This is a genomic window from Modestobacter sp. L9-4 (genome assembly GCF_019112525.1).
Taxonomy (GTDB): domain Bacteria; phylum Actinomycetota; class Actinomycetes; order Mycobacteriales; family Geodermatophilaceae; genus Modestobacter.
The window spans coordinates 626,042-682,467 of the sequence record NZ_CP077800.1 but is presented as its reverse complement, the minus strand read 5'-3'; the positions used below and the strand labels follow the sequence as shown (position 1 = coordinate 682,467).

Genomic DNA, 56,426 nt, shown 5'->3' with positions numbered 1-56,426 from the left:
GTCGAGTGTGGGCTTCATCGCTGGCGCGACGATAGGCCCCGCGCTCAGGAGGCGACGCGCGCCTCGCCGTCGGTCTCGATGATGTCGGCCGCGAGGTCGCGGAGCTTGTCCTCGTACTCGCGGGCGTGGTGTCCACAGAAGACGAGGTCGCTACCGCTGGGGAGGACCACTCGCACCTTCGCCATGGCGCCGCAACGGTCGCAGTGGAAGGGGAGAACGAGATCTTCGGTGGGCGGGGTCGTCGTCAGCGTCTGGGTCGTCATCTGGCTCATCACTCGCTCTCTACCGCACGGACCCGCGACTGCGGATCGGCCTCCTGCACAGCGCCAGGATGGCCCCTCGTGTTCCCGATCCGGCACCCGATCACCATGACTCGCCGAAAGAGATGCGGTCGTGATCATCTGGACACCTGGTGGAGCGGTTCTGCGCAGGGGACGTCACTGGTTCGGAACTGGGTCCGGGTCGTGCACGTACTGGGGTCGTGCTGGTCACCGGCGTCGTGCCGGCTGTGGGTCCTCTGCTGTTCTGACGGGGCCCACGCTACGCCGTCTACCCGAGGGGCGCCGTCGTACACCGCGGCGTCACCCGATGGGAGGTCCGGTCAGTCCCGGGCGGTCGCGCCGTCCAGCAGCTGCTGGAGGTCGACGGCCTCGGCCATGGCCCGGTAGCCGGCGTCGCTGGGGTGCAGGTGGTCCCCGCTGTCGTAGACGGGCAGCAGCTGGGCCGGGTCGGCCGGATCGCGCAGGGCGGCGTCGAAGTCCACGACCCCGTCGAAGGCCCCGCTGCTGCGGATCCACTCGTTGACCGCCTGACGCTGCGCCTCGCCGCCGGGGGTGCCGTAGCTGCCCCCGGCCGCCGACCCGCCGAAGGGCGTGAGCGTCCCGCCGTAGACGGGCAGGCCGGCGTCGTGGGCCCGCAGGACCAGCTGCCGGTAGACGGCGATGAGGTCACCGGCCTGCGCACCGGCGGCCCCGATGTCGTTGATGCCCTCCAGCAGGAGGACCGCGCGGACGCCGGACTGGCCCAGGACGTCGCGCTCCAGGCGGGCCGCCGCAGCGGCTCCCGCGGTCCCCGGCGGCAGGGACCGGATCAGCTCGTTGCCGCTGATCCCGGCGTTGGACACCGCGAGGGTGTCCCCGGGCAGCGCGGCGAGGCGGCGGGCCAGCCAGTCGGGGTAGCGCTGGGCCGCGTCGGGTGAGGACCGCTCCCCGTCGGTGATCGAGTCACCGAGGGTGACCACCGTGCCGACGACGGAGGAGGGGGCCTGCAGGTCGACACCGCTGGCGAACAGCCAGCAGGTGATCGAGGTGTCGAAGGCCCCGGCCCCGTCGTCCTGGGTGCGGTCGGAGGTGGCGAGGTAGTTCGTGCCGCGCGCGATCGGGTGCTGCGTGGCCGGGCCCGTCCGGTCGGGCAGGAAGACGCTCAGGGCCAGTCGTTGCAGCGGCTGCACGTCCAGCGGCACGGGGTCGCTGAGCGCCTCGCTGCCCTCGGGGACCAGCAGCGTCGGGCGGCCGGCGAAGGAGAGCGGGCGCAGGGTGCCGGGCACGACGTCCGCGCCGGCGCCGGCGACCGCGACCGAGGCAGCACCGACCTGCAGCGGCTCGGTGCCGAAGGCGTTGGACACCCGGACGCGCACCGACGTGCCGCCGGTGCTCACCTGCACGACGTTGCGCACCGTCTGGTCGGACAGCCCGTCGCCGGCCGGGCAGGAGCCCTGGGCGGCCCCCACGCTCGTGGTGGGGCTGCCCTGCCACGCGCTCACCCACCGGGCGTCCTCGTCCGCCGGCGTCGGTGCGGTGTCGGCGGCCGCGTCGTCGGCCGGGGACGGGGCGGTGGTCCCGGGCACCGCGGGCGCCACGGGCTGCGTGGCGGCGGCGGTCGACGGGCCCCCGGGGCCGCGGACCTCGGCGCCGGTCACGCCGGCCAGCAGCAGCGCCACGAGCGTGGTGACCGCCACCAGGACGTTGCGGCTGGGCCGCCGGCGGGGCAGCTGCTGCATCGACGTCCACCCAGCCTCTCCGGGAGTGCCGCGTGCACGTCCTCTCCCGCATCGTGCCAGCCCGGTGCGCCGGCGTCGGTGAGGTGCGGGGTGATCTGCGCCCACCGCGGACGGCGGTGGCCGGCACCCCGGGACTGGGTGCCGGCCACCGGGTCCGGGGACCGCCCGCGGGCGGTCCCCGGGTGGTCAGCGGGTGCCGAGGGCCCCGCGCAGCAGCATGTCCAGGTCGACCGTCTCCGCCATCCGGCGGTAGCCGGCGTCGCTGGGGTGCAGGTGGTCGCTGCTGTCGTAGGCCGGGAGCAGGCGGTTGCTGTCCCGGGGGTCGCGCAGCGCGGCGTCGAAGTCGATGACCCCGTCGAAGGCGCCGCTGCCCCGGATCCAGTCGTTGACCGCCCGACGCTGGGCGTCGGCGACCGGCGTCCCGTAGGCCGCGCCGTAGATGGCGTTGGACCCGCCGAAGGGCACCAGCGTCCCGCCGTAGACCGGCAGGCCGGCGGCGTGCGCCTGGGTGATGAGCTGCTTGTAGACCTCGATGACGTCACCGGCCCGGGCGTTCTCGGCCCCGATGTCGTTGATGCCCTCGGTCAGGATGACCGCCCGCACCCCGGCCTGGGTGAGCACGTCGCGCGGGAAGCGGGCCGCCGCGGAGACGCCGAAGAGCTCCGGGGTGCGGTTGTAGAGCAGCTCGTTGCCGCCGATGCCGGCGTTGGACACCGCGAGCTTCGACCCCGGCAGCGCCGCGAACCGGCGGGCGAGCCAGTCCGGGTAGCGCTGGTCGGCGTCGATCGTCGACTGGTCGCCGTCGGTGATCGAGTCACCGAGGGCCACCACGGTGCCGACGACGGAGCGCTCGGGTGCGACGTCGACGCCGGTGGCGAACAGCCAGCAGGAGATCGGCCGGTCGAACGGCCCCGCGTTGGCGTCGCCGGTGCGGTTGGAGCTGCCCAGGTAGTTGGTCTCGCGGGAGTTGTTGTGCTGGGTGGCCGGCCCGGTCCTCTCCGGCAGGAAGACGCTGACGCTCAACCGCTGCAGCGCCGTGACGTCCAGCCGCACCGGGTCGCTGAGCGCCTCGCCGCCCTGGGCGATGAGCACGGTCGGCTTGCCGGAGAACAGCACCGGCCGGAGCGTGCCCGGGGCCACGGCGGCGCCCTGGCCGGCGACGGCGACCGAGGCCGCCCCGACCCGCAGCGGGGCCTCGCCGAAGGCGTTGGAGACCCGGATCCGCACCGACGAGCCGCTGGTGCTGATCGGCACGATGTTGCGCACCGTCTGGTTCTGCAGGCCCGTGTCGGCCGGGCAGCTCGCGGGGTCGAAGGTGCCGCCGGCGGTGGGGCTGCCCTGCCAGCCGTTCACCCAGGCAGGGGCGGTCGGCGAGCTGGGCGGCGGTGTGCCGGTGGCCTGGGCGGCGGTGACCGCCGTCAGGGGGAGCGCCACGAGGAGGGCGCTGCCCAGGGCCGCGGCCCTGAGTCGGCGGAAACGGGACGGAAGGGCCATGACGCCTCCATGCGGACCGGTGTGCGCCACTGCACACCGCGTGCCCGGGATCGTGCCAGCGAGCTCACAGATCTGCGCGTCGGAAGTTCCCGGAACAGCCACTCCGCAGGACACGACGACGGCCGGCGCCCCAACAGGGGCACCGGCCGTCGTCCGGCCCCCTCGCAGGTCCTGCCGCGAGCGGAGCGCGTGGCGGGGGGCGAGGGGGTCCTTCTTCAGTCGAGGTAGTCGCGCAGGACCTGCGAGCGGCTGGGGTGGCGCAGCTTGGACATCGTCTTGGACTCGATCTGCCGGATCCGCTCGCGGGTGACCCCGTAGACCTGGCCGATCTCGTCCAGCGTGCGCGGCTGGCCGTCGGTGAGGCCGAAGCGCAGCCGGACGACGCCGGCCTCGCGCTCGGACAGCGTCTGCAGGACGCTGGTGAGCTGGTCCTGCATCAGCGTGAAGCTGACGGCGTCGACGGCCACGACGGCCTCGGAGTCCTCGATGAAGTCACCGAGCTGACTGTCGCCCTCGTCGCCGATGGTCTGGTCGAGGCTGATGGGCTCCCGGGCGTACTGCTGGATCTCCAGCACCTTCTCCGGGGTGATGTCCATCTCCTTGGCCAGCTCCTCCGGGGTGGGCTCGCGGCCCAGGTCCTGGAGCAGCTCGCGCTGGATGCGGCCGAGCTTGTTGATGACCTCGACCATGTGCACCGGGATGCGGATGGTGCGGGCCTGGTCGGCCATGGCCCGGGTGATGGCCTGCCGGATCCACCAGGTGGCGTAGGTGGAGAACTTGTAGCCCTTGGTGTAGTCGAACTTCTCGACCGCACGGATGAGCCCGAGGTTGCCCTCCTGGATGAGGTCCAGGAAGGCCATGCCGCGGCCGGTGTAGCGCTTGGCGAGGGAGACCACGAGGCGGAGGTTGGCCTCCAGCAGGTGGTTCTTCGCGCGCTCGCCGTCGCGGACGATCCAGTTGAGGTCACGCCGCATCTGCGGGGAGAGCTTCTGGCCCTCCTCCTCGACCTGCCGGATGCGCTCGGAGCCGTAGAGCCCGGCCTCGATCCGCTTGGCGAGGTCGACCTCCTCCTCGGCGGTCAGCAGCGCGACCTTGCCGATCTGCTTGAGGTAGGCGCGGACGGAGTCGGCCGACGCGGTGAGCTCGGCGTCCTTGCGGGCCTGCCGCAGCGCCTCGGACTCCTCCTCGTCGTCCCACTCGAAGTCGCCGCCCTCGGCGTCCTTCTCCTCGGGCTCGGCGACGGCGACGCCGTCCTTGCCGGTGACGACGGTCTCGTCGAGGGTGAGGCCCGCGGCGCCGGCGTCGACGACGGCGACGGTGTTGCCGTCGGAGGCGACCGCGGTGAGGACCGCGCCCTTGCCGGCACCCGGGGACGGGGCGATGGCGGGCTTGCGGGCGGCGGTCTTGCGCGCGGTGCCGGCGGCGGACTTGGTGCCGGCCGCGGACTTGGCGGCGGCCTTCTTGGCCGGGGCCTTCTCGGCTGCCGCGGTGACCGGGGCGCTGGTCTGCGTCGCGGCCGTGGAACGGGCGGCGACCGTCCTGCTGCGGCTCGGGCTGCTCACCGTGTTCGACTCCGGTCCTGGCTGGTCGGCGGGCACTCAGGTTCCTTCCCGTACTACTGCGGTGCGTTCCTCGAGAGCCGTGTGGCCCGCGGGCAGCGGCCTCCGGCGCCCTCTCGTGCCAGCGGCCCGCCGGCGGTCCCGGCCGGTGTGACACCGGGAGGGCGTTTCACCGTGCTGGGAGCGGGGGATGACCTGCTGGCTGGGGGAGTGGCGCCCGGGGCTCCTCCATTGTAACGACGCCGCGGCGGCGGTCCACCGGTTCTGTCCGCCCGGGCGGCCCGGTGACCTGCGCGCTCACCGCACGGGGAGGACGAGCGGGCCCCGAGCAGCGCTCGGGGCCCGGTCGTCACTGCCCGATGTGCTCCTCGGCGGCGAGTGCGGCGCCCACGATGCCGGCGTCGTTGAGCAGCTGTGCCGGCACCACCCGGGTGCGCGTGGACAGCAGGGGCACCCACTTCTCCGACTTCTTGCTGACCCCGCCACCGACGATGATCAGGTCGGCCCACAGGCTCATCTCGAGGGTGTCGAGGTAGCGGTCGACCCGCTTGGCCCACGCGTGGTAGCTGAGGTCCTCGCGCTCACGGGCGGCGGCCGAGGCGGCCTTCTCGCCGTCGGCGCCGTCGACCTCGATGTGCCCGAACTCGGTGTTGGGCACGAGCTTGCCGTCGATGAACAGCGCGCTGCCGATGCCGGTGCCGAAGGTGAGCATCAGGACCAGCCCGCGCTCGCCGCGGCCGGCGCCGTAGGCCATCTCGGCGATGCCGGCGGCATCGGCGTCGTTCAGCGTCTGCACCGTGCCGGGGATGACGGACTCCAGGCCGGCCGCCATGTCGGTGCCGATCCAGGAGTGGTCCATGTTCGCGGCGGTGAACGCCACGCCGTGCTTCATCACCCCGGGATAGGTCACGCCTATCCGGCCCTCCCAGCCGAACTGGCCGACGATGTCGGCCACCACGCCGTAGACCGGATCGGGCAGCGCCGGCTGCGGCGTCGGGATCCGTACCCGATCACCCACCAGCTCGCCCTTGTCCAGGTCGACGACGCAACCCTTGATACCGCTGCCACCGATGTCCACTCCGAAGCCCTGCACGCGGACAGGCTAGTGACCCCGCGCACGGTTGGCGCGCAGGTCCGGCAGGATCCCTCTCCGTGATGACCTCCGGCACCGCTCAGCCCGACCTGCACACCGAGCTGCTCGAGCTGGCCCGGGCCACCGCGGAGGAGGCCGCGCTGCTCGTGGGGGCCGGGCGCAGCAGCGCCGCCGACCAGGTCGACACCAAGTCCTCACCGGTCGACGTGGTCACCGCCGTCGACCGCGCCAGCGAGGCGCTGATCGTCCGCCGGCTGCTCGAGGCCCGCCCGGACGACGGCGTGCTGGGGGAGGAGGGCGCCTCGACCGAGGGCACCAGCGGCGTGCGCTGGGTCGTCGACCCGATCGACGGCACGGTCAACTTCCTCTACGGGCTGCCCGCGTTCGCCATCTCGATCGCCGGGGAGGTCGACGGGCGCACCGAGGTCGGGGTGGTTCTCAACGTGGCCACCGGCGAGCTCTTCACCGCGGTCCGCGGCGGCGGGGCCTGGCTGACCGCCCCGGGTGCGGCGACGATGCAGCTGCACGGCAGCTCCCCGGCGTCGCTGAGCCAGTCGCTGGTGGCCACCGGCTTCGGCTACGGGGTGGAGCAGCGCCGGGCGCAGGGCGCGGTCGTGGCCCAGCTGCTGCCCGAGGTGCGCGACATCCGCCGCGTGGGCTGCGCCTCGCTGGACCTGTGCTCGGCCGCGGCCGGCCGGGTCGACGCCTACTATGAGCAGGGCCTCAAGCCCTGGGACCACGCGGCCGGGGCGCTGATCGCCGCCGAGGCCGGCCTGGTGGTCACCGGCACCGCCGGGCGGCCCTTCGCCGAGCCGATGGCCGTCGCCGCCGCACCGTCGGTGGCCGGGCCGCTCGTGGAGCTCATCGAGCGCCTGCACGCCGCCGGCTGACCGGCGGGCCCGGTCGGCGGGGCGCAGGCGTCAGGAGGTCGGGCAGGCCGCGCCCGCGGCGGCCGTCGGCGGCACCAGGGCGGCGGCGACGGCCTCGGGGCTGGCCAGCGCGGCGAAGCCGGGGCCGATGGCGAGGTCGAGCGTGGCGTCCGCGCGGGTGTCCTGGAGCAGCTCCACGCCGGGCAGCTGGACCGCGACGAACCGGGCCAGCTCCTGCTTGCCGGGGCCGAAGCGGAGCTGGCCGACGCCGGTGACCTCGTTGCCGCTGCGGTCGTTCTCGGTGTTGCCGATCGTGAACCCGCGCGACCGCAGCGACTCCGCCACCGTCGCGGCCCGGCCGGCGACGTCGGAGGCGTTGAGCACGTTGATCGTCACGGTGGCGGGGTCGACGGACTCGGGGACGGCGGCGACGGCGCTGCTGCAGGCCGCCGCCCGCGCCTCGTCCTTGCGCTTCTCGTCGCTGAGCACGTTGAACCACACGGCCAGCGCGATGAGCGCCAGCACCAGCAGGAAGACCAGCGCCGGGATGGGCCGCCGGGTGCGCCGGGACGAGGCGCGCCGGACCCCGGGCTCGCTCGCGAGGTCGGTCACGGGGTCCTCACACCGGCGAGCTCTGGCACGGGGGTGACCCTAGTGGCGTGCGGGGGGACCGGGGCGCACCGCGCCCGGGACCGGCGCGTCCCGCCCCCGGTCGACCGCGCTGCGCCGGCCGCCGACCGGCCGCCCTCCCGGGGCGGCCGACGCGGCCGCCGGGGGCTCCTGCGCAGGTGGTCGAGCGGCTCCGGCGACCGATCGGGGTGAGGGGTAGCCTCTGGCGCTCCGCCCCCAGGACGACGTCTGCGGGACCCCGGCGGACCCACCTCGGAGAGGCGGGCACAAACCGGGACCCCACGGCGTTGGGCGGCTGGCCGGAGCGCAGCACGGGGCGCTGGGCCGATCAGGCGGGCGCAGGTCCGCACCCGGTCGGCCGGATGCCTCCGGTGCACCACCGTGCCACCCGGTCGACGGCCCAACAGGGGGCCGCAGACCGACAGACCACCGACCGCCCCGGCGGCCGGCACCACCCACCGGCGGCTCGGAGCGCCGGTGGCAGACGAGCGGGCCGAGCGCCCGCGACGAGAGAGAGAGGGCACACCATGGCCCAGGACTACGACGCACCGCGGCGCAACGAGGCCGACGAGCTCGGCGAGGACTCCCTCGAGGAGCTCAAGGCCCGCCGGGCGGAGGCACAGTCCTCTTCCGTCGACGTCGACGAGACCGACTTCAACGAGAACCTCGAGCTCCCCGGGGCGGACCTGTCCAACGAGGAGCTCACGGTCCGCGTGCTGCCCAAGCAGGAGGACGAGTTCACCTGCTCGCGCTGCTTCCTCGTGCAGCACCGCAGCCGCCTGGCCGCCACCAAGGGCGACCAGCTCTACTGCCGCGACTGCGCGGCCTGAAGAAGGACCCCCTCGCCCCCCACGCCACGCTCCGCGCGGCGCGGGACCCTACGAGGGGGCCTGACCCTCGCCCCCCACCGCTCGTTCCTCGCGGCGGGGCCCTGCGAGGGGGCCTGACCCTCGCCCCCGTCACGCTCCGCGCGGCGCGGGACCCTGCGAGGGGCCTGACCCTCGCCCCCGTCACGCTCCGCGCGGCGCGGGACCCTGCGAGGGGCCTGACCCTGGCCCCCAGTCACGAGAGAGCTCGCGGCGGGGCCGGGCGAGGGGCCTGACCCTCGTCCTCACCGTGCGCGACGCGCGGCGGGACCCGGCGAGGGGACCCACGACCGACCGGGGAGGTTCCTCCGTGGTCGGTCGGGGGCAGTACCGAAGCTCTGCGACGGAGAGGCACCGATGACACAGCACGGTCAGGGCACGGGGTCACCGCGCGACGTCCCGCCCCCGCGGCCCGTCGGCGAGCCGGTCGAGGGCGAGGTCGTCGGCGGCGGCCCGGGTGACGGGCTCGGCGCCGCGGGGCGGGCGCTGGCCGACGCCGTCGCCGGTCTGCTGGGCAAGGGCGAGGAGTCCGGCCCGGCCGCCGGCCGCCGTCCGTCGGCCGGCGCCAAGGCGGCGGGCAGCGTGCTGGCCGACGTCATCTCCGCCGTCGCCGGCGCCGCCCGCGCCCAGGGCTCCGACGACGTCGGCAGCAGCCGGCCCGGCACCGGGCCGACCGGCGCGGGCCGGGCCGGCACGAGCTCGGGCAGGGCCTCGGGCAGGGCCTCGGACAAGGGCGGGCCCACCGGTCTGCTGTCCGACCTGCTGGACGCCGCCGCGCCCCGGCTGCCGATCCGGGACGCCGCCCGCCTCCGGGCAGCCCACCCCGGCGCCACCGACGGCGAGATCGCCGACGCGCTGGTCGCGCGGGCGGCCAAGCTCACCGCCGGCGTCGGTGCGGCGACCGGTGGCCTGGCGGCCGCCCAGTGGTTCGCCCCGCCCACGCTGATCGCCGTCCCGCTGGAGCTCGGGGCCCAGACGGTGCTGGTCGCCGCGGTCGAGGTCGTCCTCGTCGGCGAGCTGCACGAGCTGGCCGGCCGGCCGGCGCCCGGCGACGCCCGGGCCCGCGCCAGGGCCTACCTGGCCAGCTGGACGACGCAGCGGCCCGTGGGCGCCGGCTCCGGCGGCATGCTCTCGATGCTCGGGTCGGCCGGGGTCTCGGCGCTGCGCCGCCGGCTCACCCGGCGGATGGCCCGCGGCACCACCTCGATGGCCCCGCTGCTGGTGGGCGCGAGCCTGGCTGCCCGCGGCAACCGGAAGGCCACCGTGGCGCTGGCCGACCGGCTGCGCGCGGACCTGCGGCTGCCGCCGTCCGCGACGCACTGAGCCCGGTGCCCGCCGTCCGGCCCCGCGCGGGCGGCACGGGCGGCGGGGCTAGCCTCGCCGCCGTGCCCGCACCCCGCCCCGAGGACCCGGCCGCCGGCCGCACGGAGCCGGTGGTCGACGTCCCGGTGCTGTTCACCGGCCCGGACGCCGTCCTCCCCGGCTACGCCCTCCCTGGGGACGCCGGCGCCGACCTCTGCCTGGCCGAGGACGTCGAGCTCGCCCCGCACCAGCGGGCGCTGGTCGGCACCGGCGTCGCCGTCGCCATCCCGGAGGGCTACGCCGGCTTCGTGCACCCCCGCTCGGGCCTGGCCCACCGGCTCGGGCTCAGCCTGGTGAACGCCCCGGGCACCATCGACGCGGGCTACCGCGGCGAGATCAAGGTCAACCTGGTCAACCTGGACCCGACCACGCCGCTGCGGCTGTCCCGCGGCGACCGGGTCGCCCAGCTCGTCGTCCAGCCCGTCGTGCGGGCGCGGTTCGTGCCGGTGGCCGAGCTGCCGGGCAGCGAGCGCGGCAGCGGCGGCCACGGGTCGACCGGCGGGGCCGGCGTGCTGGACCGGCCCGCTGCCGACGCAACCCCCTCATCCCTGGAAGGACGGGCCTGACGATGCCCATCGGACGCCGGCGCAACCGGATCGACCGCAGCCTGCGCGAGCGGGGCGTGCCCCCCGAGCCGCAGTTGCGCGAGCGCGAGGACGTCGGGACGACCGGTCCCTGGGACTCCGCCGACGCCCCCGACGACGGCCAGCTGCGGATCGACCTCGGTGCGCTGCGGCTGCCGGCGCTGCCGGGCATGGAGCTGCGGGTCGACGTCAACGCCTCCCAGCAGGTCGTGGGCGCCAGCCTCCGCTACGGCGACTCGCTGCTGCAGCTGTCGGTGTTCGCCGCGCCCCGCGCGGCCGGCCTGTGGGACGACGTGCGGGTGGAGCTGGCCCGCGGCGCCGCCGCGCAGGGCGCCGAGCTGGCCGAGGTCGAGGGCCCCTTCGGCACGGAGCTGGCCGGCACGGTGCTGCTGCCCACCGCGCCGCCGCCGGGGGAGACCGCGCCGACGATGGTGCGCCGCCCGGCCCGGTTCCTCGGCGTCGACGGCCCGCGCTGGTTCCTGCGCGGCATGATCAGCGGCCCGGGGGCGACCGGTCCGGAGGCCGGGCTCCCGCTGGAGGCGGCGTTCCGCGGGGTCGTCGTGGTCCGCGGCACCGACCCGATGCCGGTGCGCGACCCGCTGCCGCTCACCCTGCCCGCGCAGGCCGCCGAGCAGGTGGCCCGCCAGCAGGCCGCCGGCCGCACCTCGGGCAGGGCGACCTCGCCGATCCCGCCGGACGCCTCGGAGTGACCGGCACGGCGCACGCCTACGGGCCCGGTCCCGACCAGTTCCTCGAGGTCACCCTCCCTGACGGCGGCGCCCCGGCGCCGGTGGTCGTCGTCGTCCACGGTGGGTTCTGGCGCGCCCGGTACGGCATCGAGCTGGCCCGGCCGCTGGCCGCGGACCTGGCCGCGGCGGGCTGGGCGGCCGTGGCGGTGGAGTACCGCCGGGTCGGGGCCGGCGGTGGATGGCCGGCCACCCTCGAGGACGTCGCGGCGGCGCTGGACGCGCTGCCCGACCTGCCCGAGGCCGCCGCCTTCGACCTCACCGACGTGACCGTGGTCGGGCACTCCGCCGGCGGGCACCTGGCCGCGTGGGCGGCCGGCCGCTCGCAGCTGCCCGCGGGTGTCCCGGGCGCCGGGCCCCGGGTGCCGGTCACCGCCGCGGTCGCCCAGGCCGGCGTGCTGGACCTCGACGCCGCGGTCGCCGCCGATCTCGGTGACGGCGCCACGGTGGCCTTCCTCGGCGGCACCCCGGCCGAGGTGCCCGACCGCTACGCCGCCGCCGACCCGGTGCGGCTGCTGCCCACGGGGGTGCCGGTGCTCCTCGTCCACGGCGAGGACGACGAGACGGTGCCGCTGGAGCAGAGCCGCCGCTACGCCACGGCGGCCTCCGCCGCCGGTGACCCCGTCGAGGTCGTCGTCGTCCCCGGTGACCACATGGCCGTCATCGACGTGACCGGGGTGGCGTGGCGACGCGTCCTGGAGTGGCTCAGCACACGTCGGACAGCGGCTGTCCACCGCACTACGCTGGAACCGTGACCGAGACCAGGGTTCCGTCGGCAGCGCAGCCCGGTGCGCGCAGCTGGCTGTCCCGCAAGCTGCAGAAGCTCACCGCCGACGACCGGGTGGTCGACGCGCAGGAGCTGCGCTCGGAGGCCGCCATCGCCGGCTGCTCGGCGGTCAGCGCCTGCCGCAAGGGCGAGGTCGTCACGGTGACCGGGCGGATCAAGTCCGTCGTCTACACCCCGCGGGAGACCGTGCCCACGCTGGAGGCCGAGCTGTTCGACGGCTCGGGCTCAGTGACGCTGGTCTGGCTGGGCCGCCGCCGCATCCCCGGCATCGAGCCCGGCCGCCGGCTCACCGCCCGGGGTCGCTTCGCCGCCTTCGAGGGCCGGCAGGTCATCTACAACCCCTGGTACGAGCTGAGCGCCGGGTGACCCCCTCGGGGGTCCGGGCGTGACCGGCCGGCCCGGCGGGCCGACGCGGTGACCGGCGGGAACGACAGGCCGCAGGGTGACGGTCCGACGTTCGACCGCCAGATGGTGCTCGACCAGCTGGGCGGCTGGCGCGGCATGGTCGACGCGTCGCTGCCGACCATCGCCTTCATCGTCGCCAACGGCATCGGCGGGCTGACCGTCGGCATCTGGGCCGCGGTGGTCTCCGCGGTGGCCGTCTTCGTCCTGCGGCTGGTGCGGCGCGAGAGCATCCAGCAGGCCATCAGCGGTCTGTTCGGCGTGGCGATCGCCGTCTTCCTCGCCGCCCGCTCCGGTGAGCCCCGCGACTTCTTCGTCATCGGCATCATCCGCAACCTCGCCATCGGCGTGGTGGTGCTCGGCTCGCTGCTGGTGCGCCGCCCGCTGGTGGGGGTGGTGGCCGAGTTCCTGGCCCCCAGCCACCTGGGGTCGATGGCCGGCCACACCCTGCCCTCGTTCCGTGGCCGCTCACGCCGCGGCAGCGAGCCGGTGGCGACCGAGCCGGGGACCGTGCAGCCCGACCCCGGGTCGAGGGGGGACGACGCGCGGCCGGCCGACCCCGGTCCGCGGCGGCCGTGGCGCGAGGACCCACGGATGCTGCGCGCCTACGGCTGGCTGACGGTGCTGTGGGGCGGGGTCTTCCTGGTCCGCGGGATCGTGCAGTACGTGCTGTACCGGCTCGACGAGGTGGGTCTCCTCGGCACCTCCAGCGTCGTGCTGGGCCTGCCGGTGACCGCCGTCCAGCTGGGCATCACCCTGTGGGTCGTCGCCCGGCTGCACCGGCACCGCGCCGAGGAACAGCCCCCCGCCTAGTCCCCGTCCTCCGCACCCGGAGGTTGCGGAGGACGGGGTCGTTCAGCAGGTGCCGTCGGGGCAGAGCATCTGCTGGAGCTGGTCCTCGACCTCGCCGTGGGTGACGAACAGCAGCTCGTCGCCGGCCTCCAGCGGCTCGTCGGGGTCGGGGTTGATCACCCGGTCGCCGCGCAGGATGGTCGTCAGCACGGTCTCCCGCGGCAGCGGCACCTCACGCACCGGCCGGCCGACCCACGGGGTGTCCTCGGCCAGGGTGATCTCGACGAGGTTGGCGGCGCCCTTGCGGAAGCTCATCAGCCGGACGACGTCGCCGACGGTGACCGCTTCCTCGACGAGGGCGGCCAGCACGCGCGGCGTGGAGACGGCGACGTCGACGCCCCAGGCCTCGGTGTAGAGCCACTCGTTGCGCGGGTCCTTGACCCGGGCGACGACGCGGTTGACCGCGAACTCGGTCTTGGCCAGCAGCGAGACGACGAGGTTGGCCTTGTCGTCACCGGTGGCGGCGATGACCACGTCGCAAGTGGCCAGCTGGGCCTCCTCCAGGGAGGTGACCTCGCAGGCGTCGGCCTGCACCCACTCGGCGCCCGGCACGGACTTGGGCTTGACCCGGGAGCCGTTGCGCTCGATGAGCATCACGGCGTGCCCGTTGCCCAGCAGCTCGGTGGCGATGGAGCGGCCGACGGCGCCGGCTCCGACGATGGCGACGCGCATCAGTGCTGCCCTCCGCTGGGTGCCTGCTCGACGGCGGCGTGCACGCGGTCGGTGAGCTCGTCGGTGACCGCGACGACCAGGTGGTCGCCGGTCTGGAGCACGGTCGAGGCGGTGGGCAGCTGGGCCTCGCCGAAGCGCACCAGCCACGCCGCGCGGGCACCGGAGGCGGCCTCGAGCTCGGCCAGCGGCCGGCCCACCCAGCCGTCGGTGACGGTGACCCGCATGAGCAGCACCTTGCCGGTGGGCTCGCGCCAGATCTCGGTGACCTTGACCGACAGCAGCTCGCGCATCAGCCGGTTCACCGTCCACGGCACGGTGGCGACGCTGGGGATGCCCATCCGCTCGTAGACCTCGGCCCGCTTGGAGTCGTAGATCCGGGCCACGACGTGCTCGACGCCGAAGGTCTCCCGCGCCACGCGGGCGGCGATGATGTTGGAGTTGTCGCCGCTGCTGACCGCGGCGAAGGCGCCGGCGGACTCGATGCCGGCGTCCAGCAGGGTCTGCCGGTCGAAGCCGAGCCCGGTGACCTGACGGCCGCCGAACTCCGGTCCGAGGCGGCGGAAGGCCTCGGCGTCCTGGTCGATCACCGCGACGCTGTGGCCGACCTGCTCGAGGCGGCGAGCGATCGCCGACCCGACGCGGCCGCAGCCCATGACGACCACGTGCACCTGATCCCACCCCGTCCGCTGGCCACTGCCGGCCCGGCTGACCACCGGGTCGTACAGCGCGCGAACGTACACCCGGCGCGGTCCCTCCCCGGCGCGCCGGGGACCGCCGGCACACCCGTCGGGGGTGCCCCTGTGAGTGACGTCGCCCCGGGACGGCCCACCGCCGTCCCCCACGTCCGTACGATCGCGGCGTGCCGTCCCTGTCCGACCTCGGCCAACTCCCGAAACGTCTCGTCCTCGGCCGACCCGTCCGCACGGACAAGGCGGGGGAGTCGCTGCTGCCCAAGCACCTGGCCCTGCCGATCTTCGCCAGCGACCCGCTGTCCTCCGTCGCCTACGCGACGCAGGAGATCCTGATCTTCCTGACGCTGGCCGGGACGACGTTCCTCTTCCTCACCCCGTGGCTGGCCGCGGTCGTGGTCCTGCTGCTCACCGTGGTCGTGCTGTCCTACCGCCAGGTGGTGCACGCCTACCCCTCGGGCGGTGGTGACTACGAGGTCGCGATGAAGAACCACGGCCAGTTCGCCGGGCTGGTGGTAGCCAGCGCGCTGCTCACCGACTACGTGCTCACGGTCGCGGTGTCGGTCAGCTCGGGCACCGACAACATCATCTCGGCGTTCCCGGCGCTCGACCAGCACCGCGTGCTCATCGCCGTCTCCCTGGTCGCGCTGCTGGTGGCGATGAACCTGCGGGGCGTGCGCGAGTCGGGGAAGACCTTCGCCGTCCCGACCTACGCCTTCGTCGCCTGCATCCTGGTGATGATCGTGACCGGGCTGGTCCGCGAGCTGGTGCTGGACGACCCGGTGGTCGCCGAGAGCGCCCGCTACGCCATCGAGGCCGAGCCCGGCTACGAGAACGTCACCGGCCTGGCGCTGGTCTTCTTCGTGCTGCGCGCCTTCGCCTCGGGCTGCACCGCGCTGACCGGGGTGGAGGCCATCGCCAACGGCGTGCCGGCCTTCCGCCCGCCGAAGAGCAGGAACGCGGCCACCACGCTGGCGCTGATGGGCGCGATCGCCGCGACGATGTTCGTCGGGGTCACCGCGCTGGCCCTGCTGTCGGACGTGAAGTACGTCGAGAACGCCTGCGACCTGGTCGGCTTCGCCGACTGCGAGAACCAGCCCCAGCGCACCGTGATCGCCCAGGTCGCCGCCGCCGTGTTCGGGGGCGCGGACTCCCTCGGCTTCTACTTCGTGCAGGCCGCCACGGCCCTGGTGCTGATCCTGGCCGCGAACACCGCCTTCAACGGCTTCCCGCTGCTGGGCTCGGTCCTCGCCCAGGACCGCTACATGCCCCGCCAGCTGCACACGCGCGGGGACAAGCTGGTCTACAGCAACGGCATCCTGCTGCTCGCCGGCTTCGCCGTCCTGCTGCTGGTGGTCTTCGACGCCGACTCGACCCAGCTGATCCAGATGTACATCGTCGGGGTGTTCACCAGCTTCTCGATCGGCCAGTGGGGCATGGTCCGGCACTGGAACCGCGAGCTGCGGGCCGAGACCGACGCGGCGGAGCGTGGCCGCATGCAGCGCTCCCGGGTGATCAACGCCATCGGCGGGTCGCTGACCACGGTCGTGCTGGCCATCGTGGTGGTCACCAAGTTCGCCGGTGGCGCCTGGATCGTCATCGCCGCGATGCCGGTGATCTTCCTGCTCATGCGCTCGATCAACCGGCACTACTCCCACGTCGCCGAGCAGCTGGTGCCCGACAGCGACGTGCGGATGAAGCCGTCGAAGGTGCACGCCGTCGTCCTGGTGTCCAAGGTGCACAAGCCGACGCTGCGGGCCCTGGCCTTCGCCCGCGCCACGCGGCCGGATCAGCTGACCGCGCTGACGGTCAACGTGGACGACGCCGACACCCGGGCGCTGCAAGCCGACTGGGAGCGCTACGACATCCCCGTGCCGCTGACCGTGCTCGACTCCCCGTACCGGGAGATCACCCGCCCGGTCGTCGACTTCGTGCGCGACATCCGCCGGTCCAGCCCGCGCGAGCTGGTGGTGGTCTTCGTGCCGCAGTACGTGGTCGGGCACTGGTGGGAGAACCTGCTGCACAACCAGAGCGCGCTGCGCCTGCGCAGCCGGCTGCAGTTCCAGCCCGGCGTGATGATCACCAGCGTGCCGTGGCAGCTGGAGAGCTCGCTGGACCGCGACCCCCGCGACGGCACCCCGGCCCCCGGCGACCTCCGCCGCGGCCTCACCGACGACGTGGAGCAGACGCCGTATGGCTGAGGACCGCCGCCGCTCCCAGCGCTCCCCGGCACGCCGGCCTCGGGTCTCCGCCCAGGCCGGTGGTGGCTGGGAGGGGCGCCGCTTCGAGGTGACCGTGGGCCCGGTGGCGCACGGCGGGCACTGCGTGGCCAGGCACGAGGGTCGGGTCGTGTTCGTCCGGCACACGCTGCCCGGCGAGCGGGTCGTGGTCGAGGTGACCGAGGACCGGCACGCCGGCTTCTGCCGCGCCGACGCCGTCGAGGTGCTCGAGGCGTCCCCCGACCGGGTCGAGCGGCCCTGCCCGTACAGCGGCCCCGGGAAGTGCGGCGGCTGCGACTGGCAGCACGTCGGCCACGCCGGGCAGCTGACGCTCAAGGCCGCCGTGGTCCGCGAGCAGCTGTCCCGGCTGGCCGGGCTCGACGTCCCGGTCACGGTCGAGGCGCTGCCCGGCGGGCCGCTGCGCTGGCGCTCGCGGGCCCGGTTCGCCGTCGACCGGGCCGGTGACCCCGGCCTGCGCCGGCACCGCTCGCACGACGTCGTCCCGCTCGACGACTGCCCGATCACCGTCGAGCCGGCCGCGCAGGCCGTGCTCGGACGGCGCTGGCTGGACGCCGGTGCGGTCGACGTCGCCGTCGACTCCGCCGGGGTGGTGACCACCTCCACCCTCGACCGCCGGGGCCGCACCCAGGACGTGCAGGTGCTGCGCCCGGGCGCCGACGTCCCGGAGGAGCCCGCCGGCCGGGCCCAGCGCTCCGCGGGCGGCCGTGACTGGGAGGTCGAGGGCACCGGCTTCTGGCAGGTGCACCCGGCCGCCGCCGACGCCCTGGTCCAGGCCGTGTCGGCCTTCGCCGCGGTGCGGCCGGGGGAGACCGTGCTGGACCTCTACGCCGGCGCCGGCCTGTTCGGTGGGGCCCTCGCCCCGGGCGTGGGTGCGGCGGGCCGGGTGGTGTGCGTGGAGTCCGACGCCGCGGCCTGCGCCGCCGCCGACGCCAACCTCGCCGACCTGGCGCAGGCCGAGGTCTGGCAGGGCGACGTCGACGCCCCCGGGCTCACCGAGCTGCTGGTCGACCTGGGCCACCCGGACGTCGTCGTCCTCGACCCGCCGCGGGCCGGGGCCGGGAAGGACGTCAGCCGGGTCATCGCCGGTGCGGGGCCGCGCGCGGTGGTCTACGTGGCCTGCGACCCGGCGTCCCTGGCCCGCGACGTGGCCGCCTTCGCCACCGCCGGCTACCGGCTGGCCGACCTGCGTGCCTTCGACTGCTTCCCGATGACCGCCCACGTGGAGTGCGTCGCGCTGCTCGTGCAGGACTAGCTCCGCAGGCTGTGCCCCGCCGCAGGGACCGCTGTCCCGGCGATGTGCAGCCACCTCCCCGCCGGTTCCCAGGGCGCCCACAGCCGGACGGCAGAACCTCTCCTCGTCCGGTCAGGGGAGAGGTGGGGTCGTGTTCTCGCACGCGTGGCGGTGGGCCACCGGGCTCAGCCTGGTCCAGGGGCACCTGCACGTCGCCCTGGTCACCGGGCTGGTGGTCGGGCTCGTCGTGCTGCTGCTGGCCCACCGCGACCGGCGCTGGGCGCGGCGCCGGGTGCCGCTGGCCCTGCTCGCCGCGGCCGTGCTGCTGGGCGTCGCGCAGCTGCTGCTGGTCCTGACCCGGCCCTTCCCCGACGGGCTGCCGTGGCTGGTGCCGCTGTTCGTCGGGCTCGGGCTGGCCGGGCTCGCGCTGGCGGTGGCCGGCTGGGCGGGGCTGCGGTGGTGGCGGCGCGGCATCGCCGTCCTGGCGGCGCTGGCCGTGGTGCTGGGCGCGGCCGACGGGGTGGACGCCGTCTACCGCTCCTTCCCGACGGTGGCCTCGGCCCTGCAGCTGCCGCCCTACGACCAGGTCCCGATCTCCCGGGTGACGACCCCGGGCCCCGACGCGCCGGCCGCCCCGGCCGACTGGACCCCGCCGCGGGGCATGCCCGAGACCGGGGCGCTCGCGCAGGTGACGATCCCGGCCACCACCTCCGGCTTCGGGGCCCGCCCGGCCTGGGTGTACGTGCCGCCTGCCTACCGGACCGCCGACCGGCCGCTGCTGCCGGTGTGGGTGCTGCTCAGCGGGCAGCCGGGCGGCACCCGTGACTGGATCGACGGCGGTCAGCTGGCGCACCGGCTCGACGACTGGGCGGCCGCGCACCACGGGCTGGCCCCGGTGGTCGTCATGCCCGACGCCCTCGGCGGGGAGACCGACAACCCGCTGTGCCTGGACTCCGCCCTGGGCCGGTCGGCGACCTACCTGTCGGTCGACGTGCCGGCCTGGATCGGGTCCGCGCTGCAGGTCGACCCCGACCACGCGCACTGGGCGGTCGGGGGACTGTCCTACGGCGGGACCTGCGCGCTGCAGCTCTCCGTCGCCCACCCCGACCTGTTCCCGACCTTCTTCGACGTCTCCGGCCAGCGCGGCCCGACCCTCGGCGACCCCACGGACACCGTGCAGGCGACCTTCGGCGGCAACCAGGCCGCCTTCGACGCGGTCGACCCGCTGCACGAGCTGGCGGCCCGGCGCTACCCGCAGCTGTCGGCCTACGTCGCGGTCGGGCAGGACGACGACGAGTACCGGCCGCAGGCCGAGCAGGTCGCCGCCGCGCTGGGTGCCGCGGGGGTGTCGGTGACCACCGCCGTGCTGCCCGGCGGCCACTCGTGGGAGGTGTGGGGCCCGGCACTGCAGGGCGCCCTGCCCTGGCTGACCGACCACACCGGGCTTCCGTCGTGACCCCGGCCGACCTGGTCCGCGGCGCCGGCCGCCTGCTGCGGCGGGTGCCGGTGACCGCCGCCCTCGTCCTCGTGCTGGTCGCCGGTGCGGGGGGCGCCTCGCCGTCCGCGCTGGGCACCGGCGTCGGTCCGCTCGCGGCCGGCCGCTGGTGGACGCTGCTCACCGCCGGGCTCACCGCGGCCGGCCCCACGGGCGTCGTCGTCACGGTGCTGCTCGTCGCGGCGCTGCTCGGCCCCGTCGAGCACCGCTGGGGCAGCGCCCGCACCGCGGTCGCGCTCCTGGGCGGTCAGCTGGCCGCCGGTGCGCTGGCCAGCGGGGTCGGGGCGCTGCTGGAGGCGACCGGTGACCGGTGGGGTCGCCTGCTGTCCGCCGCCGTCGTCGTCGGGCCGCTGCCGGGCGTGCTGGCCGCCGTGGCCGCCGCGTCGGCGTCGGCGACCCCGCTGGTGCGGCGCCGGGTCCGGGTCGTCGCCGGGGTGGTGCTGGTCATGCTGGTGCTCTACGCCGGCACGGCGGGCGACGTGCACCGGCTGGCCGGGTGGGGCGTGGGCCTGCTGGCCGGCGCGGTGGCCGCCCGGGCGCGCGGCCGCGGCCGGGACCACGGGCCGGTGAGCCGGCGGGAGTCCCGTGCGCTGGTCGCCCTCGTGGTCGCCGCAGCTGCCGTCGGACCGCTCGTCGCGGCCTTCTCCCGCGACCCGGAGGGCCCCTGGGCCGTGGTGTCGCACCTGTTCGTGTCCGCCCGCCCCGGCGCGGGCCTGCTTCACCAGGTGTGCGCGGCCGGCGACCCCTCCGACTGCCGGGTGCTGACGGCGCGGTCGCGGCTGCGCGGCCCCGGCACCGCGCTGCTGTCGGTGCTGCCGGTGCTCGTGCAGCTGGTGCTCGCCGAGGGGCTGCGGCGGGGGCGGCGGGCCGCCTGGACCGGTGCGGTGCTCCTCACCGGCGTGCTCACCGTCGTCGGGAGCGTCGTCGTGGCCGCGGTGCTCCACCGTCCGGCCGAGGCGCTGGCCCTGCTGGACACCCCGCGGGCCGGGCTGCCGACCTTCGCGCTGTGGGCACCGCTGCTCGCCCCCGCGACCGTGCTGGTGCTGCTGCTGGCCACCCGCAGCCGGTTCGCGGTGCCGGCCGCGCCCGGGACCGCCCGGCGCTGGGCGGCGCTCGCGGCCGGGGGACTGGCGCTGGTCGTGCTCGCCTACGTCGCCACCGGCGTCCTGCTGCGCGGTGACTGGGCGCAGCGCCCGACCGTGGCCCGGCTGCTGCTGGACCTCCCCGCCCGGCTGCTCCCGCCCGGCTACCTCGGTGAGGTGCTGCCCCGGCTGTCCCCGCTGCACGGCGCCGCCCGGGTGCTGGCCGACTGGACCGGGGTGGCCTGCTGGGCGGTCCTGGCCGGGACGGCGTGGGCGGTCGTCCGGCCGGCCGTGCCCCGCGGGGACGCCGTCCGGGCGCGGGAGCTGGTGGCCCGGCACGGCGAGGGCCCGCTGTCGTTCATGACCACCTGGGTGGGCAACCGCTGGTGGTTCAGCGGCGACGGGCAGGCCGTCGTCGCCTTCCGGGTCGTCGGCGGGGTCGCGCTGACCACCGGCGACCCGGTCGGGACGCCGGAGGCGAGGGAGCGGGCGGTGCCGGAGTTCACCGCCTGGTGCCTGTCCCGCGGCTGGACGCCGTGCTGGTACTCCGTCACCGACGCGGTGGTCGCGGCGCTGCCCGGTGCCCGCCGGGTGCAGGTGGCCAGCGAGACCTGGCTCCCGCTCGGGGAGCTGGCGTTCGTGGGCAGGCGCTGGCAGGACGTCCGGACGGCGATGAACCGCGCCGCCCGCGACGGCGTGCAGGCGGTCTGGACACGGTGGGCCGACGCGCCGCTGGCGCTGCGGGAGCAGGTGGCGCGCTCCTCGGAGGAGTGGCTGGCCGGCAAGGGGCTGCCGGAGATGGGCTTCACCCTCGGCGGCCTCGACGAGCTGACCGACCCCGCCGTCCGCTGCCTGCTGGCCGTGGGCCCCGGCGGGCGGGTGCACGGGGTGACCAGCTGGCTGCCGGCGTCCCGGGACGGGGTGCGGGTGGGCTGGACGCTGGACCTGATGCGGCGCAGCCCGGGCTGCCCGCCGGGCACGATGGAGTTCCTCGTGGGCACCGCGGCACTGACCTTCCAGGACGAGGGCGCGGAGTTCGTCAGCCTGTCCGGGGCGCCGCTGGCGCTGCCCGGGGACGACGCCGCCGACGACGTGCTGGCCCGGCTGCTGCAGACCACCGGCCGCCTCATGGAGCCGGTCTACGGCTTCCGCTCGCTGCTGTCGTTCAAGGCGAAGTTCCAGCCGCGGTACCGGCCGCTGTGGCTGGTGCACCTGGACACCGCCGACCTGCCGCGGATCGCCGGCGCGGTGTCCCGGGCCTACCTGCCGCACCTGTCGCCGGGGCAGGCCCTGCGGCTGGGCCGCACGCTGCTGGCCGCCCGGCGGACCCGCCCGGCGGCCCCGCAGCCCCGGCCCGTGCCGCCGCCGTCCGGGCCGACCGCCGAGCTGGCCGTCGCCGGGGCGGGGTGACCTGGGTCAGGACGGGGGTTCGAGCTCGATCATCCGGCCGACGGCGACCGCCCAGGCCGTCCGCACGGCGGGCGGTTCCCCGGCGACCAGGGCGTGCACGCCCGCCACCGTGCCCCGGTCGCTGCCGACGACGGCCTCGAAGCCCAGCCGGAACACCAGGGCCTCCACCTCCCCGACCGTCAGGCCGGCGGCCAGCAGCGGTTCCACGACCCAGCGCACCTGCGTGCGTGCGAGCTGTCCCACACGGGTCGTTCGCCCCGAGCCGGCCGGGCGGATGCACCCAGCCGTCGCGGCCGGCCACCGACGGGTCACGCTTCGAACACACGTGCGAGCCGGTGTCCGGTGCCGGGCGGCCGGGTCGCACACTGACCGGGTGGACGCCGCACTGCCGCCGGGCTGGCCGGACGAGGTGCGGCCCCCCGGTGCCCCCGACTGGGAGCAGAGCGCCGTGGCCTGGCTCTACGACCTGGTGCCGCCGGACTACCGCTCCCACGAGGTGCTGCGCCGCTACCCGGTGCTGCTGGCCCGCTTCGCCGGTGACCACGTCGCCGCCGGGCTGGAGGCCGCCCGCGCCGGCTGGCGCACCGTCCGGGTCGAGCTGGCCGACCAGCTGCCCCCCGACGCGATGGAGGCGGCCATCCGCGCCTACGAGCGCGAGGGCGCCCGGCTCACCCGGGCGGCGCGCGGCGTCGAGGTGGTCGCCGGGGCGCTGCGGGGGGAGCGCTGGGTGCCCCGGCTCTAGCCGCCGTCGTCCAGACGGCGGTCCTGCGGTTCGCAGTTACAGTGGGAGCCCACCGGTCGCGCCCTCCGGACGTGGCCGACGTCGAGAGGACCCTGCCCCGTCGTGTCGCTGCTCAGCTCGTTGACCGGGCCCGCCGACCTCCGGGCGCTGCGTCCCGACCAGCTCCCGGAGCTCGCCGCGGAGATCCGGGACGCGCTGGTCGCCGCCGTCTCCAAGACCGGCGGGCACCTGGGGCCGAACCTGGGCGCGGTCGAGCTGACGATCGCCGTCCACCGGGTCTTCGAGTCCCCGCGCGAGCCGATCGTCTTCGACACCGGCCACCAGGCCTACGTGCACAAGCTGCTCACCGGCCGGCTGGAGGGCTTCGCCCAGCTCCGCCAGCGCGGTGGCCTCTCCGGCTACCCCAGCCGCGCGGAGAGCGAGCACGACTGGGTCGAGAACAGCCACGCCTCCACCTCGCTGTCCTACGCCGACGGGCTGGCCAAGGCCTTCGCCGTGCGCGGGGAGAACCGCCCGGTCGTGGCGGTCATCGGCGACGGCGCGCTGACCGGTGGGATGCCGTGGGAGGCGCTGAACAACATCGCCGCCGCCGAGCGCCCGGTCGTCATCGTGGTCAACGACAACGGCCGCTCGTACTCGCCGACGATCGGCGGGGTGGCCGACGCGCTGGCCACCCTGCGGCTGCGGCCGGGCTACGAGGACGCGCTCACCGCCGTCCGGCAGGCCCTGCACCGCGCCCCCGTCGTCGGCACCGCGCTCTACGACGCACTGCACGCGATCAAGAAGGGCCTCAAGGACGTCCTGGCCCCGCAGGGCATGTTCGAGGACCTCGGCATGAAGTACGTCGGCCCGGTCGACGGCCACGACATCGAGATGATGGAGTCCGCGCTCCGCCGGGCCCGGGACTTCGGCGGGCCGGTCATCGTGCACGCCGTCACCACCAAGGGCTTCGGCTACCCGCCGGCCGAGACCGACACCGTCGACGCCTGGCACTCCACCGGCGTCTTCGAGCCCGACAGCGGGCTGTCCTCGGCCGCCAAGGGCCCGGAGTGGACCGACGTGTTCGCCGACGAACTGGTGCGCATCGGCGCCGAGCGCTCCGACGTCGTGGCCGTCACCGCCGCGATGCTGCACCCCACCGGTCTCAGCGGCTTCGCCGAGCGCTTCCCCGAGCGCACCTACGACGTGGGCATCGCCGAGCAGCACGCGCTCACCTCGGCCGCGGGCATGGCGATGGGCGGCCTGCACCCCGTCGTCGCCATCTACTCGACTTTCCTCAACCGGGCCTTCGACCAGCTGCTGATGGACGTCGCGCTGCACCGCCAGCCGGTCACCGTCGTCCTCGACCGCGCCGGGGTCACCGGCTCCGACGGCGCCTCGCACAACGGCATGTGGGACATCTCGATCTGCTCGGTCATCCCTGGCCTGCGACTGGCGGCACCGCGCGACGAGCCCACCCTGCGGGAGGCGCTGCGCGAGTCGGTCGCGGTCACCGACGGTCCGACCGTGGTGCGCTTCCCCAAGGGCGCGCTGCCGGTGGAGGTGCCCGCGCTGGAGCGCCTCGGCCCGGTCGACGTGCTGCGCCGCGGCGCCACCCCGGAGGTGCTGCTGGTGGCCTGCGGCTCGCTGGTGCCGATGTGCCTGGCCGTCGCCGAGCGCGCCGCCGACCACGGCATCGACGTCACCGTCGTCGACCCGCGGTGGGTCGTGCCCGTGGCCGACGAGCTGCGCACCCTGGCCACCCAGCACCGACTCGTGGTCACCGTCGAGGACGGCGGCCGCGCCGGGGGCGTCGGCACGCTGCTCAGCCAGGCCCTGCAGGACGTCGACTCCGACGTCCCGGTGCGCACGCTGGGCCTGCCGCAGCAGTTCTTCGACCACGGCAGCCGCGGTCAGGTGCTGGCCGACGTCGGGCTCACCGAGCAGGACGTCGCCCGCCGCATCGTCGAGTGGGCCGCCCGCATCGCCGACCGCGCCGCGGGCGCGCACGAGACCGCTCGCGTCGAGGGCCAGCAGTAGCAGCAGGACCCCCGTGCCCCTCACCACGAGCGAGCTCGCGGCGGGACCCTGCACGGGGGCCGCAGGGCACCGACGGGACGGGGGACCGATGATCATCGCCGAGATCCAGGTGGCGCCGTCGCCGGCGGGGACGGCGGAGGACCCGCACGCCTTCGTCGAGGCGGCCATCGCCGTGATCAAGGGCTCGGGGCTGCGGTCGGAGGTCGGCGCGCTCGGCACCACGCTGGAGGGCGAGGACGACGCGGTCTGGGCGACCCTGCGGGCGGCGCACGAGGCGATGATCGCCGCGGGCGCCACCAGCGGGATCTCGCACGTCAAGATCGCCACGGTGGGCCGCACGATGGACTCGCTGACGCACAAGTTCCGCTGACGCAGCCGCGCGGTTCGCTGACGCACGAGTCCCGCTGACGCAGCCGCTCGGTGTGGGGGTCCCCGGCGCGGTCCACCGCGCCGAGGACCCCCACACCGGGCAGGTCAGGCCGGCAGGGACGCCACCCCGCGGGGGAGGAACCGCGACCCGGTGACGGCCTCGGAGACGCCGGTGCGGTCCAGGTACGCGGAGATGCCGCCCAGCCAGAACGGCCAGCCGGCGCCGAGCAGCATGCACAGGTCGATGTCCTGCACGCCCCGGACGACGCCCTCGTCGAGCATCAGCCCGATCTCCTCCGCCAGTGCCCGCTCGGCCCGGTCGCGCAGTTCCTCGGCGGTCAGCGGGGTGTCGCCGCCCTCCAGGCCGAGCTCCGGGTCGACCACGCCGGGCTCGGAGTACACGCTCGGCCGGCCCAGCGCGACCATCCGCTGCAGCCCGGTGCTGACGCCGTAGCGCTCCGGGAACGCCTCGTGCATCCGCTCGGCCACGTGCAGCGCCACCGCGGGGCCGACCAGGGAGAGCAGCTCGAAGGGCGTCATGGGCAGCCCCAGCGGCTCCAGGGCCCGCTCGGCGACGGCGACCGGGGTGCCGGCGTCCACGGCGGCGGTGACCTCGCCGAGGAAGCGGGTGAGCAGCCGGTTGACCACGAACGCCGGGGCGTCGGCGACCAGCACGCAGGACTTCTTCAGGGCCTTGCCGACGGCGAAGGCGGTGGCCAGCGTGGCGTCGTCGGTGCGCTCGGCGCGCACCACCTCCAGCAGCGGCAGGACGGCGACCGGGTTGAAGAAGTGCAGGCCGACGACCCGCTCGGGGTGCTGCAGCCCGGCGGCCATCTCGGTCACCGACAGCGCGGAGGTGTTGGTGGCCAGCACGCACTCCGCCGACACCACCGCCTCCACCTCGGCGAACACCTGCTGCTTCACCGACAGCTCCTCGAACACCGCCTCGATCACCAGGTCGGCGTCGGCGAACGCGTCCTTGCTCAGCGAGCCGGTGACCAGGCCGGTGAGCCGGTTGCGGGCGTCGGGCGACAGCCGGCCCCGCTCGGTGAGCTTCGCGAGCTCGGCATGCACCCAGCCCACGCCCTTGTCGACCCGCGCCTGGTCGACGTCGGTGAGCACGACGGGGACCTCGAGCCGGCGGGCGAACAGCAGCGCCAGCTGGGAGGCCATCAGCCCGGCACCCACGACGCCGACCTTGGTGACCTTCCGTGCCAGCGCCCTGTCCGGGGCGCCGGCCGGTCGCTTGGCGCGCTTGTTGACCAGGTCGAAGGAGTACAGGCCGGCCCGCAGCTCGTCGCTCATCAGCAGGTCGGTCAGGGCGTCGTCCTCGGCCGCCGTCCCGGCGGTGAACCCGGCGTCGCCGGCACGGGCGAGGTCCAGCAGCTCGACGGCCCGCAGGGCGCCGGGGGAGGCCCCGCGGGTGCGGGCGGCCACGATGCCCCGGGCCCGGGCGATCGCGTCGTCCCAGCCGGTGGTGTCGGGCTCGCGGCGGGCGACGGTGACCTGACCGGTGACCACGCCGGCCGCCCACTCCAGCGACCGCTCCAGGAAGTCGGCCGGCTCGAAGACCGCGTCGGCGATGCCCAGCTGGGCCGCCTTCGGCCCCGGCGTCATCTTGTTCTGGGCGAGCGCGTTCTCCACGATCACGGTCACCGCGGCGTCGATGCCGGTGAGCGCCGGCAGCAGCTGGGTGCCGCCCCAGCCGGGCACCAGCCCGAGGAAGACCTCCGGGAAGGCGACGACGGCGGTGCTGGAGATCGTCCGGTGCTGGCAGTGCAGCGCCAGCTCCAGCCCGCCACCCAGCGCGGCGCCGTTGACGAAGGCGAACGTCGGGACGGCGGAGTCCTTGAGCCGGCGGAACACCCGGTGCCCGGTCTCGGCGATCTGCCGGGCGTCGGCGGGCGAGGTGATCGCCGGGATGCCGGAGAGGTCGGCGCCGACGGCGAAGACGAACGGCTTGCCGGTGACGGCGATGGCCGCGGGGGTGGGGGAGTGGGCGGCGACCTCGTCCAGCGCGGCGTCCAGCGAGGCCAGCCCGCCGGGGCCGAAGGTCGAGGGCCGGGTGTGGTCGTGCCCGTTGTCGAGGGTGATGAGCGCGAGCTCACCGCTCAGCCCGGGCACCGACAGGTACCGCACCAGGGACCGCGTGACGACCTCGTTGCTCATGCCTGCGCTCCGTCCCAGTTCGGGTTCTCCCAGATCACGGTGCCGCCCATGCCGATGCCGATGCACATCGCGGTCAGCCCGTAGCGGACGTCGGGGCGCTGCGCGAACTGCCGGGACAGCTGGGTCATCAGCCGGACGCCGGAGGACGCCAGCGGGTGCCCCACGGCGATCGCACCGCCCCAGGGGTTGACCCGGTCGTCGTCGTCGGCGATGCCGAAGTGGTCCAGGAACGCCAGCACCTGCACGGCGAAGGCCTCGTTGAGCTCGAAGAGCCCGATGTCCTCGATCGTCAGGCCGGTGCGGGCCAGCGCCTTCTCCGTCGAGGGGATGGGGCCCACGCCCATCACCTCGGGCTCCACGCCGGCGAAGCCGAAGCCCACCAGCCGCATGCCCACGTCCAGGCCCAGCTCCTCGGCGACCTCCTCGGCGGCCAGCAGGCAGCCGGTGGCCCCGTCGTTGAGCCCCGCGGCGTTGCCGGCGGTGACGTGCCCGTGCGGGCGGAACGGCGTGCGCAGCGTCGCCAGCGCCTCGAGCGTGGTGCCCGGGCGGGGCGGCTCGTCGACGGTGGCCAGGCCCCAGCCGGCCTCGGCCGAGCGGGTCGCCACCGGCACCAGCTCGGGCCCGATCTGCCCCGCGGCGACGGCGGCGGCGTACTTCTGCTGGCTGCCCACGGCGAACGCGTCGGCACGCTCCTTGGTCAGGTGCGGGAACCGGTCGTGCAGGTTCTCCGCGGTCGAGCCCATCACCAGCGCCGAGCCCTCGACGATGCGCTCGCTGACGAAGCGGGGGTTCGGGTCGACGCCCTCGCCCATCGGGTGGTGGCCCATGTGCTCGACGCCGCCGGCGATGGCCACGTCGTAGGCGCCGAAGGCGATGCCCGAGGCGGTGGTGGTCACGGCGGTCATCGCGCCCGCGCACATCCGGTCGATCGCGAAGCCGGGCACGCTCTTCGGCAGGCCGGCCAGCAGCGCGGCGGTGCGGCCGATGGTCAGGCCCTGGTCGCCGATCTGGGTGGTGGCGGCGATGGCGACCTCGTCGACGCGCCCGGGCGGCAGCGTCGGGTTGCGGCGCAGCAGCTCCCGGATGCAGCGGACCACGAGGTCGTCCGCTCGGGTCTCGGCGTACAGGCCGGTGGGGCCGGCCTTGCCGAACGGGGTGCGCACGCCGTCGACGAAGACGACCTCACGCAACGAGCGGGACATGGGACCTCCGCAGTGAGTTCCGGTGCTGCCCGGGAGGGGGCGACGCGATCAAGTTACCCACCGGTAGGGGCCTGTCCAACCCCTGTGGACGTCACCCGATCATGGTCACGTCCTTGTAACGGCTCTCACATGTGGTTGCCCCCACACTGTGTCGGGCGCAACATCACCCGGCAATCACCGATCACTCCTATGAAACGGCAGGACCCTCATGGCGCGACGGCGCATCATGACCACCGCAGTGCTCGCTGGCTCGCTCCTCCTCTCCGTCGCCGCGTGCGGCGGCGACGACAGCACCAGCGGCGGCGGCACGGCCGCTGGCAACACCGCCAGCGGCGCCAGTGGCAGCAGCGGCGGCGGCGCGGCCGCCGCCGGCAAGATCGGGGTCATCCTCCCCGACACGGTCTCCTCCCCCCGTTGGGAGAGCGCGGACCGCCCCCAGCTCGAGGCCGCCTTCAAGGCCGCCGGGGTCGAGTACACGATCGACAACGCCCAGGCCGATGCGCAGCGCATGCAGACCATCGCCGACCAGATGATGTCCAGCGGCGTGACCGTGCTGGCGATCGTCAACCTGGACAGCGCCTCGGGTGCGGCCATCGAGGCCAAGGCCAAGCAGCAGGGCATCAAGACCATCGACTACGACCGCCTCACCCTCGGTGGCTCGGCCGACTACTACATCTCCTACGACAACAGCAAGGTCGGGCAGCTGCAGGGCCAGGGCCTGGCTGACTGCCTGGGCGACAAGCCGGCGAACATCGCCTACCTCAACGGCTCGCCCGACGACAACAACGCGACCCTGTTCTCCGAGGGTGCGCACAGCGTCCTGGACAAGGTCAGCAGCTACACCAAGGTCGCCGAGCAGGCCGTGCCGAAGTGGGACGCGACCCAGGCCGCCACCATCTTCGACCAGCTGTACACCCAGGCCGGCGGCAAGATCGACGGCGTCTACGCAGCCAACGACACGCTGGCCAACGCCGCGATCGGCACCCTGGACCGCAACAACGTCACGGTCCCGGTCACCGGTCAGGACGCCAGCGTCCAGGGCCTGCAGAACATCCTCTCCGGCAAGCAGTGCATGACGGTGTGGAAGCCGGCCGACGGTGAGGCCAAGGCCCTCGCCGAGACCGCCATCGCCCTCTCGAAGGGCGAGGAGGCCGACACCACCGGCACCGTCAACGACGCCACCGGCGGCCGCGACGTCCCGGCGATCCTGCTCGACCCGATCGCGGTGGACCAGGACGGCCTGGCCGACGCGATCAGCAAGGGCGCCCAGGCGGCGTCCGACGTGTGCACCGGCGAGTTCGCCGCGATGTGCACCGAGAAGGGCATCAAGTAACACCTGCTCCACCGTCGGGGCGTCCCAGTCGATGGGGCGCCCCGGCGGGCTGTCCTGGCCACAGTCATGTGGCGTAGAACATGCACGCGACGAACACGCACGCGACGTGCCTCACGTCCACCCATCACAGCCCTGCTCGATCCCAACGGACGGAAGGAGGGACGTGTCCGCTCCGACGGTCCGTCCCGATGACGGCACACCCACACTCGAGCTCCGCGGCGTCAACAAGAGCTTCGGTGCGATCCAGGTGCTGCACGACGTGCAGCTCAAGGCCTACAAGGGCCAGGTCACCGCGCTCGTCGGTGACAACGGTGCCGGCAAGAGCACGCTGATCAAGGCGATCGCCGGCATCCACCCGATCGACAGCGGCGAGGTCCTCTTCGAGGGCCGGCCGGTCACCGTGAGCGGTCCGCGCGACGCCGCCGACCTCGGCATCGAGGTCGTGTACCAGGACCTCGCGCTGTGCGACAACCTCGACGTCGTCCAGAACATGTTCCTGGGCCGCGAGCGCCACAACGGCGTGCTGCTCGACGAGGTCTCCATGGAGCAGTCGGCCCGCGACACCCTCGCCCGGCTCTCGGTGCGCACGCTGAAGTCGGTCCGGCAGCAGGTGTCCAGCCTCTCCGGTGGGCAGCGGCAGACGATCGCCATCGCCAAGGCGGTGCTCTGGGAGTCCAAGGTCGTCATCCTCGACGAGCCGACCGCCGCCCTCGGTGTCGCGCAGACGCGTCAGGTGCTCGACCTGGTGCGCCGGCTGGCCGACACCGGGCACGCCGTCGTCTTCATCACCCACAACATGGTCGACGTCTTCGAGGTCTCCGACCGCGTGGCGGCCCTCTACCTGGGCCACGTCGCCGCGGACGTCGCGATCTCCGAGGTCGACCGCACCCGGGTCGTCGAGCTGATCACCTCCGGGCGCTCCGGCGACCTGGGCATCGAGCCGGCGGCCATCGCCGAGGCAGGGGTCTGAGCAGGATGTCCAGCAGTTTCCAACCCGCCGCCGTGGACGTCCCGGAGACCCCGGCGCCCCAGAGCGGCTTCGAGGGCGACGTCGTCGACAACTCCGTCGGCGGCGTCATCCGTGGGTACGTCAACAAGGTGCGCGGTGGCGACCTGGGTGCACTGCCCGCCGTCGCCGGCATCATCGCCCTGACGATCCTGTTCTCCATCCTGCGGCCGGACACGTTCCCGACCCCGCTGAACATCACCAACCTGTTCGTCCAGGCGGTGCCGATCAGCCTGCTGGCGATGGGCCTGGTCTTCATCCTGCTGCTGGGTGAGATCGACCTGTCCGCCGGTGTGGTCAGCGGCGTCTGTGCCGCCGTCATGGCGGCCCTGCTGGCCCGGCACGGCGTGTCCTGGCCGGTGGCCGTGCTCGCGGCGGCCGTCGTCGGCGCCGTGATCGGCCTGGTCACCGGCCTGCTGGTCAGCGTGATCCGGATCCCGTCCTTCGTCGTGACGCTGGCGCTCTTCCTGGGCTACCAGGGCGTCACGCTGAAGATCATCGGGCAGGGCGGTGTCGTCCCGGTCCGCGACGAGAAGATCGTCGGCCTGACGAACAACAGCATGTCGGTCATGTGGGGCTGGATCCTCGCCGTCGTCGTGGTGGTCGTCTTCGCCGCGCTGCAGCTCAACCGCTGGCGGGTGCAGCGCTCCCGGGGCCTGGCGTCCCAGCCGCTGATCGTCGTGGGCGGCCGGATCGTCCTCATCGCGGTCATCGCGCTGGCCGTGACCGCGGTGTTCAACACCAACCGGGCGCTGAACCCGAACCTGATCACCCTGGCCGGCGTGCCCTACGCCGTCCCGCTGGTGGTCGTGCTGCTCCTGCTGCTGACCTTCCTGCTGGGCAAGACCTCCTTCGGGCGGCACGTCTACGCGGTGGGCGGCAACGCGGAGGCCGCGCGCCGGGCCGGCATCAGCGTCACCCGGATCCGGGTGCTGGTGTTCGTGCTGTCCTCGACGCTGGCCGCGATCAGCGGCATCGCCGCGGCCTCCCGGCTCAGCTCGGTGGACCCCGGCGCGGGTGGCGGCAACACGCTGCTCTACGCCGTGGGTGCTGCGGTCATCGGTGGTACCAGCCTCTTCGGTGGTCGCGGTCGCGTCCGGGACGCCGTGCTCGGTGGTCTGGTGATCGCGATCATCGCCAACGGCCTGGGTCTGCTGGGGGTGGCGGCGTACCTGAACTTCATCATCACCGGTGCGGTGCTGCTGCTGGCCGCCAGCGTCGACGCCCTCGCCCGCCGTCGGTCGGCGGCCACGGGGCGCTGACGCACCAGCACACGGCACGCTCCTGACGGGGCGGTCCTCCGGCAACGTCGCCGGGGGGCCGCCCCGTCGTCGTCCGTGCTGGTGCCGTCCGGACGGGCCGGGCGCGGGCCCGACCCCGGGGCGCCGGTGCTGCCGTGTGCCCACCTCTGGATCCGGACGGTCCCGAGCCGCTACGGTGCGGCTCCGGACGGCGGACGGGGCGCGGATGGCACGGCACCGCACGGCACTGCGCACGATCGCGCCCTGGGCCGTGCTGGTCCTGCCGCTGCTCGACGTCGTCCTGGTGGTCAGCGGGGTGCTCCCGCCGGCGGTCGGGGTGGTGGTCGCCGTCGTCGGTGAGGTCCTCCTCGTCCCGGTCGCGTTCACGGAGTGGGCGCTGTTCCGGGAGGGCTGGCGCAGTGCCCGGGCGCAGGGCGGGGACCGCCGGGCCGCGGCGCTCGCCGGGTTCACCGCGGCCGCCCCGGCTCCCGTGGTGCGGGCGGCGCGCGCCGAGGCCGGCACGTGGCGGTCGCTGTGGTGGGCCGTGCGGCGCCGCCGGGCGGTCGCACCGGAGGAGCTGCCGCTGTCCTACACCTCGCGCATCGGGGTGATGCTGTGGGTGACCGTCCTGCTCAGCCCGCTGGAGATCGTCGTGGTCCACCTGCTGCTGCCCTGGGAGCCGGTGCGGCTGGTCGTGCTCGTGGTCAGCGTCGTCTCGCTGGTGTGGCTGCTCGGGTTCACCCTGGCCCTCCAGCAGCGACCGCACGTCCTGGGCGCGGACGTCCTGGTGCTGCGCTTCGGTCACCTGCGGGAGGTCGTCGTCCGGGCCGCCGACATCGCCGACGCCCGGGCCGGCACGACCGTCGACCACCGCCGCGTGCTGGAGCTGGCCGACGGTGCGGTGTCGCTGAGCGTGCTGGGGGAGAGCAGCGTCCGCCTCCGGCTGCACCCGGCGGCGACCGTGCTGGTCGACGGCTGCCCGGTCCCGGCCGGGCAGGTGACCTTCTTCGCCGACGACGCCCGGGGTGCGGTCCGCGAGCTCCGGGCGCGGGCAGCCCCGCTGCGCTGACCCCGGACACGGTGCCGTGCCCGCAGCACCCACCGGACCGACCCGCTGCAGTGCCCCGGGCCGTCGCCCGCAGCCCCGGTGGTCGACCAGGGGACGGCAGGTGACGGTCAGCTCGCGGTGATCGCCTCGGTGAGCAGCTCGCCGGTCAGCTCGACCTGCCACGCCCGGGCGCCGCCGGCCCGCAGCACCTCGGCCACGGTCGCGGCGTCCGCGGGCCGCGGCGGGCTCCACATCAGGCGGCGCACGAGGTCCGGGGACAGCAGGTTCTCCACCGGCACCGCCCACCGCTCGGAGACCTCGGCCAGCCCGGCGCGGGCGGCCTTGAGCCGGGCGGCGGCCGCCGGGTCGCGGTCGGCCCAGCGGTTGACCGGGGGAGGGCCGTCACCGGGGCGGCTGTGCAGCGGCAGCTCGGTCTCCTCCAGCTCCCGGCCGCGGGTCAGCGCGCCGAACCAGGTGGCGACCAGCTTGCGGTTGGCCCGGCCGCGGAACACCGGCAGGTCCAGCAGCGCGCCCTCGGTCTTCGGGTCGGCCTGCACCGCGGACACCATCGCGGCATCGGGCAGCACCCGGCCGGGGGCGATGTCGCGGCGGCGGGCCAGGTCGTCGCGGGCCTGCCACAGTGAACGCAGCATGCCCAGCTGACGGCGGCTGCGCAGCCCGTGCATCCCCGAGGTCTTGCGCCACGGGTCGACCTTCGCCGCCGGCGGGCCCGCGGCCAGGATCGCCTCGAACTCCTGCCGCGCCCACTCGGTCTTGCCCTGCTCGGCGAGGATGCGGGCCAGCTCGTCGCGCAGCTCGACCAGCACCTCGACGTCGAGGGCGGCGTAGACCAGCCAGTCCTCCGGCAGCGGGCGGGTGCTCCAGTCGGCGGCGGAGTGGCCCTTCTGCAGCGAGAGCCCCAGCAGCGACTCGACGACCGCGCCCAGGCCCACGCGGGGCAGGCCGGCCAGCCGGGCGGCGAGCTCGGTGTCGAAGAGCCGGGTCGGGAGCAGGCCGATCTCGGCCAGGCACGGCAGGTCCTGGTTGGCCGCGTGCAGCACCCACTCCTCGTCGGCGATCGCGGTCTGCACGACCGACAGGTCCGGCAGCGGCACCGGGTCGATCAGCCCGGTGCCGGCACCGGCGCGGCGCATCTGCACCAGGTAGGCGCTCTGCCCGTAGCGGTAGCCGGAGGCGCGCTCGGCGTCGACGGCGACCGGGCCGCTGCCCGCGGCCAGCGCGTCGGCGTAGGCGACCAGCGCGGTCGAGGTCTCGATGGTCGGGGTCAGCCCGTCCCGGGGCGCGAGCAGCGGGACCGCGGTGGACTCCGGCTCGGTGGGGGTGTTCGGGTCTGCGGGGCTCTCGCTCGTGGTGTCCACCTCGGTGCTCGGGTCGGTGCTCAGTTGATGACCCCTGAACGGATGCCCAGCGCCACCATGTGCGCCCGGTCGCCGGTGCCCAGCTTGCGCGCGATCCGCGCCAGGTGGCTCTTCACGGTCAGTGCGGACAGGTCCACCTTCTCGCCGATCTCCTTGTTCGTGTACCCGTCGGCCACCAGCCGCAGGATGTCGCGCTCGCGTGCCGACAGCTCGCCGACAGCCTCCTCCACCCCGGTCTGGGTGAGGCCCTGGGCCAGGCTGCTGGCGATGCCCGGGTCGGCGTAGACCTCCCCGGAGAGCGCGGTGCGCAGCCCCTCGGTGAGGGTGGCCAGCGGGCTGCTCTTGAGCAGGTACCCCTGCACCCCGGTCAGGAACGCCGAGCGCACCACCGCCGGGTCGGTCACCGCGGTCAGCACGACGGTCACCGGCCAGCCCTCGGTGCGCAGCGTGGGCAGCAGCTCCAGGCCGCGGCCGGGGTCCCCACCGCGGCCGGCGCTCTCCGGGCCGGCCTCGGGCAGGTCGACCTCCAGGACGCACAGCGCGCGCGGGCCGGACACGTGCGCCCGCACCCGGGCCTCCTCCAGGGAGGCCGCCTCCTCGACGTCGCGGGCGCCCATCGTGCGCAGCCGGCCGGCCAGCGCCTCGCGCAGCAGGGGGGAGGGGTCGACGACGAGGGCGCCGGCGTGCGGGCCGAACAGGACGCCGTCCGACCACAGCCTGCCCAGCGGCACCGGCTCTCCCGTCGTCGGACCGGCCTGACGGGCGGGGTGGTCAGCAGCTGACCGCCCGCCGAGTCGACCGGCGTGTCCGCGCACCCGGCCCAACGGGTGTTGGGCCGAGTGGAGTACGGCGGGAGTCTATGCGCCGCTGTCCGCGGTCTGCGCGCTCGCGCCCAGCAGGTGGATCCCCGCCGGTGGGAGGCCGGCGGCGTTCGTCAGCACCTCCAGGAACGCGGTGAGGTGCCGGTCCAGGTCGGTGCCCTCCGCCGTCCACGACGCGCGGATCTCCACCTCGACCGAGTGCTCCGGCGCGGCGATGGAGCCGAAGCGGGTGGACGCGGTGCGGGTGACGGTCCCGCCGACCGCGTGGTGGGCGGCGCCGGAGGAGAGCAGGGCCTCGGTCAGCCAGCTCCAGGCGACCTCGGAGAACATGCTGTCGTCGACCATCTCGGAGTCGGTGGCGGCCGACACGTAGCCGACGCAGCGGGTGGTGCCCTCCCAGGCCTCGTGCCCCGCGGGGTCGAACAGCACGATGAAGCGGCCGCTGGCCAGCTCCTCGTCGTCGTCGGCCGGGTCGGGGATGCTCACGCCGAGGGCGTGGGAGAACGGCGCGAGCCGCTTGGGCGCCGGGATGGGCTCGACGACGACCTCGGCGCGCGGCCGCACGGTGGCCAGCGCCTCGAGCACGGCCTGGAACTCCGGCGGGGGCAGGGCGGTCCCGTCCTCGGGTCCCGTCCGCTGCTGCACCACGACCGCAGGGTAGGTCGCCCACCACGGGTCGGTCGCGCCCGACGCGCCGCCGGGCCCGGGCCGGTGCACAGCCGACACCCAGGACCGGGCGGTCCCCGGCCCGTCCGCGGGGGCGTCTGGGAGGATCGGCACGTGGTGACAGCTGCAGGACCGGCCGCCGACTCCGACCTCGTGCGCGCCGCCCGCGGTCTGCCCGTCTCGCGCACCCCGGTCTGGTTCATGCGCCAGGCCGGCCGCTCGCTGCCGGAGTACCGCGCGCTCCGCCAGGGGACGGCGATGCTGCAGGCCTGCCAAGACCCCGACCTGGTCACCGAGATCACCATGCAGCCGGTCCGCCGGCACGGGGTGGACGCGGCGATCCTCTTCTCCGACATCGTGCTGCCCCTGGTGGTCGCCGGCGTCGACATCGAGATCAAGGCCGGCGTCGGGCCGGTGATCGCCAGCCCGATCCGCAGCGTCGCCGACGTCGACGCGCTGCCCCCGCTGGAGCCCGACCGGCTGGACTTCCTGTCCACCGCGGTGCGCCGGCTGGTCGCCGAGCTGGGCGCGACGCCGCTGATCGGCTTCGCCGGGGCGCCGTTCACCCTGGCGACCTACCTCATCGAGGGCGGCCCCTCCAAGGAGCACGCCCGCACCAAGGCCTTCATGTACGCCGAGCCCGAGGCCTGGCACCGGCTGCTGGACCACCTGGCCATCTCGGCCGCGGTGTTCCTGCGCGCCCAGGTCGACGCCGGCGCCAGCGCCGTCCAGCTGTTCGACTCCTGGGCCGGGGTGCTCTCGGCCGCCGACTACGCCGAGCGGGTGCTGCCGCACTCGCGCGCGGTGTTCGACGGGCTCGGCGACCGCGACGTCCCGCGCACCCACTTCGGGGTGGGCACCGGCGAGCTGCTGCCGCTGATCGGCGACGCCGGCGCGGACATGGTCGGCGTCGACTGGCGGGTGCCGCTGGATGAGGCCGCCCGCCGGGTGGGCCCGGGCTACTCGCTGCAGGGCAACCTCGACCCGGCGGTCCTGCTGTCGGACCGGGAGACCATCGACCGCGAGGTGCGCCGCATCGTCGAGCAGGGCAGGGCGGCCCGCGGGCACGTGTTCAACCTCGGTCACGGCGTCCTCCCCGAGACCGACCCCGGCGCGCTGACCCACGTCGTGGACCTGGTGCACGAGCTCACCACCGCCTGATGCGCCTCGTCGTGGTGGGCGCCGGCCTCACCGGGCTCACCGCCGCCTTCGAGTGGCGCCGCAGCCACCCGGACGGCGAGGTCGTCGTCCTGGAGGCCGGCGACCGGATCGGCGGCAAGCTGGACCGCGTCGACCTGGCCGGCCTGGCCTACGACACCGGCCCGGAGGCGATGCTGGCCCGGGTGCCCGAGGCCGTGCAGCTGGTCGAGCAGCTGGGCCTGGCACACGAGCTGGTCGCGCCGGCCACCACGCAGGCCTCGATCGTGCTGCCCGACGGGCGCCACCCGCTGCCCGCCGGCACCCTGCAGGGCGTGCCGACGACGGCCGACGGGCTGGCCGGGGTGCTCACCCCCGCCGGCATCGACCGGGTGCGCGCCGAGGTCGACCTGCTCCCGCTGCACCTGGACGGCGACGTCTCCGTCGGCGGGCTGCTGCGCGAACGGCTCGGCGACGAGGTGGTCGACCGGCTGGTCGAGCCGCTGCTCGGCGGGGTCTACGCCGGCCGGCCCGACGACCTGTCCCTCGCCGCCACCATGCCTGCGCTGGCGGCCCAGCTGCCCACGGCCACCACGGTGCTGGGTGCGGCCATCGCCGCCCGGGACGCCGGCGCCCGCAGCCGCGGCGACGTCGACGGCCCGGTCTTCGTCACCGTGCGCGGCGGCATCGGCTCGCTGCCCGCAGCGCTGGTGCAGGCCTCAGGGGCCGACGTGCGGCTGCGCACCCGGGTCACCGCGCTGCGCCGCACCGCGGTCGGCTTCGAGCTCGACGTCGCCGACGGCGGCACGCTCACCGCGTACGCCGTCCTGTTGGCCACTCCGGCCGGCCCGACTGCCGACCTGCTCGCCGACCTGGTGCCGGACGCCGTCGAGCCGCTGCGCGGGATCCCGTACGCCTCGATGGCCGTGGTCGCGATGGCCTTCCCCGGCCAGCCGGTCGCCGCCGGGTCCGGGCTGCTCGTGCCACCGGTGACCGGCCGGCTGGTGAAGGGCGTGACCGTCTCGTCGTCGAAGTGGCCGCACCTGTCCGGCGACGGCCTGCTGCGGGTGCGCTCCTCGGTCGGCCGCTTCGGTGACGACGCCGCCCTGCGGCGCACCGACGACGACCTCACCGCCGCCGTGGTCGCCGACGTGGCCGACCTGCTGGACCTCGAGCGACCGGAGCCGGTGCAGACCCGGCTGGTGCGCTGGGTCGACGGCCTGCCGCAGTACCTGGTCGGGCACCCGCAGCGGGTCGCCGCCATCCGCTCCGCGGTCGCCGCCGTCCCGGGGCTCGCCGTCGCCGGCGCCGCCTACGGCGGGGTCGGCGTCCCGTCCTGCATCCGCGACGCGCGCGCCGCCGTGCAGGCCCTGGCCGCGTAGGTCAGGGACCGCGGCGGCCGAGGACGGGCCGCTCGTCGACGTCGTCGTGGTACCTCACCTCGATGTCGTCCCCGAGCTCCTGCTGCAGCCGGCACGCCAGGGTCAGGCCGCGACGCAGCCAGCCCGCCGCCGCGGGTCCGTCCTCCACCTCCGGGTCGAGGCCGCTGAGTGACCCGTACTCGTCGTTCCACCCGGTCATCGCCGCGATCAGCTCCGCGGACACCCCGAGCGCGCCCGGGTCGACCAGGTAGTCGTCCGGGCCGCGCTGGTCCCGCGGCGAGCGGTTCCACAATGGGCCCCCGCCGTGCTCGGCCATGAGCACGACGACGGTGGGCCGACGGGGCGTGCCGTCGTCCCAGAGCGGTGGACGGCGACGGCGGCGGGGCACCGGCGCAGTGTCCTCGGGCGCGACGGCCCGCCGCGACTGGTTACGGTGCCCCGTGGAGATCAGGCGGTACGTGGAGTCCGACTGGGCGCAGCTGTGGCCGGTCATGGCCGAGGTCGCGCGGGCGCAGGAGACCTACGCCTACGAGCCGGACATGACCGCCGAGCAGGGCCACGCGGCGTGGGTGGCGCCCGAGCCGTGGGAGACGTTCGTCGCCGTCGACGGTGACCGGCTGCTCGGCAGCGCGCGGACCGGCCCGAACCGGCCCGGCCCGGGGTCGCACGTGGCCACGGCCAGCTTCCTGGTCGCCGCCGACGCCCGCGGGCAGGGCGTCGGGACGGCGCTGTGCCGGTACGTGCTCGACCGGGCGCGGGAGCGCGGGTACGCCGGCATGCAGTTCAACGCCGTCGTGGAGACGAACCGGGGTGCCGTCGTCGTCTACGAGCGGCTCGGCTTCGGCATCGTCGGCACGGTACCGGGCGCCTATGAGCACGCGACGGCGGGCCGGGTCGGCCTGCACGTCATGTACTGCCCGCTGTGACCCAGACCCCCTGGCCCGCCGCCCCCCGCCCGCGGGGACGCGCGACAATGGGGGCATGAGCGAGCAGACCGAAGAGCGCAGCATCGGCAAGCGGGCCAACGAGCTGAACGCCCGGATCCGCTACACGATGTGGTCGGTCTTCAAGATGGCGCGCCCCCTCGCCGACGAGCAGCGCCCGGCCGCCGCCGAGGAGGTCGGTGCCCTGTTCGGCGAGCTGGCCGGCAAGGACGTCGTCATCCGCGGGGTCTACGACGTCGCCGGGCTGCGCGCTGACGCCGACGTCATGATCTGGTGGCACGCCGAGGCGCCCGAGGCGCTGCAGGAGGCCTACGGCCGCTTCCGCCGCACCGAGCTCGGCCGCCGGCTGGACCCGGTGTGGTCGCAGATGGCCCTGCACCGCCCGGCCGAGTTCAACCGCAGCCACATCCCGGCCTTCCTGGCCGAGGAGGAGCCGCGCCGCTTCGTCTGCGTCTACCCGTTCGTGCGCTCCTACGAGTGGTACCTGCTGCCCGACGAGGAGCGGCGGGACATGCTCAAGGAGCACGGCATGCAGGCCCGGCCCTACCCCGACGTGCGCGCGAACACGGTCGCCTCGTTCGGCCTGGGCGACTATGAGTGGATGCTCGCCTTCGAGGCCGACGAGCTGTACCGCATCGTCGACCTGATGCGCGACCTGCGGGCCAGCCGGGCCCGCCGGCACGTGCGCGAGGAGGTGCCGTTCTACACCGGCACCCGCAAGGAGATCAGCGAGCTGGTCGCCGACCTCCCCTGAGGCCGTGGACGCCCGTGGCCTGAGGACCCGGCGGGTCCTCAGGCCACGGGCGTTCAGCGGGTCAGGCCTCGGAGAGCCTGATGCTCACCGAGTTGATGCAGTAGCGGTCGCCGGTCGGGGTCTGCGGGGCGTCGGCGAAGACGTGGCCGAGGTGGCTGTGGCAGCTGCCGCAGAGGACCTCGGTGCGCAGCATCCCGTACTGGGTGTCGTCGCGGAGGACGACGTTGTCCGACGCCGAGGGCTCGTAGAACGAGGGCCAGCCGCAGTGGGAGTCGAACTTGGTCTCCGAGCGGAACAGCTCGGCACCGCACGCCCGGCACGAGTACGTGCCGACGGTCTTCGTGTCGACGTACTCACCGGTGTAGGGGCGCTCGGTGCCGGCCTGCCGGAGGACGGCGTACTCCTCCGGCGACAGCTCGGCGCGCCACTGCTCGTCGCTCTTCACGACCTGGGGCTGGTGGGCGGAAGTGGTCATGCCCCCACCGTACGAGCACCCCGCCACCCGCGCCGCCCCGTCCCCAGGGCGGAGGGAGGGCCATCGGCGCAGGTCAGCGCCGGGTCGTCGGCCCGTCGCCGAGGGTGGTCACGTGTGGCCGTCGGCCCGGTGGCGGGGTGCTCGTACCGTGGACACGGCGCCGCGTCCGGTGGTGCCGCCGTCTCCGTGAGGACCCATGACCACCCCGCTGCCCCTGGCCGACACCTGGTTCACCCGCGACCTGCCCGTGCTCCGGGCGATCGCGCGCCTGATCGACGCCCCGCCGCACGGCAGCGCGCCCTACCTCGGCGCCGTCGTGCCGGCCAGCGGCCTGCCCAAGCCGGACGTCGTCGGTGCCGCCAACGCGCTGGTCACCGCCGGCTATGTCGAGGCGCTGACCAACCACGCCGGGGAGATCGTCCGGTTCACCACGATCTCGGGGGAGGCCCGTCGGCTCACCGGGCTCTGGCCCACGCCGCAGACGGAGTGGGAGCGGCTGCTGGAGCAGGCCGAGGCGCGGGCCACCGGCGCGATGTCGGAGCTGGAGCGGGAGCGCTGGCGGGCCTTCGCCGACGCCGCGGCCGCGGTCGGCCCGGACGCCGGGGCCCTGCTGATGTCCGCGCTCATCGGTGGGTACGTGCCGCGGGCCCGCTGAACGCGACAGTGCCCCCGCCCGGTCTCCCGGGCGAGGGCACTGTCGGTGGTTCAGAGGGCTGCATCCGCAGCCCGGTCCAGGATCAGACCGGGTTGACGTTCGCGGCCTGCGGGCCCTTCTGGCCCTGCTCGATGTCGAACGAGATGCGCTGGCCCTCGTCGAGCGAGCGGTAACCGCTGGTCTGGATGGCCGAGTAGTGGACGAAGACGTCCGGGCCGCCACCATCAGGGGTGGCGAAGCCGAACCCCTTCTCGGCGTTGAACCACTTCACTGTTCCTTCGGGCATTGCGCGCTCCTAGCTGAGGCTGATCGTCGGGGTCCTGCCAGTGCGCAGGGCCTTCCCGACGTGGACGACCCTAGCTGCTCGGGGCCCCCAGTGGGTGGTCGGGGCGCGAAAGACTTCAGCGGATCCGGAAATCGCCGGTCCGTCGGGCTCAGAGCAGCCGGCCGGGTGGGCCCATGGGCCGGGAGTAGGCGTTCTCGGCGTAGCGGTCCTCACCGCGGCTGCGGCGGCGCCGCCGGCCGGTCGCGGCGGGGAGGGCCAGCTGGGGGGCCCGAGGCTCCGCCCGCCAGGACGACACACCCAGCGTGCCGGGGTCGGCCCACTCGGCGGTGGCCGCCCGGGCCTCCGCCACCCGCTGCAGCAGCCGGCGGCGGCGCCAGCGGTGACCGAGGACGTCGACCGCCACGAGCACGGCGACCAGGACCACGACGGTGAGGAGGGCGTTGGTGAGCGCGGTCGCGACGTCCAGCGCGGTGATCGCCGGCCAGCTGACCTGCTCCAGCTGGTACCCCACGACCTCGATGACGACGTAGAGCACGCCGTACACCACGATGGCCACCCGCATCGCCCGCACTCCTCCCTCTCCCGGACCCGACGGGTCCTCAACGACACCGGGTGCCCGCGAGGCGAGCCTGGGAGGCGCCTGTGCGGGCCGCGGTCACCCGGGAGGGTGAGCCGCGAGGTCAGCCGCGGCCGTACAGCTCGGTCAGCAGGGCGACCGCGGCCGGTGCCGCGGGGTGCGGGTCGCTGCGCTCCCAGGCCAGCCGGACGGCGATGGGCTCGGCGTCCCGGATCGGCCGGTAGACCACCTCGGGACGGCGGTACTGGGCCGCGGTGCCCTCGGCGGTCACGCCGACGCAGCGCCCGGTGGCGATCGCGGTCAGCCAGTCGTCGACGTCGTTGGTGTGCTCGACCGCCGGGCGGGCGCCCTCCGGCCACATCTGCGGGGTCGTGGTGCCGGTACGGCGGTCGACGAGCAGGGTGCGCCCGGCGATCTCGGCCATCGTCAGCGACCGCCGCCGTGCCCACGGGTCGTCGGCGGCGACCGCGCACAGCCGCCGCTCCAGGCCGACCAGGACGCTGTCGAAGCGCCGGGCGTCGGGTGCGGTGCGCAGCACGGCCAGGTCGCAGGCGCCCTCGGCCAGGCCGGCGGTGGGGGAGTTGGTGCGCACCAGGTGCAGCTCGACCGCCGGGTGCGCGGCGGCCCACCGGCGCTGGAAGTCCCGGGTGTGCCGGCCCATCGCCGACCAGGCGTGCCCGATGCGCAGCCGGGAGGCGCCCCCGGTGGCGTCGGCCACCAGTGCGTCGGCGTCCTCCAGCAGCCGCCGGGCCCGCGGCAGCACCCGGGCCCCGGCCGCCGTGGGCGTCGTCTGCCGGGCCGTGCGGTGCAGCAGCCGCACGCCGAGCTCGGTCTCCAGGGCGGCCAGCGTGCGCGACACCGCCGCCTGCGACAGGCCCAGTGCGATCGCCGCGTCGGTGAACGTGCCGGCGTCGACGACGGCGACCAGGCAGCGCAGGTGACGCAGCTCGACGGCCATGCGTCCAGCGTATGGCCGACGCGTCGATTGCATTGTGCGCATCGCTCGCGGGCGAGCACAGTCCCGGTGTGCGGACTCAGCAGGCGCCGGCGGACGACGTGCAGCAGCTGGCCGAGCGGCCGGTCGGACCGGCGACCCCGGGACCGGGCGGCGCCTGGGTCGGGGTGGTGATGATGGTGGTCAGCGCGCTGTCCAACCAGGTCGGCGCGGCGGTGGGCGCACTGGCCTTCCCGGCGATCGGCGCGGTCGGCGTGGTCGCGGTGCGGCAGTGGGTGGCCGGTGTGGTGCTGGTGACCGTGGCCCGGCCGCGGCCCTGGCGGTTCACAGCGGCGCAGTGGCGGCCGGTGCTGCTGCTGGTCGTCGTCTTCGCCACGATGAACCTCTCCCTCTACAGCGCCGTCGACCGGGTCGGCCTGGGCCTGGCGGTGACGTTGGAGTTCCTCGGCCCGCTGACCCTGGCGCTGCTCGGCGCCCGGGGGCGGGGCCCGCTGCTGTGCGCGCTGGTCGCGGCCGGCGGCGTCGTCGTCCTCACCCGGCCGCAGCCCACCACCGACTACCTGGGCATCGGGCTCGGTCTGGTGGCCGGCGGGTGCTGGGCGGCCTACATCCTGGTCAACCGGCAGATCGGCGCCCGGGTGCCGGGCGGTGCCGGTCCGGCCACGGCGGCCGGCATCTCCGCGCTGGTCTTCCTGCCGGTGGGGGTCGTCGTGCTGGGCCGGCACCCGCTGTCGACGGCCACGGTGGCCTGCGCGGTCACCGCCGGGCTGCTCGCCTCGGCCGTGCCGCTGTTCGTCGACCTCAAGGCGCTGCGCCGGGTGGCCACCGGCGCCTACGGGGTCTTCATGAGCATCAACCCGGTGCTGGCCGCCGTCGTGGGGCTGGTCGTGCTGGGCGAGGGGCTCGGCTGGGACGCCTGGGCGGGGATCGTCGCGATCGTGGTCGCCAACGGGGCCAGCCAGCTGCTCGCGCGGCGGGTCCCGGCGGCGCGCGGGGGCGACACGGGCAGGTGACCGGTCCCGCGGCGCGGGCGTGGTTACCCTCGCCCCGCCGTGCCCGCCGTGCCCGCCGGGCGTCGCGTCCCCCACCTCAGCACCGGAGGTCCGAGTGACCCAGATGTACGCGACGGCGACCGTCGAGCTCGCCGCCGAGCTGGCCGCGGACCTGCCCGCCCAGCCCGGTCCCGACCCCGAGACCGCCGTCCGCGCGCTGCTGGCGATGGCCCACCTGACCCCGGCCGAGGACGAGGTGGCCGGCCTCGTCCAGGGGTTCCGCGCCGCCCGCACGGCGGTGCGGCTGCTCTACGCCGTCCCCGAGGCCCGCTACGACGAGCCCGCCGTGCTGTTCCGCGCCCGCGCCTGAGACCGGACGTGGACGCACCGCTCACCGTCACCGCCGCTGCTGCCGCGCTCCGCGCCGGGGAGGTGTCCAGCGCCGAGCTGGTGGAGCAGGCGATCGCCGCGGCCGACCGGCTGGACGCCCGGCTGGGCACGTTCCTCGACCGCTACGTCGACCAGGCCCGCGCCGCGGCGGCCACCGCCGACGCCCTGCTCGCCTCCGGGGACCCGGTGGGGCCGCTCACCGGCGTCCCGCTGGGCGTCAAGGACCTGATCACCACGTCCGAGGGCCCGACCACGGCGATGAGCCTGGTGCACGACCCAGAGTGGAACGGCCGCCGCGACGCCGTCGCCGTGGCCCGGCTGCGCCGCGCCGGCGGGATCGTGATGGGCAAGACGACCACCGCCGAGTTCGCCATCGGGGAGGCCGACGAGGGCAGCCCCTTCCCCGAGCTGCGCAACCCGTGGCACCCCGGCCACCACCCCGGCGGGTCGAGCTCCGGGACCGGCAGCGGGGTGGCGACGGGGCAGTTCCTCGCCGGGCTGGGCACCGACACCGGCGGCAGCATCCGCATCCCGGCCGCGTTCTGCGGCGTCACCGGGCTGATGCCCACCTACGGCCGGGTGCCCAAGTCCGGCTGCGTGCCGCTGGCCTACAGCATGGACCGCATCGGCCCGATGGCCCGCAGCGCCGCGGACTGCGCGCTGCTGCTGTCGGTGCTCGCCGGTCACGACGACTCCGACCCCACCTCGGCCCGCGAGCCGGTGGACGACCACCCGGCCGCGCTGACCGGGGACCTGACCGGGCTGCGTATCGGGGTCGACGACATGTCGGCGGCCCCGGTGCCCGGGGACGACCCCGCGGTGCCGGGCGTGCTCGCGGCCGCGGTCGAGGTGCTGCGCGCCGCGGGGGCCGAGGTCGTGGACGTCCGGCTGCCGCTGTGGGCGGAGCTGAACCTGGTCAACGTCATGACCATGTTCATCGAGGCCGCCACCTACCACCAGCCGGACTTCGAACGGCAGTGGTCGCGGTACGGGAAGCTGACCCGCGGCCGGATCGCCGCGGGGCTGTACTACAGCGCGACCGACTTCGTGCAGGCCCAGCGGGTCCGCCGCGTCGGGATGCGACGGGTCGCGGAGCTGTTCGGCCAGGTCGACCTGGTGGTCACCCCGACCGTGACGGCGGGCGCCCCGCCGCTGGTGCAGACGGGCTGGACCCGGCTGGACGACGGCGGCACCACGGTGCGCGCCGGCTACTGGAACACCACCGGCAACCCCGCGCTGTCGGTGCCCATGGGGTTCACCGACGCCGGGCTGCCGCTGGGCCTGCAGGTCGTCGGCCGCCCGTTCGAGGAGTCGCTGGTGCTGCGCGCCGGCGACGCGTTCCAGCAGCGCACCGACTGGCACCTGCGGGTGCCGCAGCTGGCCGCGCCCGCGCCGGCGGCCTGATCCCGCGCGGGGCGCCCCTGCCGGAGGGTCGCCCTGCGCGGGTCAGCGCGGTCGTGGGAGCAGCACCCCGGCCGTGGGCTGCTCGTCGGGGTGGGCCAGCAGCCTGGTCAGCCGGGCGCGCCCGTGCACACCGAGCTTGCGGTAGACCGACGCCAGGTGGCTCTCCACGGTGCGCACGCTGATGAACTGGGCCGCCGCGATCTCCCGGTTGCTGGCGCCGGTGGCCACCGCGTCGGCGACCCGCTGCTCGGCGGCGGTGAGCCGGCCCGGGCCGTCCGTCCCCGCCGGGCTCCCCGGGCCGGCGAGCTCCCGGGTCAGCCGGCGCTGGAGCGGGACGTCACCGGCGCGCAGGGCGATGTCGCGGGCCTGCTCCAGGACCTGCCGCGCCCGGGCCCGCGCCCGGCGCCGGCGGAGCAGCCGGCCCAGTTCGAGCAGGCTGCGCCCGTGCTCGGCAGGGAACCCGCTCCCGGCCAGGACGTCGACGGACCCGCCCAGCAGCTCCTCCGCCGCCGCGAGGTCGCCCTCCGCCGCGGCGACGAGCGCACGCAGCCGTCGCTCCTGCCCGCGCAGCAGCGGCCGGGCCGCACGCCCGTCCAGCGCGGCGAGCCGGTCGGCCAGCACCCGTGCCTCGTCGGGGCGGTCCAGCGCACACAGCGTCTGGCCCAGCTCGGCGTCCAGCCACAGCCGCCGGGCGGGGTCGCGGACCCCGGCCGCCTCGGCCCGGGTGTGCGCCGTGCTCAGCAGCGGCAGCGCCGCGGCCCAGTCGCCGGCGCGGGCCGCCGCGATGCCCCGGAGCGCGGGGGAGGTCCAGCCACCGTCGGTGTCGGGGGCCTGCTCGTCCCCGCGGGCGAGGGCGAGCAGCCCGCGGGCCTGCCGCAGGGGCTCCGGCGGCACCGGCACCGGTGACCACTGCTCCGCGTCGGTCAGGAGCGCGGCGGCGGCGCCGGGCTCGCCCCCCAGCAGGACGACGGCGGCGAGCTGGACGGCGGCGGCCGCGGCCACCGCCTGCTCGCCCGCTGTCCGCGACTGCGCGAGGAGCTGCTCGAGCTCCGCCCGGGCGGCGGGGAGGTCCTCCCGCTGGACCGCGGCCGCCGCCCGCAGGACCTGGACGCGGTCCCGCGCGCTCGTCGGTGGGCCCGCCTCCTCGGCCGTGGCTGCCTGGTCCAGCAGCTCCTCGGACAGGCCCTCGCCCTCGTCGAGGCCGATGTCCAGCAGGGTGGTGAGCGCGCGGTGCAGGGTGTGCGGTGCCGACCGGCCCCCGGCGAGGGCGGCGACGGCCCGTTCGGCGGAGGCCCGGCGGTCGGCGACCGGGCGGGTCCGGTCCGCGGCGCGGTGGGCGTCGAGCACGGCGTCGGTGAGCGGGGTCGTCGGCAGCGTGCCGGCCAGCTCGTCGAGCTCGGCTGCCGCAGCCGCCTCGCCGGAGGTGAGCACGAGCGCGTCGAGCAGCACCGGCAGCGCCCGGTCCAGCAGGGCGGTCGGCAGCGGTGCCCGGGTCAGCCGGCGCAGGGGCTCCACGACCAGGTCGAGGTCGCCGACGGCGAGGGCGAGCTCGGCCGCGGTGACCGTGCGGCGCAGCCAGCCCGGGGTGTCCGGCTCGCTGCGGGCCAGCGCGCGTCCGGCCTGGTCGAGTGCGGTCGCGGTGGCCCCGCGGGCCCGGGACTCCGCCGCCGCCGCGTCGAAGGCGGCCGCGACGTCCTCGGCCGGCCCGGGCACCGTGGCCAGGTCCTGGTGGTGGGCCCGCTCGGCGGCGGTGGGGACGACGAGGGCCACCCGGGTGTGCAGCGTCCGGCGCCCGCGAGCGCCCAGCGACTCCAGCACGGCGGCCCCCAGCAGCGGGTGGGTGGGCTCCCAGCCCCGGTCGGTGAGGCGCAGGACCTCCGCGTCCGCGGCGGCGGCGAGACCGCTGCGCAGGTCGGGCCCCAGGACCAGCACCGTGGCGGGGGTGGCGCTGCCCAGCGCCGCGACCGTGGCCAGCGCGCGCCGGGCGCCCGGGCTCAGCGCGCGGATCCGGGCGGCGAGCATCGGGGTGACCGAGCCGGGCAGGCCGACGGCGTCGGAGCCGGGACGGCCCAGCTGCGGGTGGCTGAGCTCGGCGGACCACAGCGGGTTGCCGCCGGTGAGCCGGTACAGCTCGCCGAGCACGGCGGCACTGCGGCGGCGGCCGGTGCGGGCGGTGACCAGCGCGTCGAGCGAGCCGACCGTCAGCGACGGCACCGGCAGCACGTCGGCGGGGGAGAACAGCGCGTGCTCGACGGTGTCCCGCGACCCGGACAGCACGCCGGCCAGGCGCTGGGTGGCCATCAGCGAGGGCAGCCGGCCGCCCGGGCCGGGGCGCCGGAGGACGTGCCGCAGCAGCTCGGCGGTCTCGGGGTCCAGCAGCGGCCAGTCGTCGACGGCCAGGCAGACCGGCCCGCGGTCCACCAGGGTCGCCAGCAGCGTCGTCACCCCGGCCGGCAGTGCCGCTGCGGGCAGCGCCGGGTCGGCGGCGCGGCGGGCGAGGGCGACGTCGACGGCGGTGCGCTGCAGCGGGGGGAGCCCTTCCACGTCGCACCGCGGGACGCCGCGCAGCAGGTCGATGAGCCCGTGGAAGGGCTGGTCCCGGTCGGCCGAGGCGCGTGCGTGCAGGACCTGGACGCCGCGGGCCCGTGCCTGGCGGACCACGAGGTCCAGGACGGTGGTCCGGCCGATGCCGGGCTCGCCCACCAGCAGGGTGCGCGTGCCGGGTCGGGCGGCCCGTTCGACCAGGTCGCCCACCAGTGCGCGCCGCTCGGCCGGTACGTCGGACGGCGCCGGCAGGGCGGCGGGGGCCGGCGCGGGGCCGGGAGGGGAGTCGATCGGGAGGAGGACGGTCACGGAGCACCTCCAGGGGTGGGTCGCCGGTGGGACGAGGGCCGCCGGCAGGGTCGGTCCCGGCCCGGCCGGCACGTCCGGGCCCTGCACCGAGCCTGGCCGCCGGGGAGGTGGACCGCCAGGTCCAGAACCGAGAAGTCAGAGGGCCCGGTCCTGTGGAATCCGCAGGAGCGCAGGTCGGTTGGGGCGTGATGTGACCCGGCAGACGCCTGAGGCGTCCGTGTCACCTGCCGGTATCCTGATCCCGGGCCCGGCGACCATGGCAAGACCCTGTGAGAAGCACCAAGGAGCTGATGTGCGCAGCGAGACGGTCCCCGAGGGTCACAGCCGGCTGGCGGCGCTGTGCGCCGGACTGCTGCGCGACGAGGACGCGGTCGTGGGCGACATCGTCGAGCTCATCCGGCGGGAGCTGCCGGAGTACGAGCGGCTGACCACGGCGGAGCTGACCACGGGGGTGGTGGCCCAGTTCCGCGGACTGGTGGGCGGGCTCGCCGACGGCCGCCCGCCGACCGAGCGGGACCGGGCCGTGGCCGGTGACCTCGGGCGGGTGCGGGCGCGGCAGGGGCTGCCGGCGCAGGCGATGATCAACGCGCACCACGTCGGCTACCGGCAGGTGTGGAACGAGCTGCTCGTCCGGTCCGGCGGTGCGGGGGCGCCCTTCGCCGAGGACCTGCTGCCCGCGGTCGGCACGGTGTGGTCGTGGATCCAGGTGGTCAGCAGCACCGCCGCGGCCGGCCACCAGGAACAGGTGCGCTCCGACGACGCGGCGGTCATCGGGGTGACCTACCGGTTCCTCTCCGCCCTGCACCACCCCTCGCCGGGCTGGGAGGAGGAGACGCGGCTGGCCCGGGCGCTGGGCTTCGACCCGGCCGGGCCCTTCCAGGCGGTCTGCGCGCCCGCCGACTCCTGGGACGACGACCTGCTCGACACCGTGCGCACGCGCCTGCGGGGTGGCCGGGGCGAGGTGCGCGGCGTGATCCGGGGCGACCAGCTGGTCCTGCTCGGGCAGGGCACCGACGCCGACGCCGTGGTCCGGGTCCTCACCGAGACGGTGCCGGCCGGCGCGATCGGCGTCGGGCTGGTGCGCCGCGGTCTCCCGGGTGCGGCCGACACCCTGCTCGACGCCGCCGAGGCACTGGCCGTGGCCCCCGGCGAGGGGGTGGTCGCCGGGTTCGGCCGCGACTGGCTCCTGGCCACGCTCGCCCCGCGGTCGGCCCGGCTGACGCCGGTCCTCGCGCGGGCCCGGGCAGTGGCCGCGGCGCAGCCCCTGCTGGGCGAGACCGTGCGGGCGTTCGCCGCGAACGGGTCGTCCTGGAGCGCGGCCGGGCGGCAGCTGAACGTGCACGCGAACACGGTGAAGTACCGCCTGGACCGCTGGGAGCAGCTCACCGGCTGGGACCCGCGGACCTGGGACGGCCTGACGGCCAGCATGGTCGCCCTCGGGCTCCCGGACCCGGCGCCCGGTGACGGGGACGCGCCCGCCCCCTGACCGGGACGCGGGTCCTGTTCGCGGCGACCTGCGCCGACCGTGCGCGCCAGTGGGTGCTGAGCGCCTCGTCCGTGGTCTGCTGGGATGACCGTCCACCCCGGCCCGAGCGGAGGTCCCCGTGCGACCCGTCGTGTCGGCCGGGCGCCTGTTCACCGGCAGCGTCGCCGTCGCCGGTCTGGTCGGCGCGGTGCTCGGACCGCTGCAGCTGACCGACCTCGAGCTGTCCGCCGCGCTGTTCCTCGGTGGTCTGGGTGGGCTGTTCCTCGGCGCCGTGACCGGCGCGCTGGCCGCGACCGCCGGGCTGCTCGCCGTCCGGCTCGCCGCGCCCGCCGGCCTCCGGGCGCAGCGGTGGGCCTTCACCGCCGTCGGCACCGGGACCGCGGTCGCGCTGGCCCGGACGGCCCTGGTGCCGGCGAGCCCGCTCGCGACCACCCTGACGATGCTCGCCCTGGCCGCGGTCACGGCGCTCGCCGGTGCCCTGCTCGCCCGCCGGCTCATCGTCCGCGCCGACGAGCCGGGAGCCGAGCAGCCCGCCGGCTGAGCGGCCCGCCGGTGGCGCGGGCGCCGCAGTGTGACCGACCCTCGGACCGGAACACCCGGTCCACGACACCCTCGGAGTCCCGATGAGCCAGCCCACCCGTCCCCGGTCCGTGATCGTCGGGGGTGCCCGTACGCCGATGGGCCGCCTGCTCGGGTCGCTGGCGCACCTCTCCGCCGCCGACCTCGGCGGCATCGCGATCGGGGCCGCGCTCGAGCGCGCCGGGATCGCCGGCGACCAGGTCGACTACGTGATCATGGGCCAGGTCATCCAGGCCGGCGCCGGCCAGAACCCCGCGCGCCCGGCCGCGGTGGCCGGGGGCATCCCGATGTCGGTGCCCTCGTTCACGCTGAACAAGGTGTGCCTGTCCGGGCTGGACGCGATCGCGCTGGCCGACCAGCTGATCCGGGCCGGGGAGTTCGACGTCGTCGTCGCCGGTGGCATGGAGTCGATGTCCCAGGCGCCGCACCTGCTGGCCGGCTCGCGCACCGGCACCAGGTTCGGCGACGCGACGCTGGTCGACGCGATGGCCCACGACGGGCTCACCGACACCTTCGACCAGGTCGCGATGGGCGAGCTCACCGAGCGGTCCAACGGCCGGTACGGGCTGACGCGTGCGGAGCAGGACGCCTACGCCGCCGACAGCCACCGCAAGGCCGCCCGCGCGGCGGCCGACGGCACCTTCGACGCCGAGATCACCCCCGTCCTCGTCCCGCAGCGGAAGGGCGACCCGGTCGAGGTCCGGCACGACGAGGGCATCCGCCCCGACACCACCGTGGAGAGCCTGGCGAGGCTGAAGCCGGCCTTCGCCCCCGACGGCGCGATCACCGCGGCGTCGGCGTCCCAGATCTCCGACGGCGCGTGCGCGGTCGTGGTGATGTCGGCGGAGAGGGCGGCCGAGCTGGGGTGCACCGTGCTGGCCGAGATCGGCGCGCACGGCGTGGTCGCCGGCCCCGACGCCACCCTGCAGACCCAGCCCTCGCGGGCGGTGCAGCGGGCCTGCGAGCGGGAGGGCATCGACCCGGTCGACCTGGACCTGGTCGAGTTCAACGAGGCCTTCGCCGCGGTCGCCATCGTCTCCACCCGCGAGCTGGGCATCGACCCGGCGAAGGTCAACCCCAACGGCGGGGCCATCGCCCTCGGCCACCCGGTCGGGATGAGCGGTGCCCGGATCGTGCTGGACCTGGTGCTGGAGCTCCGCCGCCGCGGTGGGGGAGTCGGCGCCGCGGCGCTGTGCGGCGGCGGTGGCCAGGGCGACGCGCTGCTCCTGCACGTGCCCGCCCCGGCCTGAGCCCCCGCCGGGCCCGGCCTGGGCCCGGTCGGGGGACGGTCGGGGTCACCAGCCCTGGGCGGCCAGCTTGTGCTCGAGCACGTAGCGGTGGTGGTCGGCCAGCTGGAGCCGGCTGCCGGCCGCCTCGTCCACCACGACGGTGACGTGCGGGTGCAGCTGGAGCACCGAGCCGGGCACCGACGCGGTGAGCGGCCCCTCCACGGCGGCGGCGACGGGGGCGGCCTTGTGCTCGCCGGTGGCCACGAGCACCAGGTGCCCGGCGCGCAGGATGGTGCCCAGCCCCTGGGTGAGCACGTGCCGGGGCACCGCCTCGGCGTCGTCCCCGAAGAACCGGGCGTTGTCGGCGCGGGTCTGCTCGGTGAGCGTCTTGACCCGGGTCCGGCTGGCCAGCGACGACCCGGGCTCGTTGAAGCCGATGTGCCCGTTCGTGCCGATGCCGAGCAGCTGCACCGCGACGGGCCCGGTCGCCTCCAGCAGCGCCTCGTAGTCCAGCGCCGCGGCCAGCGGGTCGGGGCCGGCGCCGTCGGGGCCGTGCACCCGGGCGGGGTCGATGCCGAGGGCGTCGGTGAGCTCGCGGCGGATGACCTCGCGGTAGGACTCCGGGTGCCCGGCGGGCAGCCCCACGTACTCGTCGAGCAGGACGGCCGTGACGTCGTCGTAGGACGTCCCGTCCTCGGTGTGCCGGCGGATGAGCTCCCGGTACGCCAGCAGCGGGGAGGACCCGGTGGCCAGGCCCAGCACCACCGGGGCGCCCCGGTCGCGGGCGCCGGTCAGCGCCCCCTCCAGGGCGTCGGCGACCACCCGCCCGCAGTCCTCGGGGGTGGGCAGCAGGACGACCTCCACGGTCAGCTCTCCTCTCGGACCCAGCGGCCGGCCCGGAGGACGGCGACGGGTTCCAGGTCGGGGTCGGTCACGAGCACGTCGGCACGGGCGCCGGCGACGAGGTCGCCCACCCGCGGGGAGAGCCCCAGCAGGCCGGCGGGGGTGGCGGTGGCGGCGGTGACCGCGGCCGCGAGGGGCACGCCGGCGGCCACGGTGCGCGCCACGACGTCGACCAGCCGCGCGGTGCCGCCGGCGATGGCGCCCGGGGTGCCGTCGTCGGTGGCCAGGCGGGCCGTCCCGCCGCTCACCTGCACCGGGAGCGCGCCCAGCCGGTAGCGGCCGTCGGGCATGCCCGCGGCGGCCATCGCGTCGGTCACCAGCGCGACCTGGCCGGGGCCGACGAGGTCGAACACCGCGGCCACGGTCTCCGGCGCCAGGTGCACGCCGTCGCCGACCAGCTCGACCACCAGCTCGCCGCGGGCGGCCGCGGCCAGGTACGCGGCGACCGGGCCCGGCGCCCGGGACGCCAGCGGTGCCATCGCGTTGAACAGGTGGGTCACCGAGACCCGGCCGGTGGCCGCGGCGGACCGGACCGCGGTGGTGGTCGTGGCGGCGTCGGCGTCGGTGTGCCCGAAGCTGGGCAGCACGCCGTGCGCGCGCAGCACCTCGACCAGCTGCCCGGCCCGCGCGGTCTCCGGGGCCAGCGTCATCGACACGACCGCGCCCGGGGCCACCGCCAGCAGGTCGGCCAGCAGCTCCGGGTCGCCGGCCAGCAGGGCGGCGGGGTCCTGGGCGCCGCAGCGGGCGGCGCTGAGGAACGGGCCCTCCAGGTGCAGGCCGGCCAGCTCACCGGCGGTGACCAGCGGCGCCAGCAGGGCGATCCGCTCGCGCAGCACCGCGGGTGGGGCCGAGACCAGGCTGGCGACCAGGCTGGTGGTGCCCCGGCTGCGGTGGGCGGCCACCGCGGCGTGCACGCCGGCGAGGTCGTCGTCGGGGAAGCCGGCCCCACCGCCGCCGTGGCAGTGCACGTCGACCAGGCCGGGCAGCAGCAGCCGGTCCGGTGCCGGTGGGGGCAGCGCGGCCGGGCCGGTCCAGCCGGTGGTCGGCCCGGCCCACGTGACGGTCCCGCCGGTGACGGCGACCAGGCCGTCGGCGACGACCTGCCCGCCGCTGACCAGCCGGCCGCGCAGCAGCAGCTCGGGCGAGCCGGTCACCCGGCCGGCTCCACGGCCGCGTCCCGGGGGCCCAGGACGTCGGCGGGGGTCCAGCGCTCCACCACGGCGCCGTGCCCGGCGGCGCGGTAGGCCAGCATGGCCGCCCCCACCCGGCCGGCGTCCTGACCGAGCTCGGCGGCGGCGAGTCGGGGCGCGGGCCGCCAGGCGAGCAGCCCGGCCAGCTCGCGGCGCAGTGGGGCGAGCAGCCGTTCCCCGGCCCGGCCCAGCCCGCCGCCGATGACGAGCAGCGCGGGGTCCAGCGCCATGGTGAGCGTGCTGGCGGCCAGCGCCAGCGCCTGCACCGCCTCCTGCCACGCCTGGTCGGCGGCCGGGTCGGTGCCCAGGGCGCCCGCGACGTCCCCGGCCGTGCTGCCGGGGGCGCCGCCGAGCTCGGTGTAGCGGCGCGCCACGGCGGCGCCGGAGGCGTAGGCCTCCAGACAGCCGACCTGGCCGCAGGTGCACCGGCGTCCGCCGGGGTGCACGGGCATGTGCCCGATCTCCCCGGCCGCGCGGGTCGCCCCGGTCACCACGGCGCCGCCGGTGACCAGCGCCGCCGCGATCCCGGTGCCGAGGGCGATGAAGGCCAGGTCGCGCGCGCCGCGACCGGCGCCCAGCAGCGCCTCGGCCGCACCCGCGGCCCGCACGTCGTGGCCGACGGCCACCGGGACGGCGACCCGCTGCTCCAGGTGGGCGCGCAGGTCGAAGTCCCGCCAACCCAGGTTGGCGGCGAACCCGACCCGGCCGGTGGTCTCGTCGACGGTGCCCGGGGTGACGACGCCGGCGCCGACCACGCGCAGTCCCGCCGCCTCGGCCCGGCCGGCCAGCTCGGCCAGCACCGCGGTGAGCACGTCGGCGACCGGGGTCCCGTCGGCGGGCGAGGTGGGTGCGGCGACCTCGTGCAGCGGCCGGCCGGCGGCGTCGACCAGGGCGCCCTTGACCGTCGTCCCGCCCACGTCGACCGCGAGCGCCGCCATGTCCGCCGCCGTCGTGTCCGCCGGCGCGGTGTCCGGTGCCGCGGTGTCCGGCGTCGTGCTGCCGGTCACGCGGCGTCCCGGTGGGCCCGGACGGCGGCGAGGACCGCGGCGACCTCCTCGGGGGAGGTGCGGGGGCGGCCGCCGGTGGGCCCGGGGGCGCGCAGGTGCACCTCGGGCACGCCGGTGCGGGTCAGCAGCTCGCCCACGTTGCCCGACCGCACGGACCCGGCGGCGAGCACGGTCACCCGCCCGTCGGTGGCCAGCTCCCGCAGCTCGTCGGCCCCGGCCGCGGCGGTGGCGGCCCCGCCGGAGGTGAGCACCCGGTGCACGCCGAGCGCGGCGAGCTCGTCCATCGCCGTCCGCCGGTCGGCCACCTCGTCGAAGGCCCTGCTGAACGTGGTCGGTGCGTCGCCGCACTCCTCGAGCAGTGCCGCGAGCACGGCCCGGTCGACCCGGCCGTCGGGGGTCAGCCCGCTGAGCACGAAGCCCACCGGCACGGGGGCGCCGGCGGCCAGCGCGCGAACGGCGCGGACGTCGGCGCGCATGACCGCGACCTCGTCGGCGTCGTAGACGAAGTCGCCGCCGCGGGGGCGGACCAGCACCTGCAGGCCGACCCGGGTGAGCGTGGCCAGGGTGCGGTCGAGCATGCCGGGGCTGGGCGTGGTGCCGCCCTCGAGCAGGTCGGCGCACAGCTCCACCCGGTCGGCACCGGCGGCCTCGGCGGTGCGGGCCCCGGCGACGTCGTCGACGCAGATCTCGACCAGGGTCACGCCGACGCGTCCGCGAGCGCGGCCGCCAGGTCGGCGCCCAGGACCAGCCGGCCGACCGGGCGGCCACCGCCGAGCACCGGGACCTCGGTGAGGTCCGCGGCCGGCGCGGTGTCCACGCCCAGGGCGCGCAGCGCCGCCAGCGCGAGCACCGTCGTGGCCCGGGGCGAGCCGTCGACGACCTTCATCGCCACCGCCTGGCCGGTGGCCGCGGCGGCCACCAGCACGCCCTCGGCGCCGCCCTTGGCGAGCACCCCCGGCAGCAGCTGCATGACCCGGGTGTTGACGTGCCCGGTGCCGCCGACGAACTCCGGGGCCGCGCGCATCGCGTCGGCGACCGCGCGGGCGTCGCTGCCCTCGGGGCTGAGGACCATCGACCGGACGGCGCCGGCCAGGCCGAGCACGGTGGTGCCGAACAGCGGGGCGCCGCACCCGTCGACCGCGGTGGCCGTCACCGGTCCGCCGCTGGCCTC

General features: G+C 75.8%; 55 protein-coding genes (1 of these 55 cut by a window edge). 30 read left to right on the top strand and 25 right to left on the bottom strand.

The genetic code is table 11. From position 1 onward, the window contains the following. Positions 1-44: 44 nt before the first annotated feature. The 5 genes from KUM42_RS03215 to ppgK form a co-directional block, all read right to left on the bottom strand. Positions 45-272 (bottom strand): hypothetical protein, encoded by a 228-nt coding sequence (locus tag KUM42_RS03215; protein ID WP_237494883.1) that lies wholly within the window; start codon positions 270-272, stop codon positions 45-47. A 329-nt stretch (positions 273-601) separates the two neighbouring features. Then, positions 602-1,999 carry an SGNH/GDSL hydrolase family protein gene (locus tag KUM42_RS03210; protein ID WP_237494882.1) on the bottom strand — a complete coding sequence of 466 codons (1,398 nt, stop codon included), beginning with the start codon at positions 1,997-1,999 and terminating at the stop codon, positions 602-604. Between the two features lie 186 nt (positions 2,000-2,185). Then, on the bottom strand, positions 2,186-3,433 hold the full coding sequence (locus KUM42_RS03205) for an SGNH/GDSL hydrolase family protein (protein ID WP_237494881.1): 1,248 nt from the start codon (positions 3,431-3,433) through the stop codon (positions 2,186-2,188). 275 nt (positions 3,434-3,708) lie between these two features. Beyond that, positions 3,709-5,091: an RNA polymerase sigma factor gene (locus KUM42_RS03200; RefSeq protein WP_370629334.1), complete on the bottom strand. Its 1,383-nt coding sequence runs from the start codon at positions 5,089-5,091 to the stop codon at positions 3,709-3,711. A 310-nt stretch (positions 5,092-5,401) separates the two neighbouring features. Beyond that, complete coding sequence (ppgK, locus tag KUM42_RS03195; RefSeq protein WP_237494879.1) at positions 5,402-6,145, bottom strand: polyphosphate--glucose phosphotransferase; 744 nt, start codon at positions 6,143-6,145, stop codon at positions 5,402-5,404. A 62-nt stretch (positions 6,146-6,207) separates the two neighbouring features. Here ppgK and KUM42_RS03190 point away from each other — a divergent pair, with 62 nt between their 5' ends. After that, on the top strand, positions 6,208-7,035 hold the full coding sequence (locus KUM42_RS03190; RefSeq protein WP_237494878.1) for an inositol monophosphatase family protein: 828 nt from the start codon (positions 6,208-6,210) through the stop codon (positions 7,033-7,035). 30 nt (positions 7,036-7,065) lie between these two features. Here the strand turns inward: KUM42_RS03190 and KUM42_RS03185 are convergent, their stop codons facing one another. After that, on the bottom strand, positions 7,066-7,626 hold the full coding sequence (locus KUM42_RS03185) for a LytR C-terminal domain-containing protein (protein WP_237494877.1): 561 nt from the start codon (positions 7,624-7,626) through the stop codon (positions 7,066-7,068). 545 nt (positions 7,627-8,171) lie between these two features. On the opposite strand from KUM42_RS03185, the gene KUM42_RS03180 reads away from it, so the two are divergent. The 7 genes from KUM42_RS03180 to KUM42_RS03150 all read left to right on the top strand — a co-directional run bounded on the left by KUM42_RS03180 (position 8,172) and on the right by KUM42_RS03150 (position 13,204). After that, the gene (locus KUM42_RS03180; protein WP_237494876.1) at positions 8,172-8,474 is read left to right on the top strand and encodes a DUF4193 domain-containing protein; all 303 of its coding nucleotides are present in this window, start codon (positions 8,172-8,174) and stop codon (positions 8,472-8,474) included. 393 nt (positions 8,475-8,867) lie between these two features. Continuing rightward, positions 8,868-9,833 carry a hypothetical protein gene (locus KUM42_RS03175; protein ID WP_237494875.1) on the top strand — a complete coding sequence of 322 codons (966 nt, stop codon included), beginning with the start codon at positions 8,868-8,870 and terminating at the stop codon, positions 9,831-9,833. A gap of 62 nt (positions 9,834-9,895) precedes the next feature. After that, positions 9,896-10,438, top strand: coding sequence for a dUTP diphosphatase (gene dut / locus KUM42_RS03170; protein WP_237494874.1), 543 nt, complete (start codon positions 9,896-9,898; stop codon positions 10,436-10,438). A gap of 2 nt (positions 10,439-10,440) precedes the next feature. Further along, positions 10,441-11,166, top strand: coding sequence for a DUF3710 domain-containing protein (locus tag KUM42_RS03165; RefSeq protein WP_237494873.1), 726 nt, complete (start codon positions 10,441-10,443; stop codon positions 11,164-11,166). Then, positions 11,163-11,957 (top strand): S9 family peptidase, encoded by a 795-nt coding sequence (locus KUM42_RS03160; RefSeq protein ID WP_237494872.1) that lies wholly within the window; start codon positions 11,163-11,165, stop codon positions 11,955-11,957. The genes KUM42_RS03165 and KUM42_RS03160 overlap by 4 nt, the downstream gene beginning before the upstream one ends. Next, positions 11,954-12,355, top strand: coding sequence for an OB-fold nucleic acid binding domain-containing protein (locus KUM42_RS03155; protein WP_237494871.1), 402 nt, complete (start codon positions 11,954-11,956; stop codon positions 12,353-12,355). Before KUM42_RS03160 ends, KUM42_RS03155 begins: the two co-directional genes overlap by 4 nt. Before the next feature lie 102 nt (positions 12,356-12,457). Then, positions 12,458-13,204, top strand: a complete 747-nt coding sequence (locus KUM42_RS03150; protein ID WP_237494870.1) for a DUF3159 domain-containing protein — start codon at positions 12,458-12,460, stop codon at positions 13,202-13,204. 42 nt (positions 13,205-13,246) lie between these two features. Here the strand turns inward: KUM42_RS03150 and KUM42_RS03145 are convergent, their stop codons facing one another. Then, a complete protein-coding gene (locus KUM42_RS03145; protein ID WP_237494869.1) occupies positions 13,247-13,915 on the bottom strand; it encodes a TrkA family potassium uptake protein in 669 nt (222 codons plus the stop codon). Then, positions 13,915-14,655 carry a TrkA family potassium uptake protein gene (locus KUM42_RS03140; RefSeq protein WP_370629333.1) on the bottom strand — a complete coding sequence of 247 codons (741 nt, stop codon included), beginning with the start codon at positions 14,653-14,655 and terminating at the stop codon, positions 13,915-13,917. The genes KUM42_RS03145 and KUM42_RS03140 overlap by 1 nt, the downstream gene beginning before the upstream one ends. Before the next feature lie 119 nt (positions 14,656-14,774). On the opposite strand from KUM42_RS03140, the gene KUM42_RS03135 reads away from it, so the two are divergent. From KUM42_RS03135 to KUM42_RS03120, 4 genes are all read left to right on the top strand, one after another. Next, the gene (locus KUM42_RS03135; protein ID WP_237494868.1) at positions 14,775-16,805 is read left to right on the top strand and encodes an APC family permease; all 2,031 of its coding nucleotides are present in this window, start codon (positions 14,775-14,777) and stop codon (positions 16,803-16,805) included. Further along, positions 16,798-18,096 (top strand): class I SAM-dependent RNA methyltransferase, encoded by a 1,299-nt coding sequence (locus tag KUM42_RS03130; RefSeq protein WP_237494867.1) that lies wholly within the window; start codon positions 16,798-16,800, stop codon positions 18,094-18,096. Before KUM42_RS03135 ends, KUM42_RS03130 begins: the two co-directional genes overlap by 8 nt. Positions 18,097-18,226: 130 nt before the next feature. Beyond that, the gene (locus tag KUM42_RS03125; RefSeq protein WP_237494866.1) at positions 18,227-19,531 is read left to right on the top strand and encodes an alpha/beta hydrolase family protein; all 1,305 of its coding nucleotides are present in this window, start codon (positions 18,227-18,229) and stop codon (positions 19,529-19,531) included. Next, positions 19,528-22,062, top strand: coding sequence for a bifunctional lysylphosphatidylglycerol flippase/synthetase MprF (locus tag KUM42_RS03120; protein ID WP_237494865.1), 2,535 nt, complete (start codon positions 19,528-19,530; stop codon positions 22,060-22,062). Before KUM42_RS03125 ends, KUM42_RS03120 begins: the two co-directional genes overlap by 4 nt. Positions 22,063-22,068: 6 nt before the next feature. On the opposite strand, the gene KUM42_RS03115 is transcribed toward KUM42_RS03120, so the two are convergent. Next, positions 22,069-22,305, bottom strand: coding sequence for a hypothetical protein (locus KUM42_RS03115; protein ID WP_237494864.1), 237 nt, complete (start codon positions 22,303-22,305; stop codon positions 22,069-22,071). 130 nt (positions 22,306-22,435) lie between these two features. Here KUM42_RS03115 and KUM42_RS03110 point away from each other — a divergent pair, with 130 nt between their 5' ends. The 3 genes from KUM42_RS03110 (at position 22,436) to KUM42_RS03100 (ending at position 25,193) form a co-directional block, all read left to right on the top strand. After that, positions 22,436-22,804 (top strand): hypothetical protein, encoded by a 369-nt coding sequence (locus tag KUM42_RS03110; protein ID WP_163609341.1) that lies wholly within the window; start codon positions 22,436-22,438, stop codon positions 22,802-22,804. Positions 22,805-22,906: 102 nt separating this feature from the next. Further along, positions 22,907-24,823 (top strand): 1-deoxy-D-xylulose-5-phosphate synthase, encoded by a 1,917-nt coding sequence (gene dxs, locus KUM42_RS03105; RefSeq protein WP_237494863.1) that lies wholly within the window; start codon positions 22,907-22,909, stop codon positions 24,821-24,823. An 88-nt stretch (positions 24,824-24,911) separates the two neighbouring features. Next, on the top strand, positions 24,912-25,193 hold the full coding sequence (locus tag KUM42_RS03100; RefSeq protein WP_237494862.1) for a thiamine-binding protein: 282 nt from the start codon (positions 24,912-24,914) through the stop codon (positions 25,191-25,193). A 104-nt stretch (positions 25,194-25,297) separates the two neighbouring features. Here KUM42_RS03100 and KUM42_RS03095 read toward each other — a convergent pair whose 3' ends face one another. Then, the gene (locus tag KUM42_RS03095; protein WP_237494861.1) at positions 25,298-27,361 is read right to left on the bottom strand and encodes a 3-hydroxyacyl-CoA dehydrogenase NAD-binding domain-containing protein; all 2,064 of its coding nucleotides are present in this window, start codon (positions 27,359-27,361) and stop codon (positions 25,298-25,300) included. Then, positions 27,358-28,563: a thiolase family protein gene (locus tag KUM42_RS03090; RefSeq protein WP_237494860.1), complete on the bottom strand. Its 1,206-nt coding sequence runs from the start codon at positions 28,561-28,563 to the stop codon at positions 27,358-27,360. Before KUM42_RS03090 ends, KUM42_RS03095 begins: the two co-directional genes overlap by 4 nt. A 226-nt stretch (positions 28,564-28,789) precedes the next feature. Between KUM42_RS03090 and KUM42_RS03085 the strand changes: the two genes are divergently transcribed. The 4 genes from KUM42_RS03085 to KUM42_RS03070 all read left to right on the top strand — a co-directional run bounded on the left by KUM42_RS03085 (position 28,790) and on the right by KUM42_RS03070 (position 33,212). After that, a complete protein-coding gene (locus KUM42_RS03085; protein WP_237494859.1) occupies positions 28,790-29,896 on the top strand; it encodes a sugar ABC transporter substrate-binding protein in 1,107 nt (368 codons plus the stop codon). A gap of 163 nt (positions 29,897-30,059) precedes the next feature. Continuing rightward, a complete protein-coding gene (locus tag KUM42_RS03080; protein WP_237494858.1) occupies positions 30,060-30,866 on the top strand; it encodes an ATP-binding cassette domain-containing protein in 807 nt (268 codons plus the stop codon). 5 nt (positions 30,867-30,871) lie between these two features. Next, positions 30,872-32,164 (top strand): sugar ABC transporter permease, encoded by a 1,293-nt coding sequence (locus KUM42_RS03075; RefSeq protein ID WP_237494857.1) that lies wholly within the window; start codon positions 30,872-30,874, stop codon positions 32,162-32,164. A 205-nt stretch (positions 32,165-32,369) separates the two neighbouring features. Continuing rightward, positions 32,370-33,212 carry a hypothetical protein gene (locus KUM42_RS03070; RefSeq protein ID WP_237494856.1) on the top strand — a complete coding sequence of 281 codons (843 nt, stop codon included), beginning with the start codon at positions 32,370-32,372 and terminating at the stop codon, positions 33,210-33,212. A 107-nt stretch (positions 33,213-33,319) separates the two neighbouring features. On the opposite strand, the gene KUM42_RS03065 is transcribed toward KUM42_RS03070, so the two are convergent. The 3 genes from KUM42_RS03065 to KUM42_RS03055 all read right to left on the bottom strand — a co-directional run bounded on the left by KUM42_RS03065 (position 33,320) and on the right by KUM42_RS03055 (position 36,039). Then, on the bottom strand, positions 33,320-34,570 hold the full coding sequence (locus tag KUM42_RS03065; RefSeq protein WP_237494855.1) for a ribonuclease D: 1,251 nt from the start codon (positions 34,568-34,570) through the stop codon (positions 33,320-33,322). Between the two features lie 20 nt (positions 34,571-34,590). Beyond that, on the bottom strand, positions 34,591-35,301 hold the full coding sequence (locus KUM42_RS03060) for a response regulator transcription factor (RefSeq protein WP_237494854.1): 711 nt from the start codon (positions 35,299-35,301) through the stop codon (positions 34,591-34,593). 126 nt (positions 35,302-35,427) lie between these two features. Continuing rightward, positions 35,428-36,039 (bottom strand): DUF3000 domain-containing protein, encoded by a 612-nt coding sequence (locus KUM42_RS03055; RefSeq protein ID WP_237494853.1) that lies wholly within the window; start codon positions 36,037-36,039, stop codon positions 35,428-35,430. A 135-nt stretch (positions 36,040-36,174) separates the two neighbouring features. Between KUM42_RS03055 and hemE the strand changes: the two genes are divergently transcribed. Together hemE and hemG are read left to right on the top strand one after the other, a co-directional pair. Further along, the gene (gene hemE / locus KUM42_RS03050; RefSeq protein ID WP_237494852.1) at positions 36,175-37,218 is read left to right on the top strand and encodes a uroporphyrinogen decarboxylase; all 1,044 of its coding nucleotides are present in this window, start codon (positions 36,175-36,177) and stop codon (positions 37,216-37,218) included. Then, positions 37,218-38,576, top strand: coding sequence for a protoporphyrinogen oxidase (gene hemG, locus KUM42_RS03045; protein WP_237494851.1), 1,359 nt, complete (start codon positions 37,218-37,220; stop codon positions 38,574-38,576). The genes hemE and hemG overlap by 1 nt, the downstream gene beginning before the upstream one ends. A 1-nt stretch (position 38,577) precedes the next feature. Here the strand turns inward: hemG and KUM42_RS03040 are convergent, their stop codons facing one another. Further along, positions 38,578-38,964 (bottom strand): hypothetical protein, encoded by a 387-nt coding sequence (locus KUM42_RS03040; RefSeq protein ID WP_237494850.1) that lies wholly within the window; start codon positions 38,962-38,964, stop codon positions 38,578-38,580. A gap of 52 nt (positions 38,965-39,016) precedes the next feature. Here KUM42_RS03040 and KUM42_RS03035 point away from each other — a divergent pair, with 52 nt between their 5' ends. Both KUM42_RS03035 and hemQ read left to right on the top strand, forming a co-directional pair. Beyond that, positions 39,017-39,502 carry a GNAT family N-acetyltransferase gene (locus KUM42_RS03035; protein ID WP_237494849.1) on the top strand — a complete coding sequence of 162 codons (486 nt, stop codon included), beginning with the start codon at positions 39,017-39,019 and terminating at the stop codon, positions 39,500-39,502. Between the two features lie 55 nt (positions 39,503-39,557). Then, entirely contained in the window at positions 39,558-40,274 is a 717-nt protein-coding gene (hemQ, locus tag KUM42_RS03030; RefSeq protein WP_237494848.1) for a hydrogen peroxide-dependent heme synthase, read from the top strand. 61 nt (positions 40,275-40,335) lie between these two features. Here hemQ and msrB read toward each other — a convergent pair whose 3' ends face one another. Further along, complete coding sequence (gene msrB / locus KUM42_RS03025) at positions 40,336-40,749, bottom strand: peptide-methionine (R)-S-oxide reductase MsrB (protein WP_237494847.1); 414 nt, start codon at positions 40,747-40,749, stop codon at positions 40,336-40,338. A 196-nt stretch (positions 40,750-40,945) separates the two neighbouring features. Between msrB and KUM42_RS03020 the strand changes: the two genes are divergently transcribed. Beyond that, entirely contained in the window at positions 40,946-41,404 is a 459-nt protein-coding gene (locus tag KUM42_RS03020) for a hypothetical protein (RefSeq protein ID WP_237494846.1), read from the top strand. 82 nt (positions 41,405-41,486) lie between these two features. On the opposite strand, the gene KUM42_RS03015 is transcribed toward KUM42_RS03020, so the two are convergent. From KUM42_RS03015 to KUM42_RS03005, 3 genes are all read right to left on the bottom strand, one after another. Then, positions 41,487-41,690, bottom strand: a complete 204-nt coding sequence (locus KUM42_RS03015; RefSeq protein ID WP_014741881.1) for a cold-shock protein — start codon at positions 41,688-41,690, stop codon at positions 41,487-41,489. A 148-nt stretch (positions 41,691-41,838) separates the two neighbouring features. Next, positions 41,839-42,252: a hypothetical protein gene (locus tag KUM42_RS03010; RefSeq protein WP_237494845.1), complete on the bottom strand. Its 414-nt coding sequence runs from the start codon at positions 42,250-42,252 to the stop codon at positions 41,839-41,841. 118 nt (positions 42,253-42,370) lie between these two features. After that, on the bottom strand, positions 42,371-43,225 hold the full coding sequence (locus KUM42_RS03005) for a LysR family transcriptional regulator (RefSeq protein WP_237494844.1): 855 nt from the start codon (positions 43,223-43,225) through the stop codon (positions 42,371-42,373). Between the two features lie 68 nt (positions 43,226-43,293). Here KUM42_RS03005 and KUM42_RS03000 point away from each other — a divergent pair, with 68 nt between their 5' ends. The 3 genes from KUM42_RS03000 to KUM42_RS02990 all read left to right on the top strand — a co-directional run bounded on the left by KUM42_RS03000 (position 43,294) and on the right by KUM42_RS02990 (position 46,008). Then, positions 43,294-44,235 carry a DMT family transporter gene (locus KUM42_RS03000; protein ID WP_237494843.1) on the top strand — a complete coding sequence of 314 codons (942 nt, stop codon included), beginning with the start codon at positions 43,294-43,296 and terminating at the stop codon, positions 44,233-44,235. A gap of 94 nt (positions 44,236-44,329) precedes the next feature. Then, entirely contained in the window at positions 44,330-44,584 is a 255-nt protein-coding gene (locus KUM42_RS02995; RefSeq protein ID WP_237494842.1) for a hypothetical protein, read from the top strand. A gap of 8 nt (positions 44,585-44,592) precedes the next feature. Beyond that, positions 44,593-46,008 (top strand): amidase, encoded by a 1,416-nt coding sequence (locus KUM42_RS02990; protein ID WP_237494841.1) that lies wholly within the window; start codon positions 44,593-44,595, stop codon positions 46,006-46,008. 42 nt (positions 46,009-46,050) lie between these two features. Here KUM42_RS02990 and KUM42_RS02985 read toward each other — a convergent pair whose 3' ends face one another. Then, positions 46,051-48,861 carry a LuxR family transcriptional regulator gene (locus tag KUM42_RS02985; RefSeq protein ID WP_237494840.1) on the bottom strand — a complete coding sequence of 937 codons (2,811 nt, stop codon included), beginning with the start codon at positions 48,859-48,861 and terminating at the stop codon, positions 46,051-46,053. Between the two features lie 292 nt (positions 48,862-49,153). Between KUM42_RS02985 and KUM42_RS02980 the strand changes: the two genes are divergently transcribed. The 3 genes from KUM42_RS02980 to KUM42_RS02970 all read left to right on the top strand — a co-directional run bounded on the left by KUM42_RS02980 (position 49,154) and on the right by KUM42_RS02970 (position 52,176). Then, a complete protein-coding gene (locus tag KUM42_RS02980) occupies positions 49,154-50,347 on the top strand; it encodes a helix-turn-helix domain-containing protein (protein WP_237494839.1) in 1,194 nt (397 codons plus the stop codon). A 118-nt stretch (positions 50,348-50,465) separates the two neighbouring features. Then, entirely contained in the window at positions 50,466-50,888 is a 423-nt protein-coding gene (locus KUM42_RS02975) for a hypothetical protein (protein WP_237494838.1), read from the top strand. Positions 50,889-50,970: 82 nt separating this feature from the next. Beyond that, a complete protein-coding gene (locus tag KUM42_RS02970) occupies positions 50,971-52,176 on the top strand; it encodes an acetyl-CoA C-acetyltransferase (protein ID WP_237494837.1) in 1,206 nt (401 codons plus the stop codon). A 45-nt stretch (positions 52,177-52,221) separates the two neighbouring features. Here KUM42_RS02970 and nagB read toward each other — a convergent pair whose 3' ends face one another. The 5 genes in view from nagB to KUM42_RS02945 are tightly spaced (at most 2 nt apart) and all read right to left on the bottom strand, a layout consistent with a single transcriptional unit that may run on beyond the window. Continuing rightward, positions 52,222-53,019 carry a glucosamine-6-phosphate deaminase gene (gene nagB, locus KUM42_RS02965; RefSeq protein WP_237494836.1) on the bottom strand — a complete coding sequence of 266 codons (798 nt, stop codon included), beginning with the start codon at positions 53,017-53,019 and terminating at the stop codon, positions 52,222-52,224. A gap of 2 nt (positions 53,020-53,021) precedes the next feature. Next, positions 53,022-54,212: an N-acetylglucosamine-6-phosphate deacetylase gene (locus KUM42_RS02960; protein ID WP_237494835.1), complete on the bottom strand. Its 1,191-nt coding sequence runs from the start codon at positions 54,210-54,212 to the stop codon at positions 53,022-53,024. Continuing rightward, a complete protein-coding gene (locus tag KUM42_RS02955) occupies positions 54,209-55,255 on the bottom strand; it encodes an ROK family protein (protein ID WP_237494834.1) in 1,047 nt (348 codons plus the stop codon). Before KUM42_RS02955 ends, KUM42_RS02960 begins: the two co-directional genes overlap by 4 nt. Continuing rightward, positions 55,252-55,956, bottom strand: coding sequence for a copper homeostasis protein CutC (locus KUM42_RS02950; RefSeq protein WP_237494833.1), 705 nt, complete (start codon positions 55,954-55,956; stop codon positions 55,252-55,254). Before KUM42_RS02950 ends, KUM42_RS02955 begins: the two co-directional genes overlap by 4 nt. Continuing rightward, a protein-coding gene (locus tag KUM42_RS02945) for an asparaginase (RefSeq protein ID WP_237494832.1) crosses the window boundary here: on the bottom strand, positions 55,953-56,426 show its 3' end. It continues 510 nt past the right edge of the window; 474 of the gene's 984 nt are visible here — the last part of the coding sequence; its start codon lies off the right edge, out of view; it ends in the stop codon at positions 55,953-55,955. Before KUM42_RS02945 ends, KUM42_RS02950 begins: the two co-directional genes overlap by 4 nt.

Coding starts and splice junctions, on each gene's coding strand:
- KUM42_RS03215 (WP_237494883.1), bottom strand. CDS start 272: ATGAGCCAGATGACGACCCAGACGCTGACGACGACCCCGCCCACCGAA.
- KUM42_RS03210 (WP_237494882.1), bottom strand. CDS start 1,999: ATGCAGCAGCTGCCCCGCCGGCGGCCCAGCCGCAACGTCCTGGTGGCG.
- KUM42_RS03190 (WP_237494878.1), top strand. CDS start 6,208: ATGACCTCCGGCACCGCTCAGCCCGACCTGCACACCGAGCTGCTCGAG.
- KUM42_RS03180 (WP_237494876.1), top strand. CDS start 8,172: ATGGCCCAGGACTACGACGCACCGCGGCGCAACGAGGCCGACGAGCTC.
- KUM42_RS03175 (WP_237494875.1), top strand. CDS start 8,868: ATGACACAGCACGGTCAGGGCACGGGGTCACCGCGCGACGTCCCGCCC.
- KUM42_RS03165 (WP_237494873.1), top strand. CDS start 10,441: ATGCCCATCGGACGCCGGCGCAACCGGATCGACCGCAGCCTGCGCGAG.
- KUM42_RS03150 (WP_237494870.1), top strand. CDS start 12,458: ATGGTGCTCGACCAGCTGGGCGGCTGGCGCGGCATGGTCGACGCGTCG.
- KUM42_RS03145 (WP_237494869.1), bottom strand. CDS start 13,915: ATGCGCGTCGCCATCGTCGGAGCCGGCGCCGTCGGCCGCTCCATCGCC.
- KUM42_RS03130 (WP_237494867.1), top strand. CDS start 16,798: ATGGCTGAGGACCGCCGCCGCTCCCAGCGCTCCCCGGCACGCCGGCCT.
- KUM42_RS03100 (WP_237494862.1), top strand. CDS start 24,912: ATGATCATCGCCGAGATCCAGGTGGCGCCGTCGCCGGCGGGGACGGCG.
- KUM42_RS03095 (WP_237494861.1), bottom strand. CDS start 27,361: ATGAGCAACGAGGTCGTCACGCGGTCCCTGGTGCGGTACCTGTCGGTG.
- KUM42_RS03090 (WP_237494860.1), bottom strand. CDS start 28,563: ATGTCCCGCTCGTTGCGTGAGGTCGTCTTCGTCGACGGCGTGCGCACC.
- KUM42_RS03085 (WP_237494859.1), top strand. CDS start 28,790: ATGACCACCGCAGTGCTCGCTGGCTCGCTCCTCCTCTCCGTCGCCGCG.
- KUM42_RS03075 (WP_237494857.1), top strand. CDS start 30,872: ATGTCCAGCAGTTTCCAACCCGCCGCCGTGGACGTCCCGGAGACCCCG.
- KUM42_RS03070 (WP_237494856.1), top strand. CDS start 32,370: ATGGCACGGCACCGCACGGCACTGCGCACGATCGCGCCCTGGGCCGTG.
- hemG (WP_237494851.1), top strand. CDS start 37,218: ATGCGCCTCGTCGTGGTGGGCGCCGGCCTCACCGGGCTCACCGCCGCC.
- hemQ (WP_237494848.1), top strand. CDS start 39,558: ATGAGCGAGCAGACCGAAGAGCGCAGCATCGGCAAGCGGGCCAACGAG.
- msrB (WP_237494847.1), bottom strand. CDS start 40,749: ATGACCACTTCCGCCCACCAGCCCCAGGTCGTGAAGAGCGACGAGCAG.
- KUM42_RS03020 (WP_237494846.1), top strand. CDS start 40,946: ATGACCACCCCGCTGCCCCTGGCCGACACCTGGTTCACCCGCGACCTG.
- KUM42_RS03015 (WP_014741881.1), bottom strand. CDS start 41,690: ATGCCCGAAGGAACAGTGAAGTGGTTCAACGCCGAGAAGGGGTTCGGC.
- KUM42_RS03010 (WP_237494845.1), bottom strand. CDS start 42,252: ATGCGGGTGGCCATCGTGGTGTACGGCGTGCTCTACGTCGTCATCGAG.
- KUM42_RS03005 (WP_237494844.1), bottom strand. CDS start 43,225: ATGGCCGTCGAGCTGCGTCACCTGCGCTGCCTGGTCGCCGTCGTCGAC.
- KUM42_RS02970 (WP_237494837.1), top strand. CDS start 50,971: ATGAGCCAGCCCACCCGTCCCCGGTCCGTGATCGTCGGGGGTGCCCGT.